We start from the raw sequence: 52,353 nt of genomic DNA on the forward strand, positions 1-52,353 counted from the left end.
AACGATTATCGTTTGCGAGAAGACTTTGCATTTGATACACCTGAATTTCAGGTCCTATATGACTTGCTTGGCCAGTATGGTAATCTTCCTCCAGAAGTTTTAGCAGAACAGAAAGAGGAGGTCGAAAGAGCTTGGTACCAAGTTTTAGCTCAGGATTTGCCTGCTGAGATGTCGCCGCAGGAACTTAGTGAAGTAGAAATGACTCGAAACAAGGCTCTCTTGAATCAGGACAATATGAGAATCAAAAAGAAGGTGCAGGAAGCTAGCCATGTAGGAGATACAGACACAGCCTTAGAAGAGTTAGAACGTTTAATTTCCCAAAAGAGAAGAATGGAGTAATAATGGCAACAAAACAAAAAGAAGTAACAACATTTGACGTACAAGTAGCAGAATTTATCCGTAATCATAAGCAAAAAGGGACAGCAACAGATGATGAAATCAATGCTAGTCTTGTCGTTCCTTTTACCTTGGACGCTGATGGGATTGAGGATCTCTTGCAACGGATTCAGGATGCAGGGATTTCTATCACAGATAACGAAGGAAATCCAAGTGCGCGTGTTCTTAGTGCTGAAGAAGAACCAGAACTCAGCGATGAGGACTTGATTGGGTCAACTTCGGCTAAGGTCAACGACCCTGTTCGTATGTACTTGAAAGAGATTGGAGTCGTTCCTCTCTTGACCAATGAAGAGGAAAAAGAGTTGGCACTGGCTGTTGAAGCTGGTGATATCGAAGCCAAACAACGCCTTGCGGAAGCCAACCTTCGTTTGGTTGTTTCTATTGCCAAACGCTATGTCGGCCGTGGTATGCAGTTCCTTGACTTGATTCAAGAAGGAAATATGGGCTTGATGAAAGCGGTTGACAAGTTTGACTATTCTAAAGGGTTCAAGTTCTCAACTTATGCAACTTGGTGGATTCGTCAGGCTATCACTCGTGCTATTGCGGACCAAGCTCGTACTATCCGTATCCCAGTCCACATGGTTGAAACCATTAATAAATTGGTTCGTGAACAGCGGAATCTCCTTCAAGAATTGGGACAAGATCCAACACCTGAGCAAATCGCTGAACGTATGGATATGACCCCTGACAAGGTTCGTGAAATCTTGAAGATTGCCCAAGAACCAGTATCTCTTGAAACACCAATCGGTGAAGAAGATGATAGTCATCTTGGAGACTTTATTGAAGATGAAGTGATTGAAAATCCAGTGGACTATACAACTCGTATCGTCTTGCGTGAGCAGTTGGATGAGGTCTTGGATACTCTTACAGATCGTGAAGAAAATGTTCTGCGTTTGCGTTTCGGATTAGATGATGGAAAAATGCGTACTCTTGAAGATGTGGGTAAAGTCTTTAACGTAACTCGCGAGCGTATCCGTCAGATTGAAGCCAAGGCTTTGAGAAAACTACGCCAACCAAGTCGCAGCAAACCGCTTCGTGATTTTATTGAAGACTAGGAGTGAGGAAAATTATGGCTTATACAGAAGAACAAATTGAAAACATCAAAACACGAATTTTATCAGCCTTGGAAGAAGTCATCGACCCTGAGTTGGGAATCGATATTGTAAATCTTGGTTTAATTTATGAGATTCGTTTTGACGGTGACACAGGGCAAACAGAGATTGATATGACTTTGACAACTATGGGTTGTCCCCTAGCTGACCTTTTGACAGACCAGATTTATGATGCCATGACAGAGGTGCCAGAAGTAACGGATACTGAGGTCAAATTAGTCTGGTATCCAGCCTGGACCGTTGAAAAAATGAGTCGCTATGCCCGCATTGCCCTAGGCATTAAGTAAACATATAAAAGTATGTGAGAGACCGTTGGAAAAGCGAGGAAATTTACTCCTCTTTTCCTCTAGTCTCTCCTTTCTTTTGCTGATTTTATTCAAAGAAAATGATATAATAGTAGTTATGGAAAAAAAGAAATTACGCATCAATATGTTGAGTTCAAGTGAGAAAGTAGCAGGACAAGGAGTTTCAGGTGCTTACCGTGAATTAGTTCGTCTTCTTCACCGTGATGCCAAGGACAAATTGATTGTTACAGAAAATCTTCCAATCGAGGCAGATGTGACTCACTTTCATACGATTGATTTCCCCTATTATTTGTCTACATTCCAAAAGAAACGCTCAGGGAGGAAAATTGGCTATGTACATTTCTTGCCTGATACACTTGAGGGGAGTTTGAAAATTCCATTTTTCTTAAAGGGAATTGTCAAACGTTATGTATTTTCTTTTTACAACCGTATGGAGCACTTGGTTGTGGTCAATCCTATGTTTATCGAGGATTTGGTGGCAGCTGGTATTCCACGTGAAAAAGTGACCTATATTCCTAACTTTGTCAACAAGGAAAAATGGCATCCTCTACCACAAGAAGAGATAGTCAGACTGCGAACAGAGCTAGGTATTAGTGATAATCAGTTTATCGTAGTAGGTGCTGGTCAAGTTCAGAAACGTAAAGGGATTGATGACTTTATCCGTCTGGCTGAGGAATTGCCTCAGATTACCTTTATCTGGGCTGGTGGTTTCTCTTTTGGTGGTATGACAGATGGTTATGAACGCTATAAGAAAATTATGGACAATCCCCCTAAAAATTTAATGTTTCCAGGTATTGTATCGCCAGAGCGTATGCGCGAATTGTATGCCCTAGCGGATCTTTTCTTGTTACCTAGTTACAATGAGCTCTTTCCTATGACTATCCTAGAAGCTGCCAGTTGTGAATCTCCTATTATGTTGCGTGATTTGGATCTCTATAAGGTGATTTTGGAGGGAAATTATCGGGCGACAGCAGATAGAGAAGAGATGAAAGAGGCTATTTTAGAATATCAAGCAAATCCTGTTGCCTTAAAAGATCTCAAAGAAAAAGCTAAGAATATTTCTAGAGAGTATTCTGAAGAGCATCTGTTACAAATCTGGTTGGACTTTTATGAGAAACAAGCCGCTTTAGGGAGAAAATAAAAAGTGAGGTAATCTATGCGAATTGGTTTATTTACAGATACCTATTTTCCTCAGGTTTCTGGTGTTGCGACCAGTATTCGAACCTTGAAAACAGAACTTGAAAAGCAGGGGCATGCTGTTTTTATCTTTACGACTACAGATAAGGATGTCAATCGCTATGAAGATTGGCAAATTATCCGTATTCCAAGTGTTCCTTTTTTTGCTTTTAAAGACCGTCGTTTTGCCTATCGAGGTTTCAGCAAGGCGCTTGAAATTGCCAAACAGTATCAACTGGATGTTATCCATACTCAGACAGAATTTTCTCTTGGCTTGTTGGGGATTTGGATTGCGCGTGAATTGGAAATTCCCGTCATTCATACCTATCACACCCAGTATGAAGACTATGTCCATTATATTGCCAAGGGGATGTTGATTCGTCCTAGTATGGTCAAGTATCTGGTTAGAGGTTTCTTGCATGATGTGGATGGGGTTATTTGCCCGAGTGAGATTGTCCGTGACTTGCTATCTGACTATAAGGTCAAGGTTGAAAAGCGGGTCATTCCAACTGGAATTGAATTAGCTAAGTTTGATCGTCCGGAAATCAAGCAGGAAAATTTGACAGAACTGCGTAGTAAATTAGGGATTCAAGGTAATGAAAAGATGTTGCTTAGTCTTTCCAGAATTTCCTATGAAAAAAATATTCAAGCAGTATTAGCAGCCTTTGCAGAAGTTCTAAGAGAGGAAGACAAGGTGAAACTGGTAGTTGCTGGGGATGGGCCTTATCTGGATGACCTCAAAGAGCAAGCCCAGAAACTAGAGATTCAAGATTTCGTTATCTTTACAGGTATGATTGTTCCTAGTGAGACAGCTCTTTATTATAAGGCGGCGGATTTCTTCATCTCGGCATCGACAAGTGAAACCCAAGGCTTGACCTACTTGGAAAGTTTGGCTAGTGGGACACCTGTCATTGCACATGGAAATCCTTATCTGGACAATCTTATCAGTGATAAAATGTTTGGAACCTTGTACTATGGAGAACATGATTTGGCTGGTGCTATTTTGGAAGCCCTGATTGCAACGCCAGATATGAATGAGCATACCTTATCAGCGAAATTGTATGAGATTTCAGCAGAGAACTTTGGGAAACGAGTACATGAGTTTTATCTGGATGCCATTATTTCAAATAATTTCGAGAAAGATTTAGTCAAAGATGATACGGTTAGTCAGCGTATCTTTAAGACAGTTTTGTATTTACCACAACAGGTAGTTGCTGTGCCCGTAAAAGGCTCTAGACGTATGCTGAAGGCTTCAAAAACACAGTTAATCAGCATAAGAGATTATTGGAAAGACCATGAAGAATAGAAAGAGGATAAGCTATGAAAAAACAATTAATGAGAAGTGGTCATGATAAAAAGATCGCAGGTGTTTGTGCAGGAGTGGCCCATTATCTTGATACGGATCCTACTATTGTTCGCGTAATATGGGGTGTTCTTGCTTGCTGTTACGGAGCGGGAATTGTAGCCTATATCATTTTATGGATTATTGCACCAGTGGCAACTGACTATTGAAAACTAGCTGAATTCATGCTAAGATAATAGAAAATAGAATGTAATGAAGGAGAGAAAAATGGCATTTGGAGATAATGGAAATCGTAAAAAAACTATGTTTGAGAAAATAACCTTGTTTATCGTACTTATCATGTTAGTAGCAAGTTTATTGGGAATTTTTGCAACTGCAATTGGTGCCCTCAGTAATCTATAAAATAGATTCAAGAAAATTTTGTGACTGGGATTTCCCAGCCCTTTTTTAAAGTGAGAAGAAAAAATGAGTATGTTTTTAGATACAGCTAAGATTAAGGTCAAGGCTGGTAATGGTGGCGATGGTATGGTTGCCTTTCGCCGTGAAAAATATGTCCCTAATGGCGGTCCTTGGGGTGGTGACGGTGGTCGTGGAGGAAATGTGGTCTTCGTTGTAGACGAAGGTTTGCGTACCCTCATGGATTTCCGCTATAATCGCCATTTCAAGGCTGATTCTGGTGAAAAAGGAATGACCAAAGGGATGCATGGTCGTGGTGCTGAGGAACTTAGAGTTCGAGTACCACAAGGTACGACTGTGCGTGATGCAGAGACTGGCAAGGTCTTGACAGATTTGATTGAACATGGTCAAGAATTTATCGTTGCTCACGGTGGTCGTGGTGGACGTGGAAATATCCGCTTTGCGACTCCAAAAAATCCTGCACCTGAAATCTCTGAAAATGGAGAGCCAGGTCAGGAACGTGAGTTACAATTGGAACTAAAAATCTTGGCAGATGTTGGTTTAGTAGGTTTCCCATCTGTAGGAAAATCAACACTTTTAAGTGTTATTACTTCAGCTAAACCTAAAATTGGTGCCTACCACTTTACGACCATTGTGCCAAATCTAGGTATGGTTCGCACCCAATCAGGTGAATCCTTTGCAGTAGCCGACTTGCCAGGTTTGATTGAAGGGGCTAGTCAAGGAGTCGGTCTAGGAACCCAGTTCCTCCGTCATATTGAGCGTACACGTGTCATCCTTCACATCATTGATATGTCAGCTAGCGAAGGACGTGATCCTTATGAGGATTATCTGGCTATTAACAAGGAATTGGAGTCTTATAACCTCCGTCTCATGGAGCGTCCACAGATTATTGTAGCTAATAAGATGGACATGCCTGAGAGTCAGGAAAATCTTGAAGAATTCAAGAAGAAATTGGCTGAAAACTACGATGAATTTGAAGAGTTGCCAGCTATCTTCCCAATATCTGGTTTGACCAAACAAGGTTTGGCAACGCTTTTGGATGCGACAGCTGAATTGTTAGATAAGACACCAGAATTCTTGCTCTACGACGAGTCAGATATGGAAGAAGAAGCTTACTATGGATTTGACGAGGAAGAGAAAGCCTTTGAAATTAGTCGTGATGACGATGCGACATGGGTACTCTCTGGTGAAAAACTGATGAAACTCTTCAATATGACCAACTTTGATCGTGACGAATCAGTCATGAAATTTGCTCGTCAATTACGTGGTATGGGGGTTGATGAAGCTCTTCGTGCGCGTGGTGCTAAGGATGGGGATTTGGTCCGCATTGGTAAATTTGAATTTGAATTTGTAGACTAGGAGACTAGCATGGGAGATAAACCGATATCTTTCCGAGATGCGGATGGCAATTTCGTTTCCGCCGCAGATGTTTGGAATGAAAAGAAATTGGAAGAACTATTTAATCGTCTCAATCCAAATCGTGCCCTGAGATTGGCACGAACGAAAAAAGAAAATCCATCTCAGTAAAGAAGATAAAAAATTCCGTGCCTTAACATCAGACACGGAGTTTTTTTATTCACCAAAAAAGAATGGTGGTGTGAATTTTTTCAATTCTTCAAAACAACTTTGTGCAGCCTCTGCATCTTCACAGATGACCAGACAGACATCGTCCCCACAGAGCGTAGCGATAGCGTCAGGAAAACTCAAAGCATCAATGATAGAACCAAAGGATTGAGCCAAACCAGGAAGAGTTTTCAAAAGTACTTGATGTTGAACAGGGTGCATCAGTACAAGAGCATCCTCCATATAAGTCTCCAAGCGTTTTTCCCATTTTGAGATGGAACCAGTATTTAGCACGTAGTAAGAATTATCTTCTTCACGTACTTTTGAGAGGTTCATACTTTTAATATCTCTCGAAAGTGTAGCTTGTGTAACTTGAATATCATTATCAGCAAGAAGAGATTGTAGCTCAGCTTGAGTATGGATCTTGTTTTTGGTTACAAGAGCTCGTATGAGTTGGTGGCGGTGTTCAGATTTATTCATAAAAATTTACTCCTTGTACAAAGTACAGAAAGCGTGGACTGATCGAAATCGTCAGTCGGGTGGTAAGCGGTATTGTCACGTATGAAGATTTGAAAGTCAGTAGTAATTTAGAACGATACGGAGAGAATCTCCTGCTTTTAACTTGTCACTAGTTGGGTGCAGATGAATGAGAAATTTATTCGTTCATCTACATACATGGCTGTTCTCTACTAACAGTAAATCATTTAATTTTGGTAGCATTTTGTCACGGCTTGTTGTGAATTTACGCTAAACGGGAATTCACAGAGATTGTCCAACATGTGGTGTGGTAGCGTGTATGATAGAGGGTTACACATGTTGGTTATGGGGCGGTATCTTTTGTTCAAGCTCCAGTAGTAGGGCTTCTAACAGCCTTTATTTGAACTGGATTTGATACCAAGTTGTAGTTTCTTTCGACTGTTCAAGTGGAGGTTATTGATTATAGGAAGGTCAGTGGGTATTGGATTGACCTTTTCCTGAGAATCCTTCCATATTGAAAGTCTGATATTATACCTTTTGGCAAGGTAGGATAAGTGTAGACTGTTCAAGCTCCACAGTCAGGTGGTAAGTGGTATTGTCACGTATGGTGATTTCAAAGTCAGTGGTATAGAGGACTAGACGGAGAGTGTCTCCTTCTTTTAACTTGTAAATAGTTGGTTGCAGTTCAAACTGGATATCCATCCATTCATCTGCATTAATATTCTCAACTATTAGCAAATCATTTCGATTTTGCAAATTGAGATAGCCCTTGGTTACGACTCGTTGTGCATCTGGTCTAAATGGCAGTTCACAGAGATTTTCCAGCATATGATAGCGACCGTTGTCAATGGTTCTAGCACTTAAAACAGCTGGATAAGGCTGTAAGTATTTCTTTTGTCCAAGTTCTAGCAGTTGGGCTGATAAGAGCCCCTTGTTTTTACTGGACTTGATACGAAGATTGAGCTGTGCACGACCGTTCAGGTGGAAATCTTTGGTCACAGGAAGGTCAATAGTAATTTGATTGACTTTCCCTTGATAGAGTTCCGTATTGAAGGTCTGGTATGTTTTACCATAACGTTCAAAATCCTTATCTGAATACTGATTTTGAATAACCTGCTCTTCTTGACCAAGTGCGAAGGTTTCGAAGTTTTCTTGCTCACCGAAGGTATCAAGTGATAACCAAGTCTGAGGAGCGGTATTGTCCTGCCAGATAACAGTCGGAAGCTGATAATCTGTTTCCTGTCCCAGTAATTTCTTTGTCAACAAAGCATTCATGGACTCACGGAAGTCAATGGACTGCCAGTTGTTCATATAAACATGGGCGCCATTATGGAAAAAGAGATGCTTATTGATGTGAGATGGAAGAGCGTGGAACATCTGGTAAACATGAAGTGGTTTGACATTCCAATCCTGAGAACCATGAGTAAAGACAACCTCTGCCTTTACTTTATGGGCATTGAGCAGATAATTGCGGTTATGCCAAAACTGATTGTAGTCGCCAGTCTTGCGATCCAGTTGTTCTTTTACTTTTTCTAAGTCAGCTTGGTGAGCCTCATTACCACGGATATAGTCACCAGCTAAGAGATTACGAGAGTAGGTTAACTCAGCAAGCGAGTCAAAATCCTCACCAGGATAACCACCTGGGCTAGTGACCAGACCGTTTTCACGATAATAGTTGTACCATGAAGAAATGCCAGCCTCGGCAATGATAACTTCTAAACCATCTACACCAGTAGTGGCAAGACCGTTTGATATGGTACCTAGATAGGAAAGTCCAGTTGTGGCTACTTTTCCGTTTGACCAGTCAGCCTTGACTTGACGCTGGCGCGTGTGATCAGTAAAGGCACGGCAACGACCATTGAGCCAATCGATGACATTTTTATAGGCCTCAATTTGCTGGTAGTCCCCGTTAGTCATGAAACCAGTAGAGTCTTTGGTACCAACACCTGAGACATAGAGATTAGCAAACCCTCGTGGAAGGAAGTAGTCGTTGAGACTATAGCTAGCGTTGATGTGCGTCAACTTTTCCTCAGCTTCTGACACAAGCTCAGCTTGACCTTGAGGTTGGACGAGATTTAGTTGAGGTTCCTCTAGCTCGATCTTGTGAGCAGGTTTAACCTCGATATCTCCCTCCATCTTGTAAAGAGCTTTGTCGCTCGCTTTATCATTTGTTCCCTGATGATAGGGACTGGTCGTCATGATAGCAGGTATTTGCCCGTCATAACGAGGACGAATAATGCTAACCTTGACTAGGTCTGGTAGCCCTTTTTGGTCAGTATCGACACGAGACTCAACGTAGACCACCTCTCGAATGGCATCATGGCTAGAAAAAGTAGCCAAGCTCTTGCCGTTAAAGTAGTGATAGTCATTATCTTCAGGGATAAGACCATCACTGACAAGTTGGTCGATAAGAGTGTTCCCTTTTTTAGTACGAGTACTGAGTAACTGATAGAGATTTTCAATCAAGTCACCGTATACAATAGGAAATCCAGTCTCTTTACGAAAAACATCACTGTCTTCGAAGTCAACCAAATAAGAAAAACCTAGGAGTTGAAAGGCTACAGTATAGAAAATATCTGCAGTCAACTCTCTTTCTGACTGACAAAAAGTCAGAAAGTCTGTTTCTTTATCAACTGCTAAGATGGAGAGTGGATAATTGATGTCTTGATAAGTAAAAAAGACACGACTTAGAAAAGCCTCTAACATCTTTTTATCTGCCATCTCAGATGGAAAATCAAATCCATACTTTTTAAATTCATATAAAATAGTATTTCTTGGAAGTGATAAATAGCTGAATTGATTAAAGCGCATAAAACCTCCTTATAAAAAATAATTAAGGTTATTATATCAAAAAAATAGGATAAATGGAACCATTAAGTAAGAAAGAAATTAATTCAATAATAATGAATATCGTTTATATGAAAAACAAGTACTATTCTATAGCTTGAAATAAGTTATCATAGTAACTAAGTTAAGTGAATATATCTTTCTAGTTTAAAAGATATATTCACTTCTTGGGATAAAAAAGTAAAAAAATTATCGGAGCATTTGATTCTTTAAATGTATTTTTACTTTTTTCGTTCAAAAAATTTTACTTTAAGGATAAAACAGAGATAGGAGTTATTGGTTTTATCTTTCTTTTTTGAAAATGGTATAATATAGTGAGAACGTGAGAAGGATAGAGGAGAAGTGTAAATTGATCGCACAACTAGATACAAAAACAGTTTATAGTTTTATGGAGAGTGTTATTTCGATAGACAAGTATGTGAGAGCAGCTAAAGACTATGGCTACACTCATCTGGCTATGATGGATATTGATAACCTATATGGGGCTTTCGACTTTCTAGAGATTACAAAAAAATACGGCATTCATCCTCTATTAGGGCTTGAAATGACTCTTTTAGTGGATGAGCAGGAAGTAAATCTGCGCTTTTTAGCTCTATCTAGTGTGGGCTATCAGCAGTTGATGAAGCTTTCAACAGCCAAGATGCAGGGGGAGAAAACTTGGTCGGTCCTGTCCCAATACCTGGAGGATATTGCGGTCATTGTGCCTTATTTTGAAGAGATTGAGTCGCTAAATCTAGGATATGATTACTATATTGGAGTTTATCCAGAAACACTGACCAGCGAATTTCATCATCCAATTTTGCCACTATATCGGGTTAATGCCTTTGAAAGCAGGGATAGAGAAGTTCTACAAGTATTAACAGCAATTAAAGAAAACCTACCGCTCAGAGAAGTCCCTTTGCGCTCGCGACAAGATGTTTTTATATCAGCAAGTTCTTTAGAGAAACTATTCCAAGAACGTTTTCCTCAAGCCTTGGAAAACTTAGAAAAGCTGATTTCAGGCATTTCTTATGATTTGGATACTAGTTTGAAACTGCCTCGTTTTAACCCAGCTAGACCAGCAGTAGAAGAGTTGAGAGAGCGTGCTGAATTGGGGCTTGCTCAGAAGGGGTTGACTGGTAAAGAATATCAAGACCGTCTAGACCAAGAATTGGCTGTTATTCATGATATGGGCTTTGATGATTATTTTTTGGTTGTCTGGGATTTGCTGCGTTTTGGACGTTCGAATGGCTACTATATGGGAATGGGACGGGGTTCTGCAGTTGGTAGTTTGGTTTCCTATGCCTTGGATATTACAGGGATTGACCCAGTAGAGAAAAATCTGATTTTTGAACGTTTCCTCAATCGTGAACGCTATACTATGCCTGATATTGATATTGATATCCCAGATATTTATCGTCCAGATTTTATCAGGTATGTTGGCAATAAATATGGAAGTAAACATGCTGCTCAAATCGTTACTTTTTCAACCTTTGGAGCCAAGCAAGCTCTACGAGATGTCTTGAAACGCTTTGGTGTTCCTGAGTATGAATTATCTGCAATTACCAAGAAAATCAGTTTTCGTGATAATCTTAAGTCAGCCTATGAGGGCAATCTACAGTTTCGTCAGCAAATCAATAGTAAGTTAGAATACCAAAAAGCCTTTGAGATTGCTTGCAAGATAGAGGGCTATCCAAGACAAACCTCTGTCCATGCGGCTGGTGTTGTCATTAGCGACCAAGACTTGACCAATTACATCCCTCTAAAGCATGGTGACGAAATCCCACTGACTCAGTATGATGCTCATGGAGTTGAAGCAAGTGGACTTTTGAAGATGGATTTTCTGGGACTACGAAATTTGACCTTTGTCCAGAAGATGCAAGAATTACTTGCAGAAACAGAAGGTGTTAAGATAGTTATCAACGAAATTGATTTGGAAGACAAAGAAACGTTAGCTCTATTTGCCTCTGGCAATACAAAAGGTATCTTTCAATTTGAACAACCTGGTGCCATTCGTCTGCTTAAGCGTGTTCAACCTGTCTGTTTTGAAGATGTCGTAGCAACTACTTCCCTAAATCGGCCAGGTGCTAGTGATTACATCAATAATTTTGTAGCTAGAAAGCATGGGCAAGAAGAAGTGACTGTTCTGGATCCAGTACTGGAGGATATTTTGGCTCCAACCTACGGAATTATGCTCTATCAGGAGCAGGTTATGCAGGTTGCTCAGCGTTTTGCTGGATTTAGTCTTGGGAAAGCCGATATTTTGCGTCGGGCTATGGGGAAAAAGGATGCCTCTGCCATGCATGAGATGAGGGCTTCCTTTATTCAAGGTTCATTAGAAGCTGGACATACTGCGGAAAAGGCAGAGAAGGTCTTTGATGTCATGGAGAAGTTTGCAGGTTATGGTTTTAACCGTTCTCATGCCTATGCATACTCAGCCTTGGCTTTCCAGTTGGCTTATTTCAAAACACATTATCCAGCCATCTTTTATCAGGTCATGTTGAATTCTTCCAACAGTGATTACTTAATGGATGCCCTAGAAGCAGGATTTGAAGTAGCCCCTCTGTCAATTAACACCATTCCCTATCACGATAAAATTGCCAACAAGTCTATCTATCTAGGTTTGAAATCGATTAAGGGAGTCAGCAAAGATTTGGCGCTTTGGATCATTGAAAATAGACCTTATTCTAACATTGAAGATTTTATAGCTAAATTACCTGAGAATTATCTGAAACTTCCTCTGCTAGAACCATTAGTAAAAGTTGGTCTTTTCGATTCATTTGAGAAAAATCGTCAAAAAGTATTCAATAATTTAGCTAATCTATTTGAATTTGTGAAAGAGTTAGGAAGCTTGTTCGGTGATACGATATATAGTTGGCAGGAATCGGAAGATTGGACGGGACAAGAAAAATTCTATATGGAACAAGAGCTTTTAGGAGTAGGAGTTAGCAAACATCCCCTACAAGCTATTGCAAGTAAGGCTATTTATCCGATTACACCAATCGGAAATTTGTCAGAAAATAGTCACTCCATTATCTTGGTAGAAATTCAAAAAATTAAAATCATTCGCACCAAAAAGGGTGAAAATATGGCCTTTTTACAGGTAGATGACAGTAAGAAAAAATTGGATGTCACTCTCTTTTCAGATTTATATCGACAGATTGGGCAGGAAGTAAGAGAAGGAGCCTTCTACTATATCAGAGGGAAAGTCCAGTCCCGTGATGGCCGTCTGCAAATGATTGCACAAGAAATAAGAGAAGCAGTGGCTGAGCGCTTTTGGATTCAAGTGAAAAATCATGAATCGGATCAGGAAATTTTACGTATTTTAGAGCAATATAAAGGCCCAATTCCAGTCATCATTAGGTATGAAGAGGAACAGAGAACGATTGTATCTCCTCATCATTTTGTAACTAAATCTGATGAATTAGAAGCGAAATTGAATGGAATGGTTATGAAAACGATTTATCGCTAAAAATACGGAAAATAGAAGAATTTTAAAATCAAATGTGGTATAATCAATAAGAATGTTAAAAGAAAAAGGAGCATAAACCAATATGAAACGTATTGCTGTTTTGACTAGTGGTGGAGACGCCCCTGGTATGAATGCTGCCATCCGTGCAGTTGTTCGTCAAGCAATTTCAGAAGGAATGGAAGTATTTGGTATCTATGATGGATATGCTGGTATGGTTGCTGGTGAAATTCATCCATTAGATGCCGCTTCAGTAGGAGACATCATTTCTCGTGGTGGTACTTTCCTTCACTCAGCTCGCTATCCAGAGTTCGCTCAACTTGAAGGGCAACTTAAAGGGATTGAGCAATTGAAAAAACACGGGATTGAAGGTGTAGTTGTTATCGGTGGTGACGGATCTTACCACGGTGCTATGCGTTTGACTGAGCATGGCTTCCCAGCTATCGGTCTTCCAGGTACAATCGATAACGATATCGTTGGTACAGACTTCACAATCGGTTTTGACACAGCGGTTACGACTGCTATGGACGCTATCGATAAGATTCGTGATACATCATCAAGTCACCGTCGTACTTTTGTTATCGAAGTTATGGGACGTAATGCTGGTGATATCGCTCTTTGGGCTGGTATTGCAACTGGTGCTGATGAAATCATCATCCCTGAAGAAGGCTTCAAGATGGAAGATATCGTAGCAAGCATCAAAGCTGGTTATGAGTGTGGTAAAAAACACAATATCATCGTCTTGGCTGAGGGTGTGATGTCAGCGGCTGAATTTGGTCAAAAACTTAAAGAAGCTGGGGATACAAGCGACCTTCGTGTGACAGAACTTGGTCATATTCAACGTGGTGGTTCTCCAACTGCGCGTGACCGTGTATTGGCGTCACGTATGGGTGCCCATGCCGTTAAACTTCTTAAAAAAGGTATCGGTGGTGTTGCGGTTGGTATCCGTAACGAGAAAATGGTTGAAAACCCAATTCTTGGAACTGCAGAAGAAGGAGCATTGTTCAGCTTGACTGCAGAAGGTAAGATTGTGGTAAATAACCCACACAAAGCCGACATTGAGCTATCTAGCTTGAATAAGAGCTTGTCATAATTTATAATTTAGTTAATAAGACCAAAAAGGTCATATATATAAAGGAGTCACAAAAATCATGAACAAACGTGTAAAAATCGTTGCAACTTTGGGACCTGCGGTAGAAATCCGTGGTGGTAAAAAATTCGGTGATGACGGATACTGGGGTGAAAAACTTGATGTTGAAGCTTCAGCTAAAAACATTGCTAAATTGATTGAAGCTGGTGCTAACACATTCCGTTTCAACTTCTCACACGGTGACCACCAAGAACAAGGTGACCGTATGGCGACTGTTAAACTTGCTGAAAAACTTGCAGGTAAAAAAGTTGGTTTCCTTCTTGACACAAAAGGACCAGAAATCCGTACAGAATTGTTTGAAGGAGATGCAAAAGAGTACTCATACAAAACTGGTGAGAAAATCCGTGTTGCAACTAAACAAGGAATCAAATCAACTCGTGATGTGATTGCATTGAACGTTGCTGGTGCTCTTGATATCTATGATGATGTTGAAGTTGGCCGTCAAGTTTTGGTTGACGATGGTAAACTTGGTCTTCGTGTGGTTGCTAAAGATGACGTAGCTCGTGAATTTGAAGTTGAAGTTGAAAACGATGGTATCATCGCTAAACAAAAAGGTGTGAACATCCCTAACACTAAAATTCCTTTCCCAGCCCTTGCTGAACGTGATAACGATGACATTCGCTTTGGTCTTGAACAAGGTATCAACTTCATCGCTATTTCATTCGTACGTACTGCAAAAGACGTAAACGAAGTTCGTGCAATCTGTAAAGAAACTGGAAACGGACACGTTCAATTGTTCGCTAAAATCGAAAACCAACAAGGTATCGACAACTTGGATGAAATCATCGAAGTTGCTGATGGTATCATGATCGCTCGTGGTGACATGGGTATCGAAGTACCATACGAAATGGTTCCAGTTTACCAAAAAATGATTATCAAGAAAGTCAATGCTGCAGGTAAAGTTGTTATCACTGCAACAAACATGCTTGAAACAATGACTGAAAAACCACGTGCAACTCGTTCAGAAGTATCAGACGTATTTAACGCTGTTATCGATGGAACTGACGCTACAATGCTTTCAGGTGAGTCTGCAAACGGTAAATACCCACTTGAGTCAGTAACTACAATGGCAACAATCGACAAGAACGCTCAAACTCTTCTTAACGAATACGGACGTTTGAACTCAGATTCATTCGAACGTAACTCTAAGACAGAAGTAATGGCTTCAGCTGTTAAAGATGCTACTAACTCAATGGACATTAAATTGGTTGTAACTCTTACTAAGACTGGACACACTGCACGTTTGATTTCTAAATACCGTCCAAATGCTGACATCTTGGCGTTGACATTTGACGAATTGACAGAACGTGGATTGATGTTGAACTGGGGTGTTATCCCAATGTTGACAGATGCTCCATCTTCAACTGACGATATGTTCGAAATTGCTGAACGTAAAGCAGTTGAAGCAGGTCTTGTACAATCTGGTGACGATATCGTTATCGTAGCTGGTGTACCAGTTGGAGAAGCTGTACGTACAAACACAATGCGTATCCGCACAGTACGCTAATTAAAATAAGAAAAAGCCTATCATATCAAGCTTTCTAGCCTGTATGATGGGCTCTTTTTTGTGTTGAGGGCAAAAATGGGGCAAAACTTTTTACTTTCTATTCAGTGCAACAGTATCAAGTGCATCAAGCACGGCTTGTTTCATGATATTTGAAATGTGAGTGTAGATTACAGTTGTTGTTTTAATGTTTATGGCTTATACAAGCTATGCTGTCTTGTAGAAGCGAACGTACATCAGATATTAGGTTTAAATACAGAAAAAAACAACTCCCTGATGATTCAAGGAGTTGTCTATAGCTAAATTAGTTTTTTGAAGCTGCTTGGAATTCAGGATTTTTCCATGCCTCATCAATGATAGCTTGCAATTCTTTTGCAGATGCTTGCATTTTTTGAGTTTCTGCGTCGTTCAATGGAATGTTTACTGGACGAACGATACCGTGTGCACCAACGATAGCTGGTTGACCGATAAAGACGTTCTCAACACCATATTGACCTTCTTGGAATACAGAAAGTGGAAGTACTGCATTTTCATCATCAAGGATTGCTTTTGTGATACGAGCAAGGGCTACAGCGATACCATAGTATGTTGCACCTTTTTTGTTGATGATTGAGTAAGCAGCGTCACGAACAGAAATGAAGAGTTCCACAAGGTCAGCTTCATCTAAGTCACGGTTTGCTTGCAACCATTGTTCCAATTTAACACCAGCAACGTTAGCATGTGACCAAACAGCAAATTCTGAGTCACCGTGTTCACCCATGATGTAGGCATGGACTGAACGAGCATCAACACCGATTTTTTCAGCAAGTGCTTGACGGAAACGAGCTGAATCAAGTGAAGTACCTGAACCGATAACGCGTTCTTTAGGGAATCCAGAGAATTTCCAAGTTGAGTAAGTTAAGACGTCAACTGGGTTAGCTGCTACAAGGAAGATACCATCGAAACCAGAAGCAACAACTTGCTCAACGATTGATTTGTTGATAGCAAGGTTTTTACCTACAAGGTCAAGACGAGTTTCACCTGGTTTTTGAGGAGCACCAGCAGTGATAACAACAAGGTCAGCGTCCGCACAGTCTTCGTATTTAGCAGCGTAGATTTTCTTTGGTGAAGTAAATGCAAGCGCGTGGCTAAGGTCTTCAGCATCACCAACTGCTTTTTCAAACAATTGAGGAATTTCAATAATACCAAGTTCTTGTGCGATTCCTTGAGTAACAAGAGCGAAGGCGTAAGATGAACCTACAGCACCATCACCAACAAGGATAACTTTTTTGTGTTGTTTAGTTAGTGTCATTTGTCTAAACATCTCCTTAATTTTATTCAGGGGTTTCCCCAGTTATTTCAATTCTATCACTTTTAAAATGCTTTGTCACGGATATGCCTTGCAGTTCTTGATGTAAACGTTTTAGTAGTTCTAGATACCTGAAATATGGCAGACATTGTGGTATAATATAGTTAATTACTAATAGTGAAATGAGGCATTTATTAATGCAGGATAGAAATTTAGTGAATGTCAATCTGACAAAGGAGATGAAGACGAGCTTTATCGACTACGCCATGAGTGTTATCGTAGCGCGGGCTCTTCCTGATGTTCGAGATGGCTTGAAACCCGTCCACCGTCGGATTCTCTACGGAATGAATGAATTAGGTGTTACCCCAGACAAACCTCATAAAAAATCTGCTCGTATTACAGGGGATGTCATGGGTAAATACCACCCACACGGAGATTCCTCTATCTATGAAGCCATGGTTCGTATGGCTCAATGGTGGAGCTACCGTTACATGCTTGTCGATGGGCATGGAAACTTTGGTTCTATGGATGGAGACGGTGCTGCCGCGCAGCGATACACTGAGGCACGTATGAGCAAAATTGCTCTGGAAATGCTTCGTGATATCAATAAAAATACGGTTGATTTCGTTGATAACTATGATGCCAATGAACGTGAACCCTTGGTCTTGCCAGCACGTTTTCCAAACCTTTTGGTTAATGGAGCAACTGGTATTGCTGTTGGGATGGCAACCAATATTCCACCTCACAACTTGGGTGAAACCATTGATGCGGTGAAGTTGGTCATGGATAATCCTGAAGTGACTACCAAGGACTTGATGGAAGTCTTGCCTGGTCCAGATTTTCCAACTGGTGCCCTTGTTATGGGAAAATCAGGTATCCATAAGGCTTACGAAACAGGTAAAGGTTCGATTGTTCTTCGTTCTCGTACTGAAATCGAAGAAACTAAGGCTGGTCGTGAGCGCATCGTTGTAACAGAATTTCCTTACATGGTCAATAAAACAAAGGTGCATGAGCATATTGTTCGTTTGGTTCAGGAAAAACGAATTGAGGGTATTACAGCAGTTCGTGATGAGTCAAACCGTGAAGGAGTTCGATTCGTCATTGAAGTTAAACGCGATGCTTCTGCCAATGTTATCCTCAACAATCTCTTCAAGATGACCCAGATGCAAACCAACTTTGGTTTTAATATGTTGGCGATTCAAAATGGTGTACCGAAGATTTTATCTCTTCGTCAGATTTTGGATGCCTATATTGAGCACCAAAAAGAAGTGGTTGTTCGTCGTACACGTTTTGATAAGGAAAAAGCGGAAGCACGTGCGCATATCTTAGAAGGTCTCTTGATTGCACTAGACCATATCGACGAAGTGATTCGTATCATCCGTGCTAGTGAAACGGATGCGGAAGCACAAGCTGAGTTGATGAGCAAGTTTAAGCTTTCTGAACGTCAAAGCCAGGCTATCCTTGATATGCGTCTCCGTCGTTTAACAGGCTTGGAACGCGATAAGATTCAGTCTGAATATGATGACCTCTTGGCTTTGATTGCGGATTTAGCAGATATTCTTGCTAAGCCCGAACGTGTTTCTCAAATCATTAAAGATGAATTAGATGAAGTCAAGCGTAAGTTTGGCGACCAACGTCGTACTGAATTGATGGTTGGGGAAGTATTGAGTCTTGAAGATGAGGACTTGATTGAAGAATCGGATGTCTTAATCACTCTTTCTAACAAAGGCTACATTAAACGCCTGGATCAAGCCGAGTTTACTGCTCAAAAACGTGGGGGTCGTGGTGTTCAAGGAACCGGCGTTAAGGATGACGATTTTGTCCGTGAGTTAGTGTCAACCAGCACCCATGATCATCTGCTCTTCTTCACAAATAAAGGTCGTGTCTATCGCCTGAAAGGCTATGAAATTCCTGAGTATGGACGTACTGCCAAGGGATTACCAATAGTCAATCTTTTGAAATTGGATGAAGGTGAAAGTATTCAGACCATCATCAATGTTGAATCTGAACGCAGTGATGACGCCTATCTCTTCTTCACAACCCGTCATGGTATCGTGAAGAGAACCAGCGTTAAGGAATTTGCTAATATTCGTCAAAATGGACTTAAAGCATTGAACCTCAAAGATGAAGATGAGTTGATTAATGTCTTACTGACAGAAGAAGATACGGATATTATCATTGGTACCAAGTTTGGTTATGCAGTTCGCTTTAAGCAATCAGTCGTTCGAGGTATGAGCCGAGGTGCCACTGGTGTGAAAGGTGTCAATCTCCGTGAAGGGGACACAGTAGTTGGTGCTAGTGTGATTACAGACCAAGACGAGGTTCTTATCATCACAGAAAAAGGGTATGGTAAGCGTACAGTTGCGACCGAATATCCAACAAAAGGTCGTGGTGGTAAAGGGATGAAGACGGCTAATGTAGCTGAGAAAAATGGTTCTCTATCAGGTCTTTTGACAGTTAAAGGCGATGAAGATTTGATGATTATCACTGATACAGGTGTCATGATTCGAACAAACGTTGCCAATATTTCACAAACAGGTCGATCAACTATGGGAGTTAAGGTGATGCGCCTGGATCAAGATGCTAAAATTGTAACCTTTACAACGGTAACAGCAGAAAAAGAAGAAGTTGGGACAGAAAACGAAACAGAAGGTGAAGCATAATGTCTCATAAAAAGAACAAAAAGAAAACAAATCGTAAAAATTTACTAATCAATATTTTGGCAGGATTCTTAATCATCTTGTCAGTAGCTTTGATTTTCAATTCAAAAATTCGTGATATGTTCATGGTTTGGAATACTAACAAGTATCAAGTTAGCCAAGTATCAAAAGAAAAACTGGAAGAAAATCAAGATACAGAAGGTAATTTTGACTTTGACTCAGTAAAAGCCATTTCGTCAGAAGCTGTCTTATCCTCACAATGGAATTCGCAAAAATTGCCAGTTATTGGTGGAATTGCTATTCCTGAAGTAGAAATCAACTTACCAATTTTTAAGGGGCTTGATAATGTCAATCTCTTCTATGGAGCTGGTACAATGAAGCGTGATCAAGTGATGGGGAAGGGAAACTATTCACTTGCTAGTCATCACATTTTTACAGCAGAAAATGCTAGTCAGATGCTATTTTCTCCATTATCACGCGCTAAGAATGGGATGAAAATTTATCTAACTGATAAGGATAAGGTCTATACCTATGTAATTCATGAAGTGAAGCATGTAACTCCAGATCGTGTTGATGAGATTGATGACCGTAGTGGTGTTGATGAAATCACACTTGTAACATGTGTAGACTATGATGCGACAGAGCGGATTATTGTCAAAGGTGATTTGAAAGATACAAAAGACTATTCACAAACACCTGAAGAAATTCTAACAGCTTTCAATCAACCGTATAAACAACGTTATTAATTTTTAAAGAATCAGTAAACATTTAGTTTTACTGGTTCTTTTTATGGCTTTATAAGCAAACTATGTAATGCTAATATTCAATGAAAATCAAAGAGCAAACTAGGAAGCTAGTCGCAGGTTGATCAAAATACTGTTTTGAGATTGCAGATAGAGCTGGCGTGGTTTGAATTTAATTTTCGAAGAGTATAAATCAATACAAATGTTATAAATTTAAGAAAATGATTACCTATTAAAATATTTTATGTTATAATAATAAATATTAAAAAATAGGAGATGTTTATGAGTTCTTCAGAGTTTATTTCGAAGATAGATTATTATTGCCACAAGAAAGAAAGTCTTTTCAATCAAAGTAAGTCCAAGTATGCTATTCGTTCCATGTTTGCAGGTACTTTTTTAACTTTTAGTACAGCTGCTGGGGCTATTGGTGCGGATTTATTAAATAATATTGTTCCAAATAGTGGCTATTTCCTTTTCCCATTTGTTTTCGCTTGGGGGCTGGCCTATATCGTCTTTCTAAATGCGGAATTGATAACTTCCAATATGATGTACTTAACAGCTGGAGTGTTCTTGAAAAAGATTGATTGGAAAAAGGCAATGATTATTTTACTCTTTTGTACTTTGTTTAATCTCATTGGTGCCTTGGTAGCTGGATGGGTCTTTGCCAACTCATCAGCCTTTTCCCATTTGACTCATGATAGTTTCCTTCCTAAGCTTGTAGCCAAGAAATTGGCGCGTCCAAGTGATTTAGTCCTGCTTGAGGGAATTCTTGCCAATATATTTGTAAATATTGCCATTCTTTCATCTATACTAGTTAAAGATGGTGCTGCCAAACTATGGATTATTTTATCAGCTATTTCCATGTTTGTCTTCTTGTCTAATGAGCACATTGCTGCCAATTTTGCTTCCTTTAGTATTATGAAATTCAGCATGATTGCTGATCAAGTACCTCACTTTGATCTTCCAAATATCCTTCGACATTGGGGTGTAACCTTTATTGCTAACTTTATAGGTGGAGGTCTTCTGATTGGTTTACCGTATGCCTTCCTCAATAAGAATGAAGATACTTATGTCGATTAAGAAGAATCAGAGTAGAGGTGCGGAGAAATCATTTTGTTCTATTTAGTAATAAATAGAACAAAAATGATTCTACTCAATCTCTAGATTCGGACAATTAAAAATTCTAAAGCTTGTTATTAAAACAATGTAAACGATTGCTGAATTTTTAAATTGGGGAAAAATACAGTCATGAAAGGCTTTTCTTTATATCGATTTTATGTTATAATTATCACAAATAAAAGTTTTAGGAGTTTATTATGGTTTCTTCAGAATTTATCTCAAAGATTGAATTTGCTTGCAAGAAGAAAGAAAGTCTTTATAGTCAGAGCAAATTTAAGTATGCGATTCGTTCTATGTTTGCAGGTGCATTCTTAACTTTCAGTACAGCTGCTGGTGCAGTTGGGGCTGACTTGATTAATAAAATTGCACCAGGTAGTGGACGCTTCCTCTTCCCATTTGTCTTTGCTTGGGGATTGGCCTACATTGTTTTCTTGAATGCCGAGTTGGTAACATCAAACATGATGTTCTTGACTGCTGGTAGTTTCTTGAAAAAAATCTCTTGGAGAAAAACAGCTGAGATTTTACTTTACTGTACCTTGTTCAACCTTATCGGAGCCTTAATAGCAGGGTGGGGCTTTGCTCATTCAGCAGCCTATGCACATCTGACTCACGATAGTTTCATCTCAGGTGTTGTTGAGATGAAGTTAGGCCGTTCAAATGAATTAGTCTTACTTGAGGCTATTTTGGCAAATATTTTCGTAAATATTGCGATTCTTTCATTTGTTTTGGTCAAAGATGGTGGTGCCAAACTTTGGCTAGTTTTATCAGCAATTTACATGTTTGTATTCTTAACAAACGAGCACATTGCTGCGAACTTTGCTTCTTTCGCGATTGTGAAATTCAGTGTTGCTGCTGACTCAATTGCTAATTTCGGTGTTGGGAATATGCTTCGTCATTGGGGTGTAACCTTCATCGGAAACTTAATTGGTGGTGGTTTCTTGATGGGTCTTCCATACGCCTTCCTTAATAAAAATGAAGATACTTATGTAGATTAAGAAAATGGCACGATTGATTCGTGCTTTTTTATATGGGAATGATAGCAATAGCTATTTATTATATCAAAATATAGAAAACTAATATTAGTAAACTATACCTTAAGGTGCTACAATATCCTTAATCAAACTATTTGGAGGTCGTTTTATGACTCGTGATTTTAAATTTGAAACTTTGCAACTACACGCTGGTCAAGTTGTGGATCCAGCTACCAAGTCTCGTGCAGTTCCGATTTATCAGACAACATCCTTTGTTTTTGATGACACGCAGGAAGGTGCCGATTTGTTTGCCTTGAGAAAGCCAGGTAATATCTATACTCGTATTACAAATCCTACAACGGCTGCTTTTGAAGAAAGAATTGCAGCTCTCGAAGGTGGTGTCGGAGCTCTTGCAACAGCATCTGGTATGGCTGCAGTGACTTATACGATTTTGGCTCTTGCCCATGCTGGTGACCATGTTGTAGCAGCATCAACTATTTACGGTGGGACCTTCAATCTTTTGAAAGAAACCCTTCCACGTTATGGTATTACAACTACCTTTGTGGATGTGGATAATTTGGAGGAAGTAGGAGCAGCTATCAATGACAATACCAAGCTTGTCTTGATTGAAACCTTGGGTAACCCCTTGATTAACATTCCAGACTTGGAAAAATTGGCAGAGATTGCTCATAAGCATCAGATTCCACTTGTTTCTGACAATACATTTGCTACACCTTATTTGATTAACGTCTTCTCTCACGGTGTAGATATTGCCATTCACTCTGCGACTAAGTTTATCGGTGGGCATGGTACGACTATTGGTGGAGTGATTGTCGATAGCGGGCGTTTTGACTGGGCGGCTTCAGGAAAATTCCCTCAATTTGTTGAGGAAGATCCAAGCTACCACAATTTGAGCTATACTCGTGATGTGGGTGTAGCAGCTTTTATTATCGCTGTCCGTGTTCAATTGCTCCGTGATACAGGTGCAGCCTTGTCTCCATTTAATGCCTTTCTCTTGCTCCAAGGACTTGAAACCCTTTCACTTCGTGTGGAACGCCATGTACAAAATGCAGAGAAAATTGTTGATTTTCTTGTCAACCATCCTAAGGTAGAAAAAGTCAATTATCCAAAACTTGCAGATAGTCCTTATCATGCCTTAGCTGAGAAATACTTGCCAAAAGGTGTGGGTTCAATCTTTACCTTCCATGTTAAAGGTGGCGAGGAAGAAGCACGCAAGGTTATTGATCATTTAGAAATCTTTTCTGACCTTGCAAACGTGGCAGATGCTAAATCTCTGGTTGTTCATCCAGCTACAACCACTCACGGTCAATTGTCAGAAAAAGACCTAGAAGCAGCAGGAGTCACACCAAACCAAATCCGCTTGTCTATCGGACTTGAAAATGTAGAGGATTTGATTGAAGACTTGCGCTTGGCCTTGGAAAAAATTTAAAGTAAAAGAAGATAAACAGTGGGTTTCGACTCGCTGTTTTTGATTTTCCCTTAGGCATGATATAATGGTTACAGAAGTCTAGAAAGAGGAACGATATGAACGAAATTAAATGTCCCAACTGTGGGGAAGTCTTTACAGTAAATGAAAGTCAGTATGCTGAACTATTGTCTCAAGTGAGAACGGCAGAGTTTGATAAGGAACTGCACAATCGCATGAAGCAGGAACTGGCCTTGGCTGAGCAGAAGGTTATGAATGAGCAACAGTCTAAACTGGCTCAGAAGGATCAAGAAATTACGCAATTACAGAGCCAAATCCAAAACTTTGATACAGAAAAAGAATTGGCTAAGAAAGAAGTTGAACAAACAAGCCATGAGGCTTTATTGGCTAAGGATAAGGAAGTACAGGCCTTGGAAAACCAGTTGGCGACCTTGCGATTGGAGCACGAAAATCAGCTACAGAAGACCCTTTCTGACCTAGAAAAAGAACGAGACCAGGTTAAAAATCAGCTTCTCTTGCAAGAAAAAGAAAACGAACTTTCTCTTGCTTCTGTTAAGCAAAATTACGAAGCACAGCTCAAGGCAGCCAGTGAACAAGTCGAATTTTATAAGAATTTCAAGGCCCAACAATCTACAAAAGCTATCGGTGAAAGTCTGGAACAGTATGCAGAGAGTGAGTTCAATAAGGTACGCAGTTTTGCCTTTCCAAATGCCTACTTTGAGAAGGATAACAAGGTCTCTGCGCGTGGGTCTAAGGGGGACTTTATCTTCCGTGAATGTGATGAAAATGGTGTTGAAATCATTTCCATCATGTTTGAGATGAAAAATGAAGCGGACGGGACAGAGAAGAAGCACAAGAATGCAGATTTTTATAAGGAATTGGACAAGGACCGTCGGGAGAAGAACTGTGAGTATGCCGTTTTGGTGACTATGCTTGAGGCCGATAACGACTACTTTAACACAGGGATTGTTGATGTCAGCCACGAGTATGAAAAGATGTATGTTGTCCGTCCTCAATTCTTTATCCAGTTGATTGGACTCCTGCGAAATGCGGCGCTTAATTCTTTGAAATACAAGCAGGAGTTGGCCTTGGTTCGCGAGCAAAATATAGATATTACACATTTTGAGGAAGACTTGGATGCCTTTAAACTAGCCTTTGCCAAGAACTATAATTCAGCTTCGACCAACTTTGGTAAAGCTATTGATGAAATCGACAAGGCCATCAAACGCATGGAAGAGGTTAAGAAATTCTTGACAACATCTGAAAATCAGCTCCGTCTCGCAAACAATAAGCTGGAAGATGTATCCGTCAAGAAATTGACCCGTAAAAATCCAACCATGAAAGCGAAGTTTGAAGCGCTGAAGGGGGAGTGAGAAAGAAAAATATGAACGGTATTATCAACTTAAAAAAAGAAGCGGGCATGACCTCGCATGATGCGGTTTTTAAACTGCGTAAGATTTTGGGCACTAAGAAAATTGGTCATGGTGGAACCTTGGATCCGGATGTGGTGGGTGTTTTGCCCATTGCGGTTGGTAAGGCGACACGCATGGTCGAGTTTATGCAGGACGAGGGTAAGGTCTATGAGGGAGAAATCACTCTAGGCTATTCCACGACAACTGAGGATACTAGTGGGGAAGTGGTCGCAGAGACGCCTGTTTTGTCACCTTTAAATGAAAAGCTTGTCGATGAAGCGATTGCGAGTTTGACTGGACCTATTAGTCAGATTCCGCCTATGTATTCAGCTGTTAAGGTTAATGGTCGCAAACTCTATGAGTATGCGCGTGCTGGTCAGGAAGTAGAGCGTCCAGAACGTCAGGTGACTATTTATAGCTTTGAGCGGACAAGTCCGATTTCTTATGAGGGGCATCTAGCACGTTTTACTTTTCGTGTGAAATGTAGCAAGGGAACTTATATTCGTACCTTGTCAGTTGATTTGGGAGAGAAGCTGGGTTATGCGGCTCATATGTCATACCTGACACGGACTAGTGCAGCAGGTTTACAACTAGAAGACTCTCTTACCTTGGAAGAAATTGCTGAAAAAGTAGAGGCTGGTCAACTGGACTTTCTCTATCCTCTAGAGATTGGGACAGGGGATCTTGTTAAAGTTTTCCTAACGCCAGAACAGTCTACAGAAGTGCGTTTTGGTCGTTTTATAGAGTTAGACCAAACAGACCAAGAATTGGCTGCCTTTGAAGATGACAAATTGCTTGCCATTCTAGAGAAGCGAGACAATCTCTACAAGCCAAGGAAGGTTTTTATCTAGTTTAACTGGAGTGTGGGGATGGAATTCTTCCACTAAACTATCCAAACCAGACTATAAATTTTGTAAAAAATGTGATAGAATAGACGACGGATAAAAAAACGGAGGATAGCATGCAAAATAGACCAATCATTATCGGAGTGACAGGTGGTTCTGGTGGTGGTAAGACCAGTGTTTCAAGAGCCATTTTATCGCATTTTCCTGATGAAAAGATTTCCATGATTGAGCATGATTCATACTACAAGGATCAGTCTCACTTGACCTTTGAAGAGCGTATCAAAACTAACTATGACCATCCTTTTGCCTTTGATACAGACTTGATGATCGAGCAGATTAAGGAATTGTTGGCGGGTCGTCCAGTGGATATTCCGACTTATGACTATACAGAGCATACACGAAGCAGCAAGACCTATCGTCAAGAGCCTCAAGATGTCTTTATCGTTGAGGGAATTTTGGTCCTGGAGGATAAGCGTCTGCGTGATTTGATGGATATCAAGATTTTTGTGGATACAGATGATGATGTGCGCATTATTCGTCGTATCAAGCGCGATATGGAAGAACGTGGCCGTAGCCTTGATAGCGTTATTGACCAGTACTTAGGTGTGGTCAAACCAATGTACCATCAGTTTATCGAACCAACCAAGCGTTATGCTGATATCGTCATTCCTGAGGGAGTCAGCAATACTGTTGCTATCGATCTTTTGACAACCAAGATTGCAAAGATTTTGGAAGAAGCTCGAAACAGCAAATAAACAGATGTGGAGGCCTTGCCTCCTTTTTCTATTTTTCCCTCATAATGGTACATAAATGGAGATTTTTAGGCATATTTTTGGTATAATAATACCCATAGAAAAGCAAGAAAATGAATAGTAGGTGGAGATGGAAAAGTATTTATCGGTAACAACTTTGACCAAGTATCTGAAAATGAAATTCGATAAAGACCCGTACTTGGAACGGGTATATTTAACTGGTCAAGTTTCCAACTTTCGTAAACGACCTACTCACCAATATTTCTCCCTAAAGGATGACCATGCAGTTATTCAAGCGACCATCTGGTCTGGGATTTATCAGAAATTAGGCTTCGACCTAGAAGAAGGGATGAAAATCAATGTGATTGGGCGCGTGCAGGTCTATGAACCAAGTGGTAGCTACTCCATCATCATAGAAAAGGCTGAGCCTGATGGAGTTGGTGCGCTTGCGATTCAGTTTGAACAACTCAAGAAAAAATTGGCAGAAGAAGGCCTGTTTCAAGAACGCTTCAAGCAAGCTCTGCCCCAATTTTCTAAGAGAATTGGTGTGGTAACTAGCCGTAGTGGAGCTGTTATTCGAGATATTATCACGACCGTCAGCAGGCGATTTCCAGGTGTCGATATACTCCTCTATCCGACCAAGGTGCAAGGTGATGGTTCTGCGGAGGAAATTGCTCGTAATATTGCGCGTGCTAATCAACGGGACGATTTGGATTTGCTGATTATTGGTCGTGGTGGTGGTTCCATCGAGGATCTCTGGGCCTTTAACGAAGAAATTGTGGTACGAGCTATTTTTGAATCTCGTTTGCCAGTTATCTCTAGTGTAGGACATGAGACAGATGTGACTTTAGCAGATTTTGTGGCAGATCGCCGTGCTGCAACGCCAACAGCTGCAGCTGAACTAGCAACACCTGTGACCAAGTTGGATATACTAGCTCATTTGCAAAATCAAGAAAAACGGATGGCAACAGCAGTCCGAAATGTCCTATCTAAGAAACAAGAAGCCCTAAAAAAATGCAGTCAGTCAGTCATCTTTAGACAACCAGAGCGCTTGTATGATGGTTATTTGCAACGCTTGGATCAACTGCAACTGCGCTTAAAACAAAGTTTACGAACACGGATTTCTGATAACAAACAATTGGTCCAAGCAAGGAAGCATCGACTAGTCCAGTTATCACCTGTTACTAAAATCCAACGTTATCAGGATCGGCTTGCACAGTTGGACAAGCTCCTCCGTAGCCAAATGGCGTTAGTTTATGATGCCAAGGTTGCTGAAGTCAAGAGATTATCAGAAGCCTTGCTGATGTTGGATACCAGTCGAATCGTGGCGCGTGGCTATGCAATTGTCAAAAAAGAAGATTCCGTTATCGATTCGGTTGAAAATTTGAAGAAAAAAGACCAAGTGACGCTTTTAATGCGAGATGGTCAAGTAGAATTAGAGGTTAAAGATGTCAAAACAAAAGAAATTTGAGGAAAATCTAGCAGAACTGGAAATCATTGTCCAAAGTTTAGAAAATGGTGAAATTGCTCTAGAAGATGCGATTGCGGCCTTTCAAAAGGGCATGGTCTTGTCAAAAGAGCTCCAAGCGACGTTGGACAAGGCTGAAAAGACCTTGGTCAAGGTCATGCAAGAAGATGGAACAGAAAGTGATTTTGAATGAAGAAGCAAGAAAAATTAGCTCTTGTCCAGTCGGCTTTGGAAGACTTTTATGGAGACCAGCAGTTTGCCTCTAGCTTGCGAGAATCTGTTCTCTATTCCATTCATGCTGGTGGCAAGCGCATTCGGCCCTTTCTCTTGTTAGAAGTTTTGGAAGCCTTACAAGTTGCCATCAAACCTGCTCACGCGCAGGTGGCTGCGGCCTTGGAAATGATCCATACAGGGAGCTTGATTCATGATGATCTTCCAGCTATGGATGATGATGATTACCGTCGGGGACGCTTGACCAACCACAAGAAATTTGGAGAAGCAATGGCGATTTTGGCTGGAGATGCCTTGTTCCTAGATCCATATGCCTTGATAGCGCAGGCAGATTTGCCAAGTCAGATCAAGGTGGACTTGATTGCCAACCTATCTCTTGCTTCAGGTAGTCTGGGTATGGTGGCAGGGCAGGTTTTGGACATGGAGGGTGAACATCAGCATTTGTCTTTGGAAGAACTCCAGACTATTCATGCTAATAAAACTGGAAAACTACTAGCTTATCCCTTCCAAGCGGCTGCTATTATTGCGGAATTGGCACCTGAAATGCAGGAAAAGCTGAAAACTGTTGGGGAATTGATTGGACTTGCTTTTCAAGTTCGAGATGATGTACTGGATGTGACCGCCAGTTTTGAGGAAATCGGCAAGACACCACAAAAGGACTTGCATGCAGAAAAGTCAACCTATCCTGCCTTGTTGGGCTTGGAAGAGGCTATTATCTTTTGTAACCAGACTTTGGATCAAGCTAATGCAAAATTAGACGACATTGCCCAGCAGGTTCCTTTTGAGATAGAATCGATTGTAAAAGTAGTAGAAAGTTTGAGAATCAATGGCTAAGGAAAGAGTGGACGTACTAGCTTATAAACAGGGTTTGTTTGAAACGCGAGAACAGGCCAAGCGTGGTGTCATGGCTGGCCTAGTCGTAGCAGTCCTTAACGGAGAACGGTTTGACAAACCAGGAGAGAAAATTCCAGATGACACCGAGCTAAAACTCAAGGGCGAGAAACTCAAGTATGTTAGTCGTGGTGGTTTGAAACTGGAAAAGGCCTTGCAGGTCTTTGATTTATCAGTTGATGGGGCGACCACAATTGATATCGGTGCCTCTACTGGAGGTTTTACCGATGTCATGTTGCAAAATGGTGCTGAGTTAGTCTTTGCAGTTGATGTTGGTACTAATCAGTTGGCTTGGAAATTACGCCAAGATCCACGTGTTGTCAGCATGGAGCAGTTCAATTTCCGCTATGCTGAAAAGACTGATTTCGAGCAGGAACCGAGCTTTGCCAGTATTGATGTGAGTTTCATTTCCCTCAGTCTGATTCTTCCGGCCTTGCACCGTGTTTTGGCTAATCAAGGTCAGGTCGTGGCTTTGGTTAAGCCCCAGTTTGAGGCAGGACGTGAGCAGATTGGGAAAAATGGAATCATTCGCGACGCCAAGGTTCACCAGAATGTCCTTGAATCTGTCACAACTATGGCAGTAGAGGAAGGTTTTTCAGTCCTTGGTTTGGACTTTTCCCCCATCCAAGGTGGACATGGAAATATTGAATTTTTAGCGTATTTAAAAAAAGAAGAGTCAGCAAGCAATCAGGTTCTTGCTGAGATTGAGGAAGTAGTAGAGAGGGCGCATAGTCAATTTAAAAATGAATAAAAAAGAGAGACTTGAAAAAATTAGACGATTTGTGACAGATTATCAAATCGGTACACAAGAAGAAATTGTAGAACATTTGAAAGAGGCAGGTATCAGTGCCACTCAGGCAACGGTATCCCGAGATATAAAAGAATTAGGTATTGTCAAAATTCCTTTGAGAGATAACACCTATGTCTATGAATTACCAAAATCAATCGTAAAAAGTTTGCAACTGGCTGAAGACAATATCGAATCGGCAGAATTGATGGACAAGATGATCAATCTCCAAGTGATTCCAGGAAATACGGCTTTTGTAAAAGCTCAGTTAACCGAGACTTTTGCGGACAAGATTTTTAGCTGTTTGGCTGATGATAGCTCGATTTTAGTCATTGCCAGAAGTGAAAGTCTAGCTGTGGAAATCTTTGAACAAGTAAAAAATTGGTAGGTCTGTATGTTACTTGAAATTTCGATAAAAAACTTTGCCATTATTGAGGCTATTTCCCTCAATTTTGAAAAGGGGATGACTGTCCTGACTGGTGAAACGGGTGCAGGGAAGTCGATTATCATTGATGCCATGAATATGATGTTGGGATCTCGTGCGACGACAGATGTTATTCGTCACGGTGCGCCAAAGGCAGAGATTGAGGGGCTATTCTCCGTTGAAAATAGTCGCCTTTTGCAGGAGATTTTTAATGAGCAAGGTTTGGAAATGGGTGATGAAATTATCATCCGTCGGGAAATCTTGCAAAATGGTCGGAGTATCAGTCGTGTAAATGGTCAGATGGTCAATCTGTCTGTTTTGCGTGCTATTGGACAACATCTGGTAGATATTCATGGTCAGCATGACCAAGAAGAGTTAATGCGTCCTCAACTTCATATTCAGATGTTGGATGAATTTGGTGATACAGCCTTTTGTACCTTGAAAGAAACCTATCAGACGAGTTTTGATGCCTATCGAAAAATGCGCAAGCAGGTCCTGGAAGTCAAGAAAAACCAACAGGAACACAAGGCTCGTATCGAAATGTTGGAATTTCAAATGGCAGAGATTGAGGCAGCAAACTTGCAAGCAGGTGAGGACTTGTCTCTTAACCAAGAGCGAGATAAACTCCTCAACCATAAAAATATAGCGGATACCCTAACCAATGCCTACAGTATGTTGGACAATGAAGAGTTTTCAAGTCTGGCCAATGTTCGTTCGGCCATGAATGACATGGAAAGTGTCGAAGAGTATGACCCTGAATACCGTGAAATTTCAAGCTCTCTGTCTGAGACCTACTATGTCTTAGAAGATATTAGCAAGCATCTGGAAGCAATCATTGAGGACCTTGATTTTGATGGCAATCGTCTCATGCAGGTTGAGAATCGCTTGAACCTCCTTCATACCATTACCCGCAAGTATGGTGGGACTGTTGACGATGTCTTGCTCTATTTCGCCAAGATTACGGAAGAATACAATCTCTTGACAGGCAATAACCTTTCGTCTGAGGACATGGAAGCGGAGCTCAAGAAATTGGAAGTCAATCTTGTTGATTTGGCTGGTCAGCTTGCATCTGCTCGTCATGACTTGGCTCAGCAGCTAGAAGCAGAAATTAAACAAGAACTGCAAGACCTCTATATGGAAAAAGCCCAGTTTCAGGTTCGTTTTAGTAAGGGCAAATTCAGTCGTGAAGGAAATGAAATGGTTGAGTTTTACATTTCAACCAACCCTGGCGAAGACTTTAAACCCTTGGTCAAGGTTGCGTCTGGTGGGGAATTATCCCGTCTCATGCTAGCCATTAAGTCTGCCTTTTCACGTAAAGAAGGCAAGACAAGTATTGTCTTTGATGAAGTGGATACAGGAGTTTCAGGCCGTGTAGCTCAGGCCATTGCACAGAAGATTCATAAGATTGGCCAGCATGGTCAGGTTCTGGCTATTTCCCATTTGCCACAAGTGATTGCGATTGCGGATTATCAATTCTTTATTGAGAAGATTAGCAATGACCATTCAACAGTTTCGACTGTTCGTCTCTTGACGGTTGAAGAGCGAGTGGAGGAAGTTGCCAAGATGTTGGCAGGTGATGATGTGACGGAAGCAGCCCTGACGCAAGCCAGAGAATTGTTGAGAAACAAGGAGAAATAAGATGACAGACTATTATGTAATTGGAGATGTTCACGGAAAAGCTGGGATGCTAGAAGACCTTCTCAAAACATGGGACGGTCAGACCCAGTTGCTCTTTCTAGGGGATTTGATTGACCGCGGTGAAGATAGTCGCCGTGTTCTTGAAATGGTCAAGGACTTAGTGGACAATCAAGGGGCAATCTGTTTGTCAGGAAACCACGAGTATATGTTTTTGACTTGGCTTGATGACCCACAAGAAAGCTATGACCACTATCGTCGCAATGGTGGAGATACAACCATTAACTCTATCCTGGGTCGTCCCTTGGATGCACCAGTTGATGGAGTTGAGGATGCCAAGCGAGTTGCTACTGAAGCAGCAGATTTGGTCGAATTCATTCGTCAAATGCCTTTTGTGGTAGAGACAGACAAGTATATCTTTGTTCACGCAGGTATTGATTTGACCTTGGATGACTGGCATGAAACCACAGATTATAAAAAGGTCTGGCTCAGAAAACCATTCCACGAAGCCGAAAATCATACTGGAAAAACCATTGTCTTTGGTCATACGCCAGTTTATGGTTTGTTGAAGCAAGAACGTGGTACAGCAGAGCTTTGGACTACAGAAGATGGTAAGATTGGGATGGATGGAGGAGCTGTTTATGGTGGTGTCCTTCACGGGATTGTCTTTACAGACCAGGGAATGACAGAACGCCACTTTATCGAAAATGACGGCTTTGTCGCTGAAGATTAGTACTCCTAGCAGGGTATGGTCTTGTCAAATTATCAAAAACAATTTATAATAAATAGATACCCTGAAAGGAAGAGAATCATGAACTTAGAAGATTTGAAAAAACGACAGGAGAAGATTCGTAACTTCTCTATTATCGCCCATATTGACCACGGAAAGTCGACTCTAGCAGACCGCATTTTGGAAAAAACAGAGACGGTTTCAAGTCGTGAAATGCAGGCCCAGCTTTTGGATAGTATGGATTTAGAGCGAGAACGTGGGATTACCATTAAGTTGAATGCCATTGAGCTGAATTATACTGCAAAAGATGGGGAAACTTATATTTTCCACTTGATTGACACGCCAGGGCACGTTGACTTTACCTATGAAGTTTCGCGTTCGCTAGCTGCCTGTGAGGGAGCGATTTTGGTGGTCGATGCCGCCCAAGGAATTGAGGCTCAAACCCTTGCCAATGTTTATCTGGCCTTGGACAATGATTTGGAAATCATGCCAGTCATTAACAAAATTGACCTGCCGGCTGCAGACCCTGAGCGCGTGCGTACTGAGATTGAAGATGTGATTGGTTTGGATGCCAGTGAAGCAGTTTTGGCTTCTGCCAAGGCTGGTATCGGTATTGAAGAAATCCTCGAGCAGATCGTAGAAAAAGTACCAGCACCAACGGGTGATGTGACGGCGCCACTTAAGGCCTTGATTTTCGACTCTGTTTACGATGCCTACCGTGGGGTTATCCTCCAAGTGCGTGTCATGGATGGGGTTGTCAAACCTGGCGATAAGATTCAGCTTATGAGCAATGGCAAGACCTTTGATGTGACAGAAGTTGGTATTTTTACCCCGAAAGCAGTTGGTCGTGATTTCCTTGCGACTGGTGATGTTGGTTATATTGCAGCTTCTATCAAGACGGTTCAGGACACTCGTGTGGGTGATACCGTTACCTTGGCAACCAATCCTGCGGCAGAGCCATTACATGGTTACAAGCAGATGAATCCTATGGTCTTTGCGGGCCTCTATCCAATCGAATCAAACAAGTACAATGACCTACGTGAAGCCCTTGAAAAATTGCAACTGAATGATGCTAGTCTTCAGTTTGAACCAGAAACATCTCAGGCACTTGGATTTGGTTTCCGTTGTGGTTTCCTTGGACTCCTCCATATGGATGTTATCCAAGAACGTTTAGAGCGTGAGTTCAACATCGACCTCATCATGACAGCGCCATCTGTTATCTATAAGGTTAATCAAACCGACGGTGAGTCTATGGATGTGTCGAACCCATCTGAGTTTCCAGACCCAACTAAGATTGCGACCATTGAAGAACCTTATGTTAAGGCGCAAATCATGGTACCACAGGAGTTTGTTGGAGCAGTGATGGAGTTGGCACAGCGTAAGCGTGGGGACTTCGTGACGATGGACTATATTGATGATAACCGTGTCAATGTTATCTATCAAATTCCACTGGCTGAAATTGTCTTTGACTTCTTTGATAAGCTTAAGTCTTCGACACGTGGTTATGCAAGCTTTGACTACGAATTGTCAGAGTATCGTCCGTCTAAGCTGGTGAAAATGGATATCCTTCTTAATGGAGACAAGGTGGATGCCCTCAGCTTTATCGTTCACAAGGACTTTGCCTACGAACGTGGAAAACTCATCGTTGATAAGCTCAAGAAAATTATTCCTCGTCAACAATTTGAGGTGCCAATTCAAGCAGCTATTGGACACAAGATTGTGGCTCGTACTGATATCAAGGCCCTTCGTAAGAACGTACTTGCTAAATGTTATGGTGGTGACGTTTCTCGTAAACGCAAACTCCTTGAAAAACAAAAAGCTGGTAAGAAGCGCATGAAAGCCATCGGATCAGTAGAAGTACCACAAGAAGCCTTCCTCAGCGTCTTGAGTATGGATGAAGAATAAGTTATCATAATTGCTTTTCTTGTTAATAGCAAAATTATATCAGAATCAATAGTAAAGCAGGCTTAAATGGTCTGCTTTTTTTGATTCCAAAACAAAAAATGTTTAGTGTGTTTGTTTATGTGTTTGTTTCAATAAGTAGAACTATAAAAACAACAAAAATATAAAAAAAGAGACAAAAAAGAACAGAAAATTATTGACAACGATTTCATATAGTGTTATACTTATAACATAAAGTTAATGGAAAGAAGGGAAAACCTTATGGGATTAGATCATTTCTTTGACAAAAACCTTGTGTTTTGCTTAGAAGCGAATAATCAAGAACATCTCTTTGATCAGGTTGCCACTTTATTGGAAGAACGAGAAATCGTAACTCCAACTTATCGTGAAGCCTTGATCACGCGTGAAAAGTCATTTCCAACTGGCTTAGATATGGAATTTTTGGGTAAGGATTTGCCGAATGTGGCTATTCCTCATACAGATACGATTCATAATCTTGCCGAAAAAGTTGTAGTCGTTCGATTAGAGAAACCGGTGACTTTCCATAATATGATTGCGCCAGATAAGGAAGTAGAAGTATCCTTGCTCTTCTTTATCATTAATAACTCAAGCTCAAGTCAAACGAACATTCTTGCTCAGTTGATGGACTTCTTTACAGGAAATGGTCATTTGGAAGATTTGGCTAAAATTTCTGAACCAGAAGCTATCTATGCTTATATAGCTGAAGCAACTGCATAATCTTGTCTATTAAAAATATTAAATCGGAGGAAATCCATATGATTAAAATTCTTGCTGCCTGCGGTGCAGGTGTTAACTCAAGCCACCAAATTAAAAGTGCTCTTGAAGAAGAGCTTTCAAACCGTGGTTTTGATGTTCACTGTGATGCGGTAATGGTCAAAGACGTTAATGAAGACCTTATCAAAGGTTATGACATCTTTACACCAATTGCTGCAACAGATCTTGGTTTTGACCCAGGTATCCCAGTTATCGAAGCTGGACCAATCTTATTCCGTATCCCAGCGATGAGTGCTCCAGTATTTGATAATATTGAAGCAGCTATTAAAGAACACGGATTAAGCTAATTTTAATTTGTTAACATTCATATAACATAAAAAGGGAGGAACTGTTATGGATGCAATCTTTGACCTAATCGGCAAGTTTTTCAAGCCCATCTTAGATATGGGTGGACCTGTCATCATGTTAATCATTTTGACAGTATTGGCTTTACTTTTTGGAGTGAAATTCTCCAAAGCGCTTGAAGGTGGTATCAAACTTGCCATCGCTCTTACTGGTATCGGAGCTATCATCGGTATGCTAAATGGTGCTTTCTCAGCATCACTTGCAAAATTCGTTGAAAACACAGGTATCCAATTGAGTATCACTGACGTTGGTTGGGCACCACTTGCCACAATCACTTGGGGATCTGCTTGGACACTTTACTTCTTGCTCATCATGTTGATTGTCAACGTAGTGATGCTTGCTATGAAGAAAACTGATACACTTGACGTTGATATCTTTGATATCTGGCACTTGTCTATCACAGGTCTTTTGATTAAATGGTATGCTGACAACAATGGTGTGAGCCAAGGGGTTTCACTCTTGATTGCTACAGCAGCTATCGTCCTTGTTGGTGTGTTGAAAATTATCAACTCTGACTTGATGAAGCCTACATTTGATGATCTTCTTAACGCTCCAAGTTCATCACCAATGACATCAACTCACATGAACTACATGATGAACCCAGTTATCATGGTTTTGGATAAAATTTTTGAAAAATTCTTCCCAGGACTTGATAAATATGACTTTGACGCTGCTAAATTGAACAAGAAAATCGGTTTCTGGGGCTCTAAATTCTTTATCGGTTTCATCCTTGGTATCGTTATCGGTATTATGGGAACTCCACATCCAATTGCAGGTGTTGAAGATGCAGATAAATGGCGTCTTGTTATTAAAGGATGGTTGTCTCTTGGTTTGACAGCTGGTGTATCTTTGGAACTCTTCTCACTTATCGGTTCATGGTTCATCGCTGCCGTAGAACCACTTTCACAAGGTATTACAAACGTTGCTACTAAACGTCTTCAAGGACGTAAATTTAACATCGGTCTTGACTGGCCATTCATCGCTGGTCGTGCTGAAATCTGGGCTTGTGCCAACGTACTTGCACCAATCATGTTGATTGAAGCTGTGCTTCTTTCAAAAGTCGGAAATGGTATCTTGCCACTTGCAGGTATCATCGCTATGGGTGTTACTCCAGCTCTCTTGGTTGTAACACGTGGTAAATTGCTCCGCATGATCATCTTCGGAACACTCTTGTTGCCACTCTTCCTTCTTTCAGGTACACTTATTGCACCATTTGCAACAGAACTTGCTAAAGGTGTAGGTGCCTTCCCAGCAGGTGTGAGCCAAACTCAATTGATTACTCACTCAACTCTTGAAGGACCAATCGAAAAACTTCTTGGTTGGACAATTGGTAACACTACAACAGGTGATATCAAAGCAATCCTTGGTGCTGTAGTCTTCCTTGTATTCTATATCGGTATCTTTGCTTGGTACAGAAAACAAATGATCAAACGTAACGAAGAGTACGCAGCAAAAGCAAAATAATGCGCTCCTATAAAATGTAAATTGTTAAAGCTAGGTTGTCATACCATTAGGAGTGACAGCCTAGTTTTTTATAAACTATCAAGAAATCGGAGAAAATAATGGTAATTGAATTAAAATCAGAACAATTAAGAGTTCAATTTAACAGTTTTGGTGGGGCTCTTTCTTCTATAAAAGATGCTGAGGGACTGGAGTATTTGTGGCAAGGAGATGCTACATATTGGAGTGGACAAGCTCCTGTTCTCTTTCCTATTTGTGGTTCATTAAGAGAGGATACAGCCCTCTATATAGATGAGAAGGGGCAGGAAAGCAAAGGAAACATTCCTCGTCATGGTTTGGTTCGTAAGAAAGAATTTGAATTAGTTGAACAGACAGACAAGAGTGTAACTTTTGCAATTGAGGACGATGAGAATAGCTATCAGAACTACCCTTATCATTTCCGCCTAGAAATCACTTATATCCTTACTGGCAAGACAGTACGAACTCAATACAAAATATTTAATAAAGAAACTAGCAAGGTCATGCCTTACTTTATTGGTGGACATCCAGGATTTAATTGTCCTCTACTGGATGATGAAGTCTATGAAGATTACTATTTAGAGTTTGAGAAAGAAGAGACTTGCTCTGTTCCACGTCCTTTCCCAGAAACGGGTATGCTGGATTTTCAAGATAGAAGTCCATGGTTAGAGGGACAAAAAGAAATAGATCTTAGTTATGATCTTTTCAGCACAGATGCAGTCACCTTAGATGAATTGCAATCTAGAACAATTGTCCTTCGTTCTCGTAAACATGATAAGGGATTAAAAGTGAACTTTGCAGAGTTTCCAAACCTCATCATCTGGTCAACTTTGAATAAGGGCCCTTTCATTGCCTTTGAACCATGGTCTGGCTTGTCAACATCTCTTGAAGAAGGAGATCGTCTAGAAGATAAGAAGAATGTTCGTCTCCTAGAACCTGGTCAAGTGGATCAAATTGGTTTTGACATCGAAATTTTTTAGTTAAAAAACACAAAAACAAACATTAACTGTTGACTTTTTCATAAAATAGGAGTATATTATGTTTGTAAGCAACAAATGATGTTTGTAACAAACAAACAATCACTTGTTATATTCTCTTTCGTGGAGAAGGATTATTTCTAGGAAACTGGTTTCCTAAACTTGAATAAGGTGTCATTCATCTCATTCAATCCAATTTGTCAATAAACTGCTAGAAAGCTTTTTGTAGGTAAACTGCTAACTGTAAAAGGTTTTACTAGCCTAGAAAAAATAAAAAGGAGTATACAATATGTCTATTGTTATCGGTGCAGATGCTGCAGGTTTGAGATTGAAAGAAGTTGTGAAAGACTTCTTGGAAAAAGAAAACTTCCACGTTGTGGATGTTACAGCTGAAGGTCAAGACTTTGTTGATGTAACTCTTGCTGTTGCTGCAGAAGTAAACAAAGAAGAACAAAACCTTGGTATCGTGATTGATGCTTATGGAGCTGGTCCATTTATGGTCGCAACTAAGATCAAAGGAATGGTTGCTGCAGAAGTATCTGACGAACGTTCAGCTTATATGACTCGTGGTCACAACAACTCACGTATGATCACTATGGGTGCACAACTTGTTGGTGATGAATTGGCTAAAAACATCGCTAAAGGATTTGTTAACGGTAAATACGATGGTGGACGTCACCAAATTAGGGTCGATATGTTGAACAAAATGTGCTAATACTCTTCAAAAATCAAGATAATCTGTTGTCAGCTCACTTTAGCTAACTTCAGTTATGCTCGCAGCTCGCTTCCTAATACTCTTCGAAAATCAAATTCAAACCACGTCAGCTTCGCCTTGTCGTACTCAAGTACAGCCTGCGGCTCGCTTCCTAGTTTGCTCTTTGATTTTGATTGAGTATAAGCTAATCTTGATTTTTCTTGAGTAGGGATAAATGATATTAGATTTATATAATTAATCGGAGGGAATAACTAATGAGAATTGCAATTGGATGTGACCACATCGTAACAGATGAAAAAATGGCGGTTTCAGAATTTTTGAAATCAAAAGGATATGAAGTCATTGACTTTGGTACATATGACCATACACGTACTCACTACCCAATCTTTGGTAAAAAAGTAGGGGAAGCTGTAACTAGCGGTCAAGCTGATCTTGGGGTATGTATCTGTGGTACTGGTGTTGGTATCAACAACGCTGTAAATAAAGTCCCAGGTGTTCGTTCTGCCTTGGTTCGTGATATGACAACAGCCCTTTATGCTAAAGAGCAATTGAACGCTAACGTTATTGGTTTTGGTGGTAAGATTACTGGTGAATTGCTCATGTGTGATATCATCGAAGCTTTCATCCATGCTGAATACAAACCATCTGAAGAAAACAAAAAATTGATTGCGAAAATTGAACACGTTGAAAGTCACAATGCTCAACAAACAGACGCAAACTTCTTCACTGAATTCCTTGAAAAATGGGATCGCGGAGAATACCACGACTAAGAGGTGACCTATGATTTTAACAGTCACAATGAACCCATCCATTGATATTTCCTATCCTTTGGATGAGTTGAAGATTGATACTGTCAATCGTGTGGTGGATGTAACCAAAACGGCTGGTGGTAAGGGACTCAATGTTACCCGAGTACTTTCAGAATTTGGAGATCCTGTTCTTGCTACTGGTTTAGTGGGTGGCAAACTTGGTGAGTTTTTGGTTGAACATATCGATGATCAAGTAAAGAAAGATTTCTTCTCAATTCAGGGAGAAACTCGGAACTGTATCGCTATTCTCCACGGAGACAACCAAACAGAAGTCCTTGAAAAAGGTCCTGAAGTATTGGAACAGGAAGGTCAAGACTTTTTGGAACATTTCAAAAAACTCTTGGACTCAGTTGAAGTAGTAGCTATCTCAGGTAGTCTGCCAGCTGGCCTTCCAGTTGATTACTATGCTAGCTTGGTAAAACTTGCTAATCAAGCTGGCAAGCCTGTTGTCTTGGACTGCTCTGGTGTAGCACTTCAGGCGGTTCTTGAATCACCACATAAACCAACAGTCATCAAACCAAATAATGAGGAATTGTCTCAGCTTCTAGGAAGAGAAGTTTCTGAGGATTTGGATGAATTAAAAGAAGTCCTTCAAGAACCTTTGTTTGCAGGTATTGAATGGATTATCGTTTCACTTGGTGCCAACGGTGCTTTTGCCAAACATGGTGACACTTTCTACAAGGTAGATATTCCTAGAATTCAGGTAGTCAACCCTGTCGGATCTGGAGACTCTACTGTGGCAGGAATTTCTTCAGGACTTCTTAACAAAGAATCGGATGCAGAATTACTCATCAAGGCAAATGTCCTTGGTATGCTCAATGCTCAAGAAAAAATGACTGGTCATGTCAACATGGCCAATTATCAAGCTCTATATGATCAATTAATAGTAAAAGAGGTATAAAATGGCTTTAACAGAACAAAAACGTGTACGCTTAGAAAAACTTTCTGATGAAAATGGTATCATCTCAGCTCTTGCATTTGACCAACGTGGTGCTTTGAAACGCCTCATGGCTCAACACCAAACAGAAGAACCAACTGTGGCTCAAATGGAAGAACTGAAAGTCTTGGTAGCAGATGAATTGACTAAATACGCTTCATCTATGCTTCTTGACCCTGAGTATGGACTTCCAGCAACTAAAGCTCTTGATGAAAAAGCTGGTCTCCTTCTTGCTTATGAAAAAACAGGTTATGACACAACAAGCACAAAACGCTTGCCAGACTGCTTGGATGTTTGGTCTGCAAAACGTATTAAAGAAGAAGGTGCAGATGCAGTTAAATTCTTGCTTTACTATGATGTAGATAGCTCAGACGAACTCAACCAAGAAAAACAAGCTTACATCGAACGTATCGGTTCTGAATGTGTGGCTGAAGATATCCCATTCTTCCTTGAAATTCTTGCTTACGATGAAAAAATTGCTGACGCAGGTTCTGTAGAATACGCTAAAGTAAAACCACACAAAGTTATCGGTGCTATGAAAGTCTTCTCAGACCCACGCTTTAACATTGATGTCTTGAAAGTAGAAGTTCCTGTTAACATTAAATATGTTGAAGGCTTCGCTGAAGGTGAAGTAGTTTATACACGTGAAGAAGCAGCAGCCTTTTTCAAAGCTCAAGATGAAGCAACTAACTTGCCATACATCTACTTGAGTGCTGGTGTATCAGCTAAACTCTTCCAAGATACTCTTGTATTTGCTCATGAATCAGGTGCAAACTTTAACGGAGTTCTTTGTGGCCGTGCAACATGGGCTGGATCAGTTGAAGCATACATCAAAGATGGTGAAGCAGCAGCTCGCGAATGGCTTCGCACAACAGGATTTGAAAACATTGACGAACTCAATAAAGTTCTTCAAACAACAGCAACTTCATGGAAAGAACGCGTGTAGCACTCAAATTGCGAAAAAAATTTAGTCTAGGGATAGAAATATCTCTAGACTTTTTTGATGACGTAAAAATAACCTTGAGATAGTTATCCTCAAGGTTATACTCTTCGAAAATCTCTTCAAACCACGTTAGCGTCGCCTTATCGTAGGTATGGTTACTGACTTCGTCAGTTCTATCTACAACCTCAAAACAGTGTTTTGAGCTGACTTCGTCAGTTCTATCTATAACCTCAAAGCAGTGCTTTGAGCAGCCTGCGGCTAGCTTTCTAGTTTGCTCTTTGATTTTCATTGAGTATTAGATAAAATATAGAAGGCGGAATACAAGTTAATCGTGATATTCTCCACGATTCCACTTGGCATTCTCTTCATCGAAGATATGATCATTGGCAGCTACATCTGGGCTCACTTCAGATAGTTTATCAATTTTCGCAATCAATTCCTCTTTTTCAGGACTTGGTTTGTACTTGGTATTGATAAATTCATCTACAATGTTGTTAATGAAATTGATACCTAGGATTGCACCACCGAAAGCAACAATATTAGCATTGAGATTTTCACGAGCGGAACGAGCAGTCGCAACATCTCCGACAAGTACAACTCGAGTTCCAGGAACTTTATCAGCAGATACAGCAATTCCAACACCTGTACCGCAAAGGGCGACTCCAAAGTCAGCCCGTCCATTGACGACCTCCTCTGCAATTAAGCGACCATAAATAGGATAGTGAGTACGGACGAAATCATAAGTACCAACATCAATGATTTCATGACCTTGTTCTTTTAGGTGTTTTGAAATCTTCATCTTCACATCTGTTACAATGTGATCACAACCGAGAGCAATTTTCATGGGAATACCTCCTAGCAGAGCTTGTTCAGCATATCAATACGAACTTGGTGACGACCAGCATCATAGTTGTGTTCAAGAAAGGCTTTGACTATTTCAACTGCTAAAATATCACCTGTAATTCCAGAACCAATTGTAATGATTGGAGTAGAATTGTGTCGAATAGTCATCATGGCAGAGTGTTCATCGTAAACAGCGGCGCAGATAATACCTTTAAACTTATTAGCAGGCATAAAAGAATGTCCAAACTTGTCAAAAAGAATAGCACGAGCTTGCTTATATTTTCTAAACTCTGTAATAGCATTGATAGTAGAATCAACGAAATCCGCAGAACCTTGTGTAGAGTTGAGGTCAATTACTTCATAACCAGAATGAAGCAGATAGTGTTTGACGGTTTCTTTCAGTTGGAAACCATCTTGGTCAGTAGCTAAAATAACTTTCATAAGAACCTTCTTTCTTTAGCTATCCAAAAGCATGCAATGAAATATCATCGTTGGCGATATAGAAGATACATTATATCTTCAAATATAGTATAGTCTTTGTAAAATTATTTGTCAAGGATTTATAAAAACTAGTTGAAGAATTTTTTCTTCAGCTAGTTTTGGCATTTATTGATCCAATTTCTGATATCGGTTAAATCATAGTTAATCTCAGATTGATGGGCTACTTGGCTGAGTGTAATAGAAGTCAGGGTTGCAACTAAAGTATTTTCAATAATATCAAGAGAGTTGGTTACGACGCATCTTTTAGCCTTTTTACTTTCCTTGTTGCCTAAGAATTTTTTTAGAAGATTTTGACTTTCAAAGATTCGATTTTTTCCTTCTATAGCGACAAATACATCGTAAAAGGTGATTTGGCTGAGGGGTTTAGAAAGAGCAACGCCTCCATTTTTCCCTCTAACGGATTTAACCAATCCTTCGTTGTCTAATAGTTTTATAATTTTTTTCAAATAAGAATCTGAAACTTCTAGCCGTTCACTCAAGGAAATTGTATTGATATACTTTCCTTCAGGGAGCTGATTTAACATGAGTAAGACATAGACTGACTGTTCCCAACCTGATGACAATCGCATGTTTGTACCTCCATATAAAAAGATAATCATTATCCACAATTACCAGTATAGCCTTTTTTTGTTTTTTTCTCAATACATAGGAGTTTAAAAAAATAATCTTGGAATTTTTTGATAAATCTCTTGACATTCATTTTTAAAAGAGTAGAATAAAAGACAAAAAATATCATCAATATCTTTTGAAAGAAGGGGAAAGAAATGAAACGAGGTTCAAATTTTATTTTTTTGATTTCTATATTACTTACCACACTTTTTATGGGGTCGTCTTTTCCAACTGGGAAATATCTCATAGTAGTTGAAAAGACTCCTCCATTATTACTTGGGGGTGTTCGATTTATTATTGCTGGGTTAGTGATGTTGGTATTATCGTTTTTATTTGGCAAGGGAGGGACTATCATCCCTAAAAGTCAAGGTAGCAAGATAAAGGGGTTTATATTGGTTGTGACTATCGGGCTCTTACAGACAGCTGGAACCATGGGATTTCTTAATCTTGCCCTAGCTCATGATGTGTCGTCATCGATGTCTTCCATTATCTTATTTACGAATCCTCTTTGGTTAGCTTTCTTAGCACATTTTTTGTTAAAAGATACATTGACTATTCAGAAGATAAGTGCCTTAGTATTAGGTGTGGCTGGAGTTGTTACTTGTATTGGACTAGATGTATCTGCGTTTAGTTTAGGTGCTTTGTTTGCTTTACTTGGTTCATTCTGTTGGTCAATCAATACAGTTGTCACCAAGAAAATTCCTTTTGATAACGGTCCATGGATATTTACAGCTTGGCAATTGTTATTAGGTGGGGTATTCCTTTACTTATTCTCAATACCTGTGCATGAAAGTTATAACTTTCTAAATTTAGGATTTTGGGGCTGGGTTTGGTTTATATGGTTAATTATTCCTGCGTCTGTTGGTTCGTTTGGACTGTGGTTTTATAGTCTAGGACAAAGGGGAGCAACAGTAGCTAGCAGTTTCTTGTTTTTAGTTCCAGTATTTTCAACTATCTTTTCTATTATGGGCTTACATGAGCCGTTTACATTGAATTTGGTTCTTGGGGGTTCGATGGTTGTGTTAGCATTGGTATTAGTAAACTGGAAAGTCAAGGGAGAAGAGGAGTAGTCTATGGAAGTTGGAAATGATATTGTTATTCAAAATGGAACACAATGGAGTTTTGGTAATGGTGTAGCTCAACATTTTGATGAGCATGTTAGACAATCCATTCCTTTATATGATGAAGGACATGACCTTGTTTGTCATCTAAGCGATTTTTTATTCGTGACCATTCCTTATGTTATGAGCTAGGCTCTGCAACGGGTAATCTGATTGGTAAATTATACCAGCGTCACAAGTCTAAAAAAGAAGTTCGTTTTATCGGGATAGAAGAGATTCCAGAAATGAATCAGGTAGCACAATCGAAATTTCCTGAGCTTGAATTCATAACAAGCTCCGTGGAGGAAGCCAGGTTAGAACCCAGCGATTTAATTATTAGCTATTATTTCCTTCAGTTTATTCTTCCAGACAAGAGAATAAAGATTTTATCAAAAATATATGAATCTTTAGTTGAAGGTGGAGCGTTTATTCTATTTGAGAAAGAAATCATGACAGATCCTAAGGTAAATAAATTGATAGTTTCCAATTATATTAAATTCAAGCAAGAACATGGATTTAGTCCAGAAGAAATTCTATCTAAGCAATTGAGCTTGGAGGGAGTTATGATTAACCACACTCATGCTGAAAATAAAGAAATGTTAAAGAGTGCTGGATTTCATCATGTAGAAACGATAATGAGATATGGAGAGTTCAATGGATACATTTGTTTTAAATGAAGATAATCACAAGAAATGGGAAGAATTACATGCCCAATCATCAAAAACAGAGACACGCTTAGTTCCTAATGATGCAGTTCAAAAGATTTTTTCTTTGAGAAATCAAATCGTTACTCAAAACGATGAGTGCAGGGTATTAGAAGTTGGTTGTGGTTTTGGAAGGAATCTTTACTATTTAATTGAAAATCATTATGCTGATACTTATTGTGGTGTAGATTTAACAAAGGAGGCCGCTGATAGTGCAAAACAATTATTGACTAAGTCATTTCCACAATTTAATTGTCATATAACACAGACAGATGTAGGTAAAGGTTTAGATTTTCCTGACAACCATTTCGATTCTATATTTGATATAATGTCTGCGATTACATTTATAGTTGATGAAAAAGATAGACAAAACTATTTTTCAGAGGTGAAAAGGGTGTTGAAAGCAGGAGGAATGTATTATTTTTATTGTCCACGGAAAGATGGAATTTTCCGAGATGCAATTCCTGATAATTCTTTACTAGAAAAAGGTTATATACGTAGAAAACTAGATTCAATGTTAGAAAGAGTTTATACAGAAAGTGAGTTAATTGAATTATTGGCTCCTATGCGTCTTGTAAAATTAGAAATCGGTTCAAAACATACTAGAGCTTTTGGTGATGAGTTATTTATTAGGAATAATGGATTTTGGTTTGGAGCGTTCAAAAAAATATAGAGTTATTAGTACACTTGTTTTTGAATTGAGATGAAATTTTCTGAATTATAAACACTTGTTTTCTTAATTTTGTTTATGATTTTATTTTTTGATAAAAGAATACTCAAAAAAATAAAAAAGTTCTTCGTAAGGGTTTACAAAATAACTTACTTGTGCTATACTTAAATCACAAGTTAATACAAGGTGAGTGTTACTAAGTAATATTAGGCATGATCACAGGTGAATTAGAAATCGGATGATTTTCTAGTTCATTTGTGGTCATTTTTTGTACTCATATACCTTTAAGATATAAAAGGAGGTTGACATGTATCGAATTCTAAATCCAATGAATCACAATGTCTCGCTTGTCAGAAATGATAAAGGAGAAGAAGTGATTGTAATTGGTAAGGGGATTGCATTTGGAAAGAAGAAGGGAGATTTGATTGCTGAACATCAGGTTGAGAAAATCTTTCGGATGAAGACCGAAGAGTCCAGAGAAAACTTTATAGCTCTTCTCAAAGATGTTCCGCTTGATTTTATCACAGTGACCTATGAGATTATTGATAAGCTTTCAAAGAAATATCATTATCCGATTCAAGAATATCTTTACGTAACGTTGACAGACCATGTTTACTGTTCTTATCAAGCTCTAGCACAAGAAAGGTACAAGGATAGCAATCTGCCAGATATTTCCACTAAGTATCCTGTCGCTTTTCAAATCGCAAATGAAGCTTTTGAAATTTACCGTCAGAAGCTAGCGGATCATTTTCCTGAGGACGAAATTATTCGGATTGCTTATCATTTCATCAATGCTGAGGGTGAGAATGAAGTCCAAATGGTTGAGTCGATTGATAAAAGGAAAGAAATTCTCAAGAATGTTGAAGAAGTGCTAAAGGACTATGCAATTCAACGAACCAAAGAGAATAATCATTTCTATGATCGCTTTATGATTCATTTGAATTATTTCTTGGATTATTTAGACAGATCTAGAGATGATAACCAATCACTTCTGGATATGGAAGACCATGTCAAACAATCCTATCCAAGAGCGTTTGAAATTGGTTCCAAGATATACGATGTGATTACGCAACATACGGGTCTTGATTTGTATAAAAGTGAACGTGTTTATCTAGTTCTACATATCCAACGTTTATTGTCATAAAAATTTATTTAAAACTATATAAGGAGAATTCTATCATGAATAGAGAAGAAGTAACATTGTTAGGTTTTGAAATCGTAGCCTATGCTGGCGATGCTCGTTCAAAACTATTGGAAGCTTTAAAGGCTGCTGAAGCTGGTGATTTTGCGAAAGCGGACACTTTGGTAGAGGAAGCTGGTAGCTGTATTGCAGAGGCTCACCACGCGCAAACAAGTCTATTAACTAAGGAAGCTTCTGGTGAGGACTTAGCGTATAGTGTAACCATGATGCATGGCCAAGACCACTTGATGACAACTATCTTGTTAAAAGATTTGATGCATCATTTAATTGAACTCTACAAGAGAGGAGTTAAGTAATGAACAAATTAATTGCATTTATTGAGAAAGGAAAGCCTTTCTTTGAGAAACTATCTCGTAATATCTATCTTCGTGCTATTCGTGATGGTTTCATTGCAGGTATGCCTGTTATTCTCTTCTCAAGTATCTTTATCTTAATCGCCTTTGTACCAAACTCATGGGGCTTTAAATGGTCTGATGAAGTTGTAGCTTTTCTGATGAAACCTTACAGCTATTCTATGGGTATTCTGGCTCTCTTGGTAGCTGGTACAACAGCTAAGTCATTGACCGACTCAGTAAACCGTAGCATGGAGAAAACCAATCAAATCAACTATATGTCAACATTGTTGGCAGCAATTGTTGGTTTGTTGATGTTGGCAGCTGATCCTATCGAAAATGGTCTAGCTACTGGATTCTTGGGGACAAAAGGTTTGCTTTCAGCCTTCCTTGCTGCCTTTGTTACTGTAGCCATCTATAAGGTTTGTGTTAAGAACAACGTCACTATTCGTATGCCTGACGAAGTTCCACCCAATATCTCACAAGTCTTTAAAGATGTGATTCCATTCACTCTATCTGTTGTTTCTCTTTATGCTCTTGATTTACTAGCACGTCATTTTGTGGGTGCAAGCGTAGCTGAATCAATCGGTAAATTCTTTGCACCATTATTCTCTGCTGCTGATGGTTATCTAGGTATCACCATTATCTTTGGTGCCTTTGCCTTCTTCTGGTTTGTTGGTATCCATGGTCCATCTATCGTTGAACCTGCTATCGCAGCTATTACCTATGCCAATGCCGAAGTCAACTTGAACCTTCTCCAACAAGGTATGCACGCTGACAAGATTCTTACTTCTGGTACACAAATGTTTATCGTTACCATGGGTGGTACTGGTGCGACACTGGTTGTTCCATTCATGTTCATGTGGTTAACAAAATCAAAACGTAACCGTGCAATCGGACGTGCTTCAGTAGTTCCAACCTTCTTTGGTGTAAATGAACCAATCTTGTTTGGTGCACCGCTTGTATTGAACCCAATCTTCTTCATTCCATTTATCTTTGCTCCTATCGCAAACGTTTGGATCTTTAAATTCTTCATTGAAACTCTTGGAATGAATTCATTTACTGCTAATCTACCATGGACAACCCCAGCTCCACTAGGTCTAGTTCTTGGTACTAACTTCCAAGTTCTATCATTCATTCTTGCTGCCCTTCTAATTGTGGTTGACGTTGTCATTTACTATCCATTCCTTAAGGTCTATGATGAACAAATTCTTGAAGAAGAACGTTCAGGTAAGTCTAATGATGAATTGAAAGAAAAAGTTGCTGCAAACTTCAACACTGCAAAAGCGGATGCTATTCTTGAAAAAGCGGGTGTCGATACAGCACAAAATACCATCACTGAAGAAACAAATGTCCTCGTTCTCTGTGCAGGTGGAGGTACAAGTGGTCTCCTTGCAAATGCTTTGAACAAGGCAGCTGCAGAATACAATGTCCCTGTGAAAGCAGCAGCAGGTGGCTATGGTGCTCACCGTGAAATGTTGCCAGAGTTTGATTTGGTTATCCTTGCCCCTCAAGTTGCTTCAAACTTTGAAGATATGAAAGCAGAAACAGATAAACTCGGTATTAAACTTGCCAAGACAGAAGGCGCTCAATACATCAAATTAACCCGTGATGGAAAAGGTGCTCTTGCATTTGTACAAGCGCAATTCGATTAACGATAGGGACTGTGAAACAGTCTCCTCTCGTTACGGAAATCGCTATGGCGAATTTCCTAATCGCCTTGTTAATTCGTCGGTAAAAAGACATCGTTTTTACCTCCTCATGTCACAATTCGATTAATAATAGGGACTCTGAAATAGTTTCCTCTCGTTACGGAAATCGCTATGGCGAATTTCCTAATCGCCTTGTTAATTCGTCGGTAAAAAGACATCGTTTTTACCTTCTCATGTCACAATTCGGTGACTTGGTACAAGAAGTGAGATGGAGAAGGATGGCTCACTGACTCCTCTCCTCTCACTTTTACTTTATTTAAATCAAGAAATAGGTGAAAAAAATGACAAAAACACTTCCAAAAGACTTTATTTTCGGTGGAGCAACAGCTGCTTATCAAGCAGAAGGTGCTACACATACTGATGGAAAAGGACCAGTTGCTTGGGATAAATATCTTGAAGATAACTACTGGTACACTGCAGAACCAGCCAGTGATTTTTACAATCGATATCCAGTTGACCTCAAGCTAGCAGAAGAGTATGGTGTCAATGGTATTCGAATTTCTATTGCCTGGTCACGTATTTTCCCGACTGGTTATGGTCAAGTAAATCAGAAAGGTGTTGAGTTTTATCATAATTTATTTGCCGAGTGCCACAAACGTCATGTTGAGCCCTTTGTAACTCTTCATCACTTTGACACGCCAGAAGCTCTCCACTCAAATGGCGACTTCTTAAACCGTGAAAATATTGAACACTTTGTAGACTACGCTGCCTTCTGTTTTGAAGAATTTCCAGAAGTAAACTATTGGACAACATTCAATGAAATTGGACCAATTGGTGATGGTCAATACTTGGTTGGTAAATTCCCTCCAGGTATTCAGTACGACCTTGCCAAAGTCTTCCAATCGCACCACAATATGATGGTGTCTCATGCACGCGCAGTCAAGCTATATAAAGATAAAGGTTATAAAGGTGAAATTGGTGTTGTTCACGCACTGCCAACCAAGTATCCTTTGGATCCTAAAAATCCAGCAGATGTTCGTGCAGCAGAGTTGGAAGATATCATTCACAATAAATTTATCTTGGATGCAACTTATCTAGGCCGCTATTCAGCTGAAACGATGGAAGGTGTTAACCATATCTTATCAGTCAATGGTGGTAGCTTGGATCTTCGTGAAGAAGATTTTACAGTATTAGAAGCTGCAAAAGACTTGAATGATTTTCTAGGCATCAACTACTATATGAGTGACTGGATGGAAGCCTTTGATGGAGAAACTGAAATCATCCATAACGGTAAGGGTGAGAAAGGAAGCTCGAAGTACCAAATCAAAGGTGTTGGTCGCCGTGTAGCTCCAGACTATGTACCACGTACGGACTGGGATTGGATTATCTACCCTCAAGGTTTGTATGACCAAATCATGCGTGTGAAGAAAGATTATCCTAACTACAAGAAGATTTACATCACTGAAAATGGTCTCGGATACAAAGACGAGTTCGTTGATAATACTGTTTACGATGATGGACGTATTGATTATGTCAAACAACACTTGGAAGTCTTGTCTGATGCTATTGCAGATGGAGCTAATGTAAAAGGTTACTTCATTTGGTCATTAATGGATGTCTTCTCATGGTCAAATGGTTATGAGAAACGTTACGGTCTCTTCTATGTAGACTTTGAAACTCAAGAACGTTATCCGAAGAAATCAGCTCACTGGTACAAGAAAGTAGCGGAAAGTCAGATTATAGACTGATCTGTAGATAAAAATCCCCACCAATCGGTGGGGATAGTTTTATGGTTTAGAAAGAATAATTTTTGTTTGTTTTGAAAGTTGTTCAAACGTTTCTTTGCTCAGTTTAGAATCTGAAACGATGGTATCAATATCAGAGATATTGTAGAAGGTATAAAAATCAAATTTATTGAACTTACTATTGTCAGCTAGTAAGTATTTTTTATTGGAATTATTGAGGGCGATGCGTTGAGATTCACCTTCCTCTTCACTAAAGGTCGCAATCGCATTGTCCTTAATACCATTACAGCTAACGAAAGCTTTAGAAAATTGGAGATTGGCTAGGTTTTGCAAGGTTAGTGTTCCCACAAAGGCCCCAGTGATAGAGCGGTAGTTTCCACCAATTAAAATCAAATCTGTTAGTTTTCGTTCGTTTAGGATGAGAAAGACTGGTAAACTGTTTGTTACAACACGAATATTATCAATTGGAAGTTCACGAGCAAAAGATTCCAATGTTGTTCCTGGGCCGATAAAAATAGTTTCACCCTCATCAATTAAATGGCCTGCAAAACGACTAATTTCTTGTTTTTCTGCAATCTGTAAGCTTTGTTTTTCAATATTGGAACGTTCATTATTTAAAATAGAACCTGTGCGAATTTTCTCAGCTCCACCGTGAACCCGAACAAGTAGATCCTTGTCTGCCAACTCTTGCAAGTAGCGTCTAGCAGTCATATCTGATACATCCAAGCGAGCCATGATTTCTTTTACAGTAATAGTTCCCTTTGTATTTACCGTTTCTAGAATATTATCTAGTTTTTCCTGCTTTAACATCCTTATCACCTCTATTTCTATTACTATTTTATCATAAAGTGTTCAATCAATCAATTTAAAAAACAAAAGAAAACAAAAACAAAAATATCATGGTTGTTTTAAACAAGCCGAAAAGAGGCTGAAATCATCGAAGGAGAGTGATATGGGACTCATAAAAGTTCTAGCTAAAACTTACGGGAATTA

At 39.8% G+C, this 52,353-nt stretch carries 50 protein-coding genes and 1 pseudogene; 44 read left to right on the forward strand and 7 right to left on the reverse strand.

Annotated elements, in window-relative coordinates:
• From HMPREF0851_RS05945 to HMPREF0851_RS05980, 9 genes and pseudogenes are all read left to right on the forward strand, one after another.
• Positions 1-339, forward strand: a pseudogene (locus HMPREF0851_RS05945) (DNA primase); the annotation flags it as partial.
• Positions 340-341: 2 nt separating this feature from the next.
• Positions 342-1,451 (forward strand): RNA polymerase sigma factor RpoD, encoded by a 1,110-nt coding sequence (rpoD, locus tag HMPREF0851_RS05950; RefSeq protein ID WP_000201905.1) that lies wholly within the window; start codon positions 342-344, stop codon positions 1,449-1,451.
• A 14-nt stretch (positions 1,452-1,465) separates the two neighbouring features.
• Entirely contained in the window at positions 1,466-1,795 is a 330-nt protein-coding gene (locus HMPREF0851_RS05955) for a metal-sulfur cluster assembly factor (protein ID WP_000331925.1), read from the forward strand.
• A 115-nt stretch (positions 1,796-1,910) separates the two neighbouring features.
• Positions 1,911-2,954: an alpha-galactosylglucosyldiacylglycerol synthase gene (cpoA, locus tag HMPREF0851_RS05960; protein WP_000412281.1), complete on the forward strand. Its 1,044-nt coding sequence runs from the start codon at positions 1,911-1,913 to the stop codon at positions 2,952-2,954.
• A gap of 15 nt (positions 2,955-2,969) precedes the next feature.
• A complete protein-coding gene (locus HMPREF0851_RS05965) occupies positions 2,970-4,295 on the forward strand; it encodes a glycosyltransferase family 4 protein (RefSeq protein WP_001219445.1) in 1,326 nt (441 codons plus the stop codon).
• A 29-nt stretch (positions 4,296-4,324) separates the two neighbouring features.
• On the forward strand, positions 4,325-4,501 hold the full coding sequence (locus tag HMPREF0851_RS05970; protein ID WP_025169841.1) for a PspC domain-containing protein: 177 nt from the start codon (positions 4,325-4,327) through the stop codon (positions 4,499-4,501).
• A gap of 58 nt (positions 4,502-4,559) precedes the next feature.
• Entirely contained in the window at positions 4,560-4,694 is a 135-nt protein-coding gene (locus HMPREF0851_RS0103700; protein WP_000863862.1) for a DUF4044 domain-containing protein, read from the forward strand.
• Positions 4,695-4,757: 63 nt separating this feature from the next.
• Positions 4,758-6,068 (forward strand): GTPase ObgE, encoded by a 1,311-nt coding sequence (gene obgE / locus HMPREF0851_RS05975; protein ID WP_000061649.1) that lies wholly within the window; start codon positions 4,758-4,760, stop codon positions 6,066-6,068.
• Positions 6,069-6,077: 9 nt separating this feature from the next.
• Positions 6,078-6,236, forward strand: a complete 159-nt coding sequence (locus tag HMPREF0851_RS05980; protein ID WP_001808548.1) for a hypothetical protein — start codon at positions 6,078-6,080, stop codon at positions 6,234-6,236.
• Positions 6,237-6,281: 45 nt separating this feature from the next.
• Here the strand turns inward: HMPREF0851_RS05980 and HMPREF0851_RS05985 are convergent, their stop codons facing one another.
• Positions 6,282-6,752, reverse strand: a complete 471-nt coding sequence (locus HMPREF0851_RS05985; protein ID WP_001043032.1) for an arginine repressor — start codon at positions 6,750-6,752, stop codon at positions 6,282-6,284.
• 525 nt (positions 6,753-7,277) lie between these two features.
• Positions 7,278-9,560, reverse strand: coding sequence for a Xaa-Pro dipeptidyl-peptidase (locus HMPREF0851_RS05990; RefSeq protein ID WP_001212013.1), 2,283 nt, complete (start codon positions 9,558-9,560; stop codon positions 7,278-7,280).
• Between the two features lie 385 nt (positions 9,561-9,945).
• Here HMPREF0851_RS05990 and HMPREF0851_RS05995 point away from each other — a divergent pair, with 385 nt between their 5' ends.
• From HMPREF0851_RS05995 to pyk, 3 genes are all read left to right on the forward strand, one after another.
• Positions 9,946-13,047 carry a DNA polymerase III subunit alpha gene (locus HMPREF0851_RS05995; RefSeq protein ID WP_000561493.1) on the forward strand — a complete coding sequence of 1,034 codons (3,102 nt, stop codon included), beginning with the start codon at positions 9,946-9,948 and terminating at the stop codon, positions 13,045-13,047.
• Positions 13,048-13,129: 82 nt separating this feature from the next.
• Positions 13,130-14,137 carry a 6-phosphofructokinase gene (gene pfkA / locus HMPREF0851_RS06000; RefSeq protein WP_000820865.1) on the forward strand — a complete coding sequence of 336 codons (1,008 nt, stop codon included), beginning with the start codon at positions 13,130-13,132 and terminating at the stop codon, positions 14,135-14,137.
• Positions 14,138-14,195: 58 nt separating this feature from the next.
• Positions 14,196-15,701 carry a pyruvate kinase gene (gene pyk, locus HMPREF0851_RS06005; protein WP_001042787.1) on the forward strand — a complete coding sequence of 502 codons (1,506 nt, stop codon included), beginning with the start codon at positions 14,196-14,198 and terminating at the stop codon, positions 15,699-15,701.
• 301 nt (positions 15,702-16,002) lie between these two features.
• On the opposite strand, the gene HMPREF0851_RS06010 is transcribed toward pyk, so the two are convergent.
• Entirely contained in the window at positions 16,003-16,989 is a 987-nt protein-coding gene (locus HMPREF0851_RS06010) for an L-lactate dehydrogenase (RefSeq protein WP_000176426.1), read from the reverse strand.
• 194 nt (positions 16,990-17,183) lie between these two features.
• Between HMPREF0851_RS06010 and gyrA the strand changes: the two genes are divergently transcribed.
• From gyrA to lacD, 24 genes are all read left to right on the forward strand, one after another.
• On the forward strand, positions 17,184-19,649 hold the full coding sequence (gene gyrA, locus HMPREF0851_RS06015) for a DNA gyrase subunit A (protein ID WP_001154035.1): 2,466 nt from the start codon (positions 17,184-17,186) through the stop codon (positions 19,647-19,649).
• On the forward strand, positions 19,649-20,392 hold the full coding sequence (locus HMPREF0851_RS06020) for a class A sortase (protein ID WP_000018499.1): 744 nt from the start codon (positions 19,649-19,651) through the stop codon (positions 20,390-20,392). The genes gyrA and HMPREF0851_RS06020 overlap by 1 nt, the downstream gene beginning before the upstream one ends.
• 279 nt (positions 20,393-20,671) lie before the next feature.
• The gene (locus tag HMPREF0851_RS06025) at positions 20,672-21,469 is read left to right on the forward strand and encodes a formate/nitrite transporter family protein (protein WP_000098925.1); all 798 of its coding nucleotides are present in this window, start codon (positions 20,672-20,674) and stop codon (positions 21,467-21,469) included.
• 236 nt (positions 21,470-21,705) lie between these two features.
• Entirely contained in the window at positions 21,706-22,503 is a 798-nt protein-coding gene (locus HMPREF0851_RS06030; protein WP_000254776.1) for a formate/nitrite transporter family protein, read from the forward strand.
• Positions 22,504-22,648: 145 nt separating this feature from the next.
• A complete protein-coding gene (locus HMPREF0851_RS06035) occupies positions 22,649-23,929 on the forward strand; it encodes an O-acetylhomoserine aminocarboxypropyltransferase/cysteine synthase family protein (protein ID WP_000196326.1) in 1,281 nt (426 codons plus the stop codon).
• A 95-nt stretch (positions 23,930-24,024) separates the two neighbouring features.
• Positions 24,025-25,299, forward strand: coding sequence for a DUF2130 domain-containing protein (locus HMPREF0851_RS06040; RefSeq protein ID WP_001002644.1), 1,275 nt, complete (start codon positions 24,025-24,027; stop codon positions 25,297-25,299).
• Between the two features lie 11 nt (positions 25,300-25,310).
• Positions 25,311-26,189, forward strand: a complete 879-nt coding sequence (gene truB, locus HMPREF0851_RS06045) for a tRNA pseudouridine(55) synthase TruB (protein ID WP_001013287.1) — start codon at positions 25,311-25,313, stop codon at positions 26,187-26,189.
• Positions 26,190-26,299: 110 nt separating this feature from the next.
• Positions 26,300-26,938, forward strand: a complete 639-nt coding sequence (gene udk / locus HMPREF0851_RS06050; protein ID WP_001181365.1) for a uridine kinase — start codon at positions 26,300-26,302, stop codon at positions 26,936-26,938.
• Between the two features lie 127 nt (positions 26,939-27,065).
• Positions 27,066-28,406 carry an exodeoxyribonuclease VII large subunit gene (xseA, locus tag HMPREF0851_RS06055; protein WP_000417452.1) on the forward strand — a complete coding sequence of 447 codons (1,341 nt, stop codon included), beginning with the start codon at positions 27,066-27,068 and terminating at the stop codon, positions 28,404-28,406.
• Entirely contained in the window at positions 28,384-28,596 is a 213-nt protein-coding gene (locus tag HMPREF0851_RS06060) for an exodeoxyribonuclease VII small subunit (RefSeq protein ID WP_000043222.1), read from the forward strand. The genes xseA and HMPREF0851_RS06060 overlap by 23 nt, the downstream gene beginning before the upstream one ends.
• Positions 28,593-29,468, forward strand: a complete 876-nt coding sequence (locus HMPREF0851_RS06065; RefSeq protein ID WP_000743846.1) for a polyprenyl synthetase family protein — start codon at positions 28,593-28,595, stop codon at positions 29,466-29,468. The genes HMPREF0851_RS06060 and HMPREF0851_RS06065 overlap by 4 nt, the downstream gene beginning before the upstream one ends.
• The gene (locus HMPREF0851_RS06070; RefSeq protein ID WP_001041064.1) at positions 29,461-30,276 is read left to right on the forward strand and encodes a TlyA family RNA methyltransferase; all 816 of its coding nucleotides are present in this window, start codon (positions 29,461-29,463) and stop codon (positions 30,274-30,276) included. Before HMPREF0851_RS06065 ends, HMPREF0851_RS06070 begins: the two co-directional genes overlap by 8 nt.
• On the forward strand, positions 30,269-30,700 hold the full coding sequence (locus HMPREF0851_RS06075) for an arginine repressor (protein WP_001034396.1): 432 nt from the start codon (positions 30,269-30,271) through the stop codon (positions 30,698-30,700). The genes HMPREF0851_RS06070 and HMPREF0851_RS06075 overlap by 8 nt, the downstream gene beginning before the upstream one ends.
• A 6-nt stretch (positions 30,701-30,706) precedes the next feature.
• Entirely contained in the window at positions 30,707-32,374 is a 1,668-nt protein-coding gene (gene recN / locus HMPREF0851_RS06080) for a DNA repair protein RecN (RefSeq protein WP_000923609.1), read from the forward strand.
• A 1-nt stretch (position 32,375) separates the two neighbouring features.
• A complete protein-coding gene (locus HMPREF0851_RS06085) occupies positions 32,376-33,104 on the forward strand; it encodes a metallophosphoesterase family protein (protein ID WP_000133352.1) in 729 nt (242 codons plus the stop codon).
• 78 nt (positions 33,105-33,182) lie between these two features.
• Complete coding sequence (lepA, locus tag HMPREF0851_RS06090) at positions 33,183-35,006, forward strand: translation elongation factor 4 (RefSeq protein WP_001047160.1); 1,824 nt, start codon at positions 33,183-33,185, stop codon at positions 35,004-35,006.
• 258 nt (positions 35,007-35,264) lie between these two features.
• On the forward strand, positions 35,265-35,741 hold the full coding sequence (locus HMPREF0851_RS06095) for a PTS sugar transporter subunit IIA (RefSeq protein WP_000521986.1): 477 nt from the start codon (positions 35,265-35,267) through the stop codon (positions 35,739-35,741).
• A gap of 38 nt (positions 35,742-35,779) precedes the next feature.
• Positions 35,780-36,085, forward strand: coding sequence for a PTS sugar transporter subunit IIB (locus HMPREF0851_RS06100; protein WP_000590547.1), 306 nt, complete (start codon positions 35,780-35,782; stop codon positions 36,083-36,085).
• 46 nt (positions 36,086-36,131) lie between these two features.
• Positions 36,132-37,607 (forward strand): PTS galactitol transporter subunit IIC, encoded by a 1,476-nt coding sequence (locus HMPREF0851_RS06105; RefSeq protein WP_000338709.1) that lies wholly within the window; start codon positions 36,132-36,134, stop codon positions 37,605-37,607.
• Between the two features lie 98 nt (positions 37,608-37,705).
• The gene (locus HMPREF0851_RS15505) at positions 37,706-38,602 is read left to right on the forward strand and encodes an aldose 1-epimerase family protein (protein ID WP_000234201.1); all 897 of its coding nucleotides are present in this window, start codon (positions 37,706-37,708) and stop codon (positions 38,600-38,602) included.
• A gap of 286 nt (positions 38,603-38,888) precedes the next feature.
• Positions 38,889-39,314 carry a galactose-6-phosphate isomerase subunit LacA gene (gene lacA / locus HMPREF0851_RS06115; protein ID WP_000029277.1) on the forward strand — a complete coding sequence of 142 codons (426 nt, stop codon included), beginning with the start codon at positions 38,889-38,891 and terminating at the stop codon, positions 39,312-39,314.
• 254 nt (positions 39,315-39,568) lie between these two features.
• Entirely contained in the window at positions 39,569-40,084 is a 516-nt protein-coding gene (gene lacB / locus HMPREF0851_RS06120; RefSeq protein WP_001216913.1) for a galactose-6-phosphate isomerase subunit LacB, read from the forward strand.
• Positions 40,085-40,094: 10 nt separating this feature from the next.
• Complete coding sequence (locus HMPREF0851_RS06125) at positions 40,095-41,024, forward strand: tagatose-6-phosphate kinase (RefSeq protein ID WP_000604249.1); 930 nt, start codon at positions 40,095-40,097, stop codon at positions 41,022-41,024.
• Position 41,025: 1 nt separating this feature from the next.
• Positions 41,026-42,006 (forward strand): tagatose-bisphosphate aldolase, encoded by a 981-nt coding sequence (gene lacD, locus HMPREF0851_RS06130; RefSeq protein WP_001229139.1) that lies wholly within the window; start codon positions 41,026-41,028, stop codon positions 42,004-42,006.
• Positions 42,007-42,328: 322 nt separating this feature from the next.
• Here lacD and lacB (HMPREF0851_RS06135) read toward each other — a convergent pair whose 3' ends face one another.
• From lacB (HMPREF0851_RS06135) to HMPREF0851_RS06145, 3 genes are all read right to left on the reverse strand, one after another.
• Positions 42,329-42,847, reverse strand: a complete 519-nt coding sequence (lacB, locus tag HMPREF0851_RS06135; RefSeq protein ID WP_000684752.1) for a galactose-6-phosphate isomerase subunit LacB — start codon at positions 42,845-42,847, stop codon at positions 42,329-42,331.
• 11 nt (positions 42,848-42,858) lie between these two features.
• Positions 42,859-43,287: a galactose-6-phosphate isomerase subunit LacA gene (gene lacA / locus HMPREF0851_RS06140; RefSeq protein ID WP_000864628.1), complete on the reverse strand. Its 429-nt coding sequence runs from the start codon at positions 43,285-43,287 to the stop codon at positions 42,859-42,861.
• Positions 43,288-43,439: 152 nt separating this feature from the next.
• Positions 43,440-43,916 (reverse strand): RrF2 family transcriptional regulator, encoded by a 477-nt coding sequence (locus HMPREF0851_RS06145; protein WP_001239966.1) that lies wholly within the window; start codon positions 43,914-43,916, stop codon positions 43,440-43,442.
• A 195-nt stretch (positions 43,917-44,111) separates the two neighbouring features.
• Between HMPREF0851_RS06145 and HMPREF0851_RS06150 the strand changes: the two genes are divergently transcribed.
• From HMPREF0851_RS06150 to lacG, 8 genes are all read left to right on the forward strand, one after another.
• Positions 44,112-45,026: a DMT family transporter gene (locus HMPREF0851_RS06150; RefSeq protein WP_000820331.1), complete on the forward strand. Its 915-nt coding sequence runs from the start codon at positions 44,112-44,114 to the stop codon at positions 45,024-45,026.
• A 3-nt stretch (positions 45,027-45,029) separates the two neighbouring features.
• Positions 45,030-45,209, forward strand: coding sequence for a hypothetical protein (locus HMPREF0851_RS16395; RefSeq protein WP_156790863.1), 180 nt, complete (start codon positions 45,030-45,032; stop codon positions 45,207-45,209).
• Positions 45,158-45,733, forward strand: a complete 576-nt coding sequence (locus tag HMPREF0851_RS15515; protein WP_232196992.1) for a methyltransferase domain-containing protein — start codon at positions 45,158-45,160, stop codon at positions 45,731-45,733. Before HMPREF0851_RS16395 ends, HMPREF0851_RS15515 begins: the two co-directional genes overlap by 52 nt.
• Entirely contained in the window at positions 45,711-46,433 is a 723-nt protein-coding gene (locus tag HMPREF0851_RS06160; protein WP_000379364.1) for a class I SAM-dependent methyltransferase, read from the forward strand. The genes HMPREF0851_RS15515 and HMPREF0851_RS06160 overlap by 23 nt, the downstream gene beginning before the upstream one ends.
• Positions 46,434-46,737: 304 nt before the next feature.
• Complete coding sequence (locus HMPREF0851_RS06165) at positions 46,738-47,574, forward strand: PRD domain-containing protein (protein ID WP_000285706.1); 837 nt, start codon at positions 46,738-46,740, stop codon at positions 47,572-47,574.
• A 35-nt stretch (positions 47,575-47,609) separates the two neighbouring features.
• The gene (locus tag HMPREF0851_RS06170; protein ID WP_001078329.1) at positions 47,610-47,927 is read left to right on the forward strand and encodes a PTS lactose/cellobiose transporter subunit IIA; all 318 of its coding nucleotides are present in this window, start codon (positions 47,610-47,612) and stop codon (positions 47,925-47,927) included.
• A complete protein-coding gene (locus HMPREF0851_RS06175; RefSeq protein WP_001037323.1) occupies positions 47,927-49,618 on the forward strand; it encodes a lactose-specific PTS transporter subunit EIIC in 1,692 nt (563 codons plus the stop codon). The genes HMPREF0851_RS06170 and HMPREF0851_RS06175 overlap by 1 nt, the downstream gene beginning before the upstream one ends.
• A gap of 338 nt (positions 49,619-49,956) precedes the next feature.
• Positions 49,957-51,363: a 6-phospho-beta-galactosidase gene (lacG, locus tag HMPREF0851_RS06180; protein WP_000169281.1), complete on the forward strand. Its 1,407-nt coding sequence runs from the start codon at positions 49,957-49,959 to the stop codon at positions 51,361-51,363.
• Positions 51,364-51,402: 39 nt separating this feature from the next.
• Here the strand turns inward: lacG and HMPREF0851_RS06185 are convergent, their stop codons facing one another.
• Entirely contained in the window at positions 51,403-52,170 is a 768-nt protein-coding gene (locus tag HMPREF0851_RS06185) for a DeoR/GlpR family DNA-binding transcription regulator (protein ID WP_000917572.1), read from the reverse strand.
• Between the last annotated feature and the right edge of the window lie 183 nt (positions 52,171-52,353).

The sequence above is a fragment of the Streptococcus sp. M334 genome (assembly GCF_000187745.1).
Lineage (GTDB): Bacteria > Bacillota > Bacilli > Lactobacillales > Streptococcaceae > Streptococcus.

Excerpts from the sequence above, each read along its gene's own strand:
- lepA (WP_001047160.1), top strand. The coding sequence starts at position 33,183 with ATGAACTTAGAAGATTTGAAAAAACGACAGGAGAAGATTCGTAACTTC.
- HMPREF0851_RS05990 (WP_001212013.1), bottom strand. The coding sequence starts at position 9,560 with ATGCGCTTTAATCAATTCAGCTATTTATCACTTCCAAGAAATACTATT.
- HMPREF0851_RS06185 (WP_000917572.1), bottom strand. The coding sequence starts at position 52,170 with ATGTTAAAGCAGGAAAAACTAGATAATATTCTAGAAACGGTAAATACA.
- HMPREF0851_RS06040 (WP_001002644.1), top strand. The coding sequence starts at position 24,025 with ATGAACGAAATTAAATGTCCCAACTGTGGGGAAGTCTTTACAGTAAAT.
- HMPREF0851_RS06145 (WP_001239966.1), bottom strand. The coding sequence starts at position 43,916 with ATGCGATTGTCATCAGGTTGGGAACAGTCAGTCTATGTCTTACTCATG.
- rpoD (WP_000201905.1), top strand. The coding sequence starts at position 342 with ATGGCAACAAAACAAAAAGAAGTAACAACATTTGACGTACAAGTAGCA.
- obgE (WP_000061649.1), top strand. The coding sequence starts at position 4,758 with ATGAGTATGTTTTTAGATACAGCTAAGATTAAGGTCAAGGCTGGTAAT.
- HMPREF0851_RS05970 (WP_025169841.1), top strand. The coding sequence starts at position 4,325 with ATGAGAAGTGGTCATGATAAAAAGATCGCAGGTGTTTGTGCAGGAGTG.
- HMPREF0851_RS06070 (WP_001041064.1), top strand. The coding sequence starts at position 29,461 with ATGGCTAAGGAAAGAGTGGACGTACTAGCTTATAAACAGGGTTTGTTT.
- HMPREF0851_RS06170 (WP_001078329.1), top strand. The coding sequence starts at position 47,610 with ATGAATAGAGAAGAAGTAACATTGTTAGGTTTTGAAATCGTAGCCTAT.
- HMPREF0851_RS15505 (WP_000234201.1), top strand. The coding sequence starts at position 37,706 with ATGGTAATTGAATTAAAATCAGAACAATTAAGAGTTCAATTTAACAGT.
- HMPREF0851_RS05965 (WP_001219445.1), top strand. The coding sequence starts at position 2,970 with ATGCGAATTGGTTTATTTACAGATACCTATTTTCCTCAGGTTTCTGGT.
- HMPREF0851_RS06035 (WP_000196326.1), top strand. The coding sequence starts at position 22,649 with ATGACTCGTGATTTTAAATTTGAAACTTTGCAACTACACGCTGGTCAA.
- lacB (WP_000684752.1), bottom strand. The coding sequence starts at position 42,847 with ATGAAAATTGCTCTCGGTTGTGATCACATTGTAACAGATGTGAAGATG.
- pfkA (WP_000820865.1), top strand. The coding sequence starts at position 13,130 with ATGAAACGTATTGCTGTTTTGACTAGTGGTGGAGACGCCCCTGGTATG.
- pyk (WP_001042787.1), top strand. The coding sequence starts at position 14,196 with ATGAACAAACGTGTAAAAATCGTTGCAACTTTGGGACCTGCGGTAGAA.
- HMPREF0851_RS06030 (WP_000254776.1), top strand. The coding sequence starts at position 21,706 with ATGGTTTCTTCAGAATTTATCTCAAAGATTGAATTTGCTTGCAAGAAG.
- truB (WP_001013287.1), top strand. The coding sequence starts at position 25,311 with ATGAACGGTATTATCAACTTAAAAAAAGAAGCGGGCATGACCTCGCAT.
- HMPREF0851_RS06165 (WP_000285706.1), top strand. The coding sequence starts at position 46,738 with ATGTATCGAATTCTAAATCCAATGAATCACAATGTCTCGCTTGTCAGA.
- xseA (WP_000417452.1), top strand. The coding sequence starts at position 27,066 with ATGGAAAAGTATTTATCGGTAACAACTTTGACCAAGTATCTGAAAATG.
- HMPREF0851_RS16395 (WP_156790863.1), top strand. The coding sequence starts at position 45,030 with ATGGAAGTTGGAAATGATATTGTTATTCAAAATGGAACACAATGGAGT.
- udk (WP_001181365.1), top strand. The coding sequence starts at position 26,300 with ATGCAAAATAGACCAATCATTATCGGAGTGACAGGTGGTTCTGGTGGT.
- HMPREF0851_RS06010 (WP_000176426.1), bottom strand. The coding sequence starts at position 16,989 with ATGACACTAACTAAACAACACAAAAAAGTTATCCTTGTTGGTGATGGT.
- HMPREF0851_RS06075 (WP_001034396.1), top strand. The coding sequence starts at position 30,269 with ATGAATAAAAAAGAGAGACTTGAAAAAATTAGACGATTTGTGACAGAT.
- HMPREF0851_RS06125 (WP_000604249.1), top strand. The coding sequence starts at position 40,095 with ATGATTTTAACAGTCACAATGAACCCATCCATTGATATTTCCTATCCT.
- HMPREF0851_RS06060 (WP_000043222.1), top strand. The coding sequence starts at position 28,384 with ATGTCAAAACAAAAGAAATTTGAGGAAAATCTAGCAGAACTGGAAATC.
- lacA (WP_000864628.1), bottom strand. The coding sequence starts at position 43,287 with ATGAAAGTTATTTTAGCTACTGACCAAGATGGTTTCCAACTGAAAGAA.
- HMPREF0851_RS05980 (WP_001808548.1), top strand. The coding sequence starts at position 6,078 with ATGGGAGATAAACCGATATCTTTCCGAGATGCGGATGGCAATTTCGTT.
- HMPREF0851_RS06150 (WP_000820331.1), top strand. The coding sequence starts at position 44,112 with ATGAAACGAGGTTCAAATTTTATTTTTTTGATTTCTATATTACTTACC.
- HMPREF0851_RS06095 (WP_000521986.1), top strand. The coding sequence starts at position 35,265 with ATGGGATTAGATCATTTCTTTGACAAAAACCTTGTGTTTTGCTTAGAA.
- lacD (WP_001229139.1), top strand. The coding sequence starts at position 41,026 with ATGGCTTTAACAGAACAAAAACGTGTACGCTTAGAAAAACTTTCTGAT.
- HMPREF0851_RS05985 (WP_001043032.1), bottom strand. The coding sequence starts at position 6,752 with ATGAATAAATCTGAACACCGCCACCAACTCATACGAGCTCTTGTAACC.
- cpoA (WP_000412281.1), top strand. The coding sequence starts at position 1,911 with ATGGAAAAAAAGAAATTACGCATCAATATGTTGAGTTCAAGTGAGAAA.
- HMPREF0851_RS05955 (WP_000331925.1), top strand. The coding sequence starts at position 1,466 with ATGGCTTATACAGAAGAACAAATTGAAAACATCAAAACACGAATTTTA.
- HMPREF0851_RS06100 (WP_000590547.1), top strand. The coding sequence starts at position 35,780 with ATGATTAAAATTCTTGCTGCCTGCGGTGCAGGTGTTAACTCAAGCCAC.
- HMPREF0851_RS0103700 (WP_000863862.1), top strand. The coding sequence starts at position 4,560 with ATGGCATTTGGAGATAATGGAAATCGTAAAAAAACTATGTTTGAGAAA.
- HMPREF0851_RS06160 (WP_000379364.1), top strand. The coding sequence starts at position 45,711 with ATGGATACATTTGTTTTAAATGAAGATAATCACAAGAAATGGGAAGAA.
- lacG (WP_000169281.1), top strand. The coding sequence starts at position 49,957 with ATGACAAAAACACTTCCAAAAGACTTTATTTTCGGTGGAGCAACAGCT.
- HMPREF0851_RS06085 (WP_000133352.1), top strand. The coding sequence starts at position 32,376 with ATGACAGACTATTATGTAATTGGAGATGTTCACGGAAAAGCTGGGATG.
- lacB (WP_001216913.1), top strand. The coding sequence starts at position 39,569 with ATGAGAATTGCAATTGGATGTGACCACATCGTAACAGATGAAAAAATG.
- HMPREF0851_RS06020 (WP_000018499.1), top strand. The coding sequence starts at position 19,649 with ATGTCTCATAAAAAGAACAAAAAGAAAACAAATCGTAAAAATTTACTA.
- HMPREF0851_RS06065 (WP_000743846.1), top strand. The coding sequence starts at position 28,593 with ATGAAGAAGCAAGAAAAATTAGCTCTTGTCCAGTCGGCTTTGGAAGAC.
- HMPREF0851_RS06175 (WP_001037323.1), top strand. The coding sequence starts at position 47,927 with ATGAACAAATTAATTGCATTTATTGAGAAAGGAAAGCCTTTCTTTGAG.
- gyrA (WP_001154035.1), top strand. The coding sequence starts at position 17,184 with ATGCAGGATAGAAATTTAGTGAATGTCAATCTGACAAAGGAGATGAAG.
- recN (WP_000923609.1), top strand. The coding sequence starts at position 30,707 with ATGTTACTTGAAATTTCGATAAAAAACTTTGCCATTATTGAGGCTATT.
- HMPREF0851_RS06105 (WP_000338709.1), top strand. The coding sequence starts at position 36,132 with ATGGATGCAATCTTTGACCTAATCGGCAAGTTTTTCAAGCCCATCTTA.
- HMPREF0851_RS06025 (WP_000098925.1), top strand. The coding sequence starts at position 20,672 with ATGAGTTCTTCAGAGTTTATTTCGAAGATAGATTATTATTGCCACAAG.
- lacA (WP_000029277.1), top strand. The coding sequence starts at position 38,889 with ATGTCTATTGTTATCGGTGCAGATGCTGCAGGTTTGAGATTGAAAGAA.